We start from the raw sequence: 54,765 nt of genomic DNA on the forward strand, positions 1-54,765 counted from the left end.
CACCGCCATATTTAAAGAAGAGCTCGCATGTAAATGCGGGCTTTTTTTTCGCCCGAAACCCGTGGAGAGATGGGTGAGAACCCTCGACCCGAGGTTCGACAAATGCTTTAGCATTTGGACGTCAGGGGCGCTTGCGACCATGACGCCCGTAGGGCAAGCGCAGCGCAGTCAGCCCCTCTCTCACCGCCATATTTAAAGAAGAGCTCGCATGTAAATGCGGGCTTTTTTTTCGCCCGAAACCCGTGGAGAGATGGGTGAGAACCCTCGACCCGAGGTTCGACAAATGCTTTAGCATTTGGACGTCAGGGACGCTTGCGGCCATGACGCCCGTAGGGCAAGCGCAGCGCAGTCAGCCCCTCTCTCACCGCCATATTCCAGGAGAAAGTCTGAATTCGCGTTCAGACTTTTTTTTGCCTAAAATCCGGCATCGTTCATGCCTTGACCAAACGGTATAGAAACAGAAGATTAAACTTGACCGAATGCGGTCTACTCCCTATAGTAGCGCCCCGTTGCCCCATGATATTGGCAACAGATTCAAAACGGTGAGGTGTCCGAGTGGCTGAAGGAGCACGCCTGGAAAGTGTGTATACGGCAACGTATCGAGGGTTCGAACCCCTCTCTCACCGCCATCTTCTAAGAAGAGCCCGCATGAAAATGCGGGCTTTTTTTCGTCTGGATTTTGTGTTCTGCCTGTCGGATGACGCTGCGCTTATCCGGCCTACCCGGTTTCAGATGGTTTTGTAGGGGTGCACGATTTACCATAAAAAAGCCCGAACCTTAGTTCGGGCTTGTCAGTGCTGTTATACCTTACCTTTGCTAAACCGTTTTCGTATCACCACAAAGAACACCGGCACAAAGAAGATGGCGAGCAAGGTTGCCGAGAGCATTCCGCCCATTACCCCTGTGCCCACTGCATTCTGCGCCCCGCTGCCAGCACCGCTGCTTAATACCAGTGGCATCACCCCCAGAATAAATGCCAGTGATGTCATCAGGATAGGTCGCAGACGCATACGCACTGCCTCAAGCGTGGCCTCTATTATCTCTTTGCCTTCCTTTTCCATCAGGTCCTTAGCAAATTCGACGATTAGAATTGCATTCTTCGCCGACAGACCAATAGTGGTCAACAATCCGACCTGGAAATAAACGTCGTTATTCATTCCCCGCATTACCGCCGCCAGAAGTGCGCCAACCACGCCTAATGGCACAACCAGCATGACCGAGAATGGTATCGACCAGCTTTCATAGAGTGCAGCCAGACAAAGGAACACGACCACTAACGAGATGGCATAGAGTGCAGGAGCCTGGTTTCCAGAAAGCCTTTCCTGATATGACATTCCCGTCCAGTCATAGCCTATTCCAGCGGGTAATTTTGAAGCCAATTGCTCCATTAACACCATGGCCTCTCCGGTACTTTTTCCCGGTGCTGCCTCGCCCAATAGTTCCATCGATGGCAAACCGTTATATCGCTCCAGACGCGGCGAACCATACATCCAGTGCGATGACGAAAATGCCGAAAGTGGAGCCATTTGCCCAGAGCTACCACGGACATAGAGATTATTAATATCCTGCGGCAACATGCGGAAGCGGGCATCAGCTTGCACATAAACCTTCTTCACGCGGCCGTGATCGATAAAATCGTTCACGTAAGTACCACCCAGAGCACTGGCTATGGTTTGATTAATATCCGCAAGGCTAATGCCAAGGGCTTGCGCCTTTTCCTGGTCAATTTCCAGCTTGTACTGTGGGGTGTCTTCAAGCCCATTAGGGCGAACACGCGTCAATATCTCAGGATGTTTGGCGATCATCGCCAATAATTGATTACGGGACTGCGTTAATTGCTGATGGCCAAGGTTTGCCTGGTCAATCAGTTCAAAGTCAAAACCCGTCGCCGTACCTAATTCGATAATCGCCGGTAAGTTAAACGGGAACACCAGTCCATCATGAATCCGACCAAATGCTTTGGTCGCGCGTTCAACAATCGCACCGACCGCATTCTCTTTTCCAGACCGTTCCTCCCAGGGTTTCAGGCTAATAAAGGCAATCCCGGAGTTTTGCCCCTGCCCGCTGTAGCTAAAACCATTCACCGTAAACACGGATTCGACGTTGGCTTTTTCGGTATTCAGGTAGTAATCGGTGATTTGATCGAGCACTTTTTGTGTTCTTTCCTGCGTCGCACCAGCGGGCAGCTGCACCATCGTCATAAACACACCCTGATCTTCTTCGGGCAGGAATGCGGTAGGTAAACGCAGGAATAGCACCGCCATTCCTGCAACAATAATCACATACACCAGTAAATAACGCCCGGTGCTGCGTAAAATGTTACTGACACTATCTGTGTAGTGATGAGCACTTTGGTTGAATTTCTTGTTAAACCAGCCAAAGAAGCCCGTTTTTTCATGCGCCTGCGGGTCAACTGGTTTTAGCAAAGTCGCGCAGAGTGCTGGTGTCAGGATCAAAGCAACCAACACCGAAAGCGCCATTGCCGAAACGATAGTAATCGAGAACTGGCGATAAATTGCCCCGGTCGAGCCACCGAAAAAGGCCATCGGAATAAACACCGCCGACAGCACCATAGCGATACCGACTAACGCCCCCTGGATCTGGCTCATCGATTTCCTGGTGGCTTCTTTCGGTGAGAGATGCTCTTCGACCATCACGCGCTCAACGTTTTCCACCACCACGATCGCATCATCCACCAGCAGGCCTATCGCTAACACCATGCCAAACATCGTCAGGGTGTTTATCGAGTAGCCAAAGGCAGATAGGACGGCAAATGTCCCCAGTAATACGACCGGCACCGCGATAGTCGGAATCAGCGTGGCGCGCAGATTTTGCAAGAAGAGATACATTACCAGGAACACCAGGATGATCGCTTCGAACAGTGTTTTCACCACCTCGTGAATGGATATTTTCACAAACGGCGTGGTGTCATAGGGATAAACAACCGTCATCCCTTGGGGGAAGTAAGGTTGTAGTGAGGCCAGCTTTGACTTGATAGCGGCAGCGGTATCCAGGGCATTTGCACCCGTCGCAAGCTTAATTCCCAGGCCTGCCGCCGCCTGGCCATTAATTTTCGCAACCGTATTGTAGTTTTCACCACCCAGCTCAATGCGCGCCACGTCGCTTAAATGAACAACTGAACCATCCGGGTTCACTTTCATGGTTACTTTGCCGAACTCAACCGGATCACGTAAGCGTGTCTGCGCAATAATCGATGCGTTAAGCTGCTGATTTTTAACCGCAGGCGTGCCACCGAGTTGCCCGGCAGCCACCTGGTCATTCTGCAATTTGAGCTGATTGACTACATCGCCCGGATTAAGCTGGTATTTGTTCAGCGCATTCGCATTAAGCCAAATACGCATCGCGTACTGGGCGCCAAATAGCTGCACATCCCCCACCCCGTTGGTTCGGCTGATAGCATCTTTAATATTCGATGCCACATAGTCGGAAATATCATCCTGTGTCAGGCTTGGGTTATTAGAGATAAAACCCGCTACCAGCAAGAAACTGCTCGAGGATTTTTCGACACTAATCCCCTGCTGCTGCACTTCTTGTGGCAGTAATGGCATCGCCAGTTGCAGCTTGTTCTGCACCTGGACTTGCGCAATATCCGGGCTGGTGCCTGATTTGAAGGTCATGGTAATAGTCACGCCACCCGCAGAATCACTGGTGGAGGACATATACATCAGGTTATCGATACCGTTCATATTTTGTTCGATAACCTGCGTCACGGTATCCTGCACCGTCTGGGCATCAGCACCAGGATAGGTTGCCGTCACCGCAACAGCCGGTGGCGCAATCGTTGGATACTGCGCGACGGGAAGCTGTAAAATTGCCAAGCCACCAGCAATCATCAAAATGATCGCCAGCACCCAGGCAAAAATTGGTCGTTCGATAAAAAACTTAGCCATTGTGCAAACCTTAGCGTGTTGGCGCGACAGCGCTATCTGGCACTATCTGAACAGCAACCCCAGGACGCACGCGCTGAAGTCCGCTGACGATGATTTTATCGCCAGGCTTCACACCCTTGGTTACCAGCCATTTATCACCAATCGCCTGAGGGGCCACCACTTCGCGGACGACCGCTTTATTATTCTCGTCGACCACCATCACGGTGGCGTCACCACGCGGATTGCGCGTGACCCCCTGTTGCGGCACTAAAATCGCTTCGGGCTGAATGCCTTCATCGATTTTTGCCCGCACATACATACCTGGCAGTAATTGATGCTGCGGATTGGGGAATACGGCTCGCAAGGTAATGGAGCCAGTCGTTTGATCAACAGTGACATCGGAGAACTCCAGATCGCCATTTAGCGGATAAGGTTGACCATCCTCCATAAGCAATTGCACCGTAGTTTTACCGTTCGCTTTTTGCAAACTGCCCTTTTCCACAGCCTGTTTCAGTTGCATAAAGTCAGTGCTGGATTGCGTGACATCAACGTAGATTGGGTCAAGCTGCTGAACAGTAGCCAGCGACGAAGCCTGCCCGTTTGTCACTAATGCCCCTTCGGTGACATTCGATTTTCCAATACGCCCATCGATTGGCGAGGTGACTTTGGTATATGCGAGGTTAATACGCGCATTTTCCACTTCAGCCTGCGCAGCTTTCACTTCTGCATCAGCCTGTTGTGCGTTCGCGACGGCCTGATCGTATTCCTGCTTGCTGATGTAATTAGTACCGAGCAATGGCACATAACGTTTCACTGTTAAATGTGCAATGTTTGCAGCAGCTTTAGCCTTTGCGAGTGAGCCTTGTGCGCTATTCCAGGCGGCCTGATACGTGGCCGAGTCAATCTGATAGAGGGAATTTCCAGCAACGATATCGCTGCCTTCAACAAAGTTACGTTTCAGGATAATGCCACTCACCTGCGGGCGAACTTCCGCCACACGAAAGGCATCGGTACGCCCTGGAAGTTCAGTCGTCACAGCCAGTGGCGCCGCTTTAACGGTAAACACATTGACCTGCGGCGTGGGCATTGCTGCCTTCTCGTCGCCTTTATCATTACAACCCGTTAAGGCACCCGTCGCTAACAACAGCATGGATGACAGGATGATGAACTCGCCATATTTCTTCATTACGATTCCTTAAAGCATGACTCTTAAAGTAAAAACCGAACGCCGATGGGGAAATGAAACCCACCGGCAACGTATTCCTGTTATTTCGCCTTACCAAAGCGGCGGCTAATCACGACAAAAAATACCGGAACAAAAAAGACCGCCAGCAGCGTTGCGGAAACCATCCCACCCATAACGCCTGTACCGACGGCATTCTGCGCACCACTCCCCGCTCCGCGGCTAATCACCAGAGGCATAACACCGAGAATAAATGCCAACGAAGTCATGAGAATTGGGCGCAGGCGCATACGCACCGCGTCGAGCGTGGCTTCAATTAATCCTTTACCTTCTTTATCAATAAGATCTTTGGCGAACTCGACTATCAGAATGGCGTTTTTGGCCGACAGGCCAATGGTGGTCAACAACCCAACCTGGAAATAAACGTCGTTATTTAATCCACGCAGCGTGGCCGCAAGCAGTGCGCCGATGACGCCAAGTGGTACCACCAACATGACTGAGAACGGAATTGACCAACTTTCATAGAGTGCCGCCAGGCATAAGAAGACAACCAGCAACGAGATGGCGTACAGAGCCGGGGCCTGATTACCGGATAAACGTTCCTGGTAAGACATGCCGGTCCAGTCAAAACCAATACCCGCGGGTAATTTCTCGGCCAGACTTTCCATCAGCAACATAGCTTCACCGGTACTTTTACCCGGAGTCGCTTCACCAAGGATCTCCATAGAAGGCAGACCGTTGTAGCGTTCAAGTCGTGGTGAACCATAGATCCAGTGTGAACTGGCAAAAGCGGAAAACGGCACCATTTGCCCACTGCTCCCGCGCACATACCAGGTATTGATATCGCTCGGCAGCATACGGTTCGATGCCCGCCCCTGAAGGTAAACTTTTTTCACACGTCCGTGGTCGATGAAGTCATTGACGTAAGTGCTGCCCAACCCAGTGGCAATAGTCTGGTTAATATCGGAAATGCTAACGCCCAGCGACTGCGCCTTTTCCTGATCAACTACCAACTTAAATTGCGGTGTGTCTTCCAGCCCATTAGGGCGCACGCGCACCAGCAAATCCGGGCGTTTGGAAATCATGCCTAAAAGTTGGTTTCGCGCTTGCGTCAACGCCTTATGGCCCTGACTTGCCTGATCGATTAATTCAAAGTCAAAACCTGTGGCAGTGCCCAGCTCCGTAATTGCGGGCAGATTAAAAGCGAATACCATTCCCTCGTGAATTCGGCTAAAAGCGCGGGTTGCGCGACCCACGATAGCGGTCACTTCATTCTCTTTGCCAGGGCGTTTACTCCAGTCTTTCAAACGCACAAAAGCCAGGCCGTTGTTCTGGCCTTTGCCGCTAAAACTAAAGCCATTAACGGTGAAGACTGAATCAACATTGGCGGATTCATGAGTCAGGTAGTAATCGGTTATCTGATCCATGATTTTCTCAGTTCTGGCCTGCGTCGCTCCTGCGGGCAAAGTCACCATAGTGAGGAAAACGCCCTGGTCTTCTTCGGGCAAAAATGAGGTAGGTAAATGAAGGAAGAGTGCTGCCATGCCCGCAACAATCAAGACATAAACCACCATATAGCGCCCGGTAGAACGTAAAATCAGCCTTATGCTACTGGTGTAATGGTGGGTACTTTGCTCAAAACGAGCATTAAACCAGCCAAATAGGCCACGGGTTTTACCATGGCTACCTTTGACGACCGGTTTGAGCAAAGTGGCACAAAGCGCAGGGGTGAGGATCAACGCAACCAACACCGACAGTGCCATTGCCGAAACAATTGTTATCGAGAACTGGCGATAAATAACCCCGGTTGAACCACCGAAAAACGCCATCGGAATAAACACCGCCGAGAGCACCATCGCGATCCCTATCAGCGCCCCTTGTATCTGCGACATTGATTTTTGGGTTGCTTCTTTAGGGGACAGTCCCTCTTCAGCCATCACGCGTTCAACGTTTTCCACCACCACAATGGCATCGTCCACCAGCAAGCCTATCGCCAGCACCATGCCAAACATCGTTAATGTATTAATGGAGTAACCGAACGCAGCGAGCACAGCAAAAGTGCCGAGCAACACAACCGGCACGGCAATGGTAGGAATCAGCGTTGCGCGGAAGTTCTGTAAAAATAGGTACATCACCAGGAAGACCAGAATGATGGCTTCAACCAGGGTTTTAAATACTTCGCGAATGGAGATTTTGATAAATGGCGTGGTGTCGTAGGTGTACACCACTTTCAAGGAGTGCGGGAAAAAGGGTTGCAGGCGGGCCATTTGTGTCTGGACGGCTTTGGCGGTATCCAGCGCGTTAGCACCCGTCGCCAATTTTATCCCAATACCCGCAGCCGGTTTTCCGTTGTAGCGGGCGATAACGTTATAATTTTCACCACCCAGTTCAATGCGGGCGACATCGTGTAATTGAACTTTGGAACCGTCTGCCTTCACCTTGAGCAAAAGGTGCCCGAACTGTTCGGGGTCGCGCAAACGAGTCTGCGCAATAATAGAAGCATTCAACCGCTGGCCCGGAATGGCTGGAGTGCCACCCAGTTGCCCCGCGGCTACCTGCGCATTCTGGGTTTTTATCTGGTTAATCACATCAAGAGTGGTGAGTTGGTATCTATTTAGCTCGTTAGGATCAAGCCAGATACGCATTGCATATTGCGCCCCGAAAAGTTGCACATCTCCCACCCCCGCCGTACGGCTAATCGGGTCTTTAATATTCGAGGAAATATAGTCAGCGATGTCGTCCTGACTCATGCTGCCATCTTCCGAGATAAAACCGGCAACCATCAGGAAACTGCTGGAGGACTTCTTCACACTGATTCCTTGCTGCTGCACTTCTTGCGGCAACAAAGGCATGGCGAGCTGAAGTTTATTCTGCACCTGAACCTGCGCGATATCTGGATCGGTGCCTGACTTGAAGGTAAGCGTCACAGTCACACTACCTGAGGCATCGCTGGTAGAAGACATGTACATCAGGTTATCCAGACCATTCATGTTCTGCTCGATAACCTGGGTCACGGTATCCTGAACAGTACTGGCGTCTGCTCCTGGGTAGGTTGCGTTAATGGCAACCGCAGGTGGAGCGATAGTCGGGTACTGCGCCACTGGCAAATTAATGATCGACAGGACACCCGCCAGCATCAAAATGATCGCCAGCACCCAGGCAAATATGGGGCGCTCGATAAAAAACTTCGCCATGTGAAAAGTTCTCTGTTTAAAGTCTAATTTTGTAATGGATATAGAGGGAATTAGCTTAACAGAGGCTTTATCGATTAATGATTCATGCTTGTATGTATAATCTTCTATATCGCTACTGGACATCGAAAAATTTAAAGCACACAATAATCCCTCATTTAATTAAAGAACCGTTTTTAAATAAAACCCAAAAGAAAAATAATATTTAAACCTGTTAATTCTTGTAACTAATATCCACAAAGAGTTAATTAACCATGGCCAGAAAAACTAAAGCTGAGGCATTAAAAACGCGTCAGCACCTGATCGATGTCGCAATCACACTTTTTGCTAAAAATGGCGTATCTACTACCACACTTGCTGACATTGCCGATGCAGCGGGCATGACTCGTGGTGCGATTTACTGGCATTTCGATAGTAAGGTCTCGTTATTTAATGAAATCTGGAACACTCAACCTTATATCGGTGAAGAGATAAGAAAGAAACTTAAAGCGAAATATCACGATAACGATTTAATACTGCTTCGTGAAATGATTATTGAGGCCTTAAGATTCATTGCTACCGATCGTTGCCAGCACGAATTACTACAAATTCTTTATCATACGTGTGAATTTACTGGGGAAATGTATTCGGAGAGGGAAATAAGAGAGCGTTTTTGGTTTAACCGGGAAAGAATGAGGAAGATATTACGCAATTGTATTTCGAAAGGTCAAATTCCTGTTAATACTAATATCGATCTCACCATAACGCTTATTCATGGCTATCTGAGCGGGATCATCAAAAACTGGCTAATGCAGCCGGAGAATCTTAATCTTTATGAGCAAGCACCTGATGTGGTCGACAGCCTTTTCATCATGCTGACAAAATCAGTGTGACAAAAAGGGCAATGGTTTGAACCATTGCCCCTGGAGACTACAAATCTTTAAACGAACCCAACCGATAGCCACGTTCCGCAATCGCATATTTTAACGACGCAGAAGTCAGTACATCCAGTTCAGCAAGACGTGGATAGCAATACTTGCTGTTAAGAATGGTGTTATCAATAAAGGAAGGGTGAGTCATTATTTCTAACGATTGCTCACCACGCGCCATGGAACGGTCAAGTGTATCGAGGAATAACGTTTCCGATATCGCCTCACCATAAAAACCACTGTCAAAACCTTGCGCCGTTTTTACGCCCTGGCACTCAAGCCCGCCAGGTATGGCAGCATCGTAATCAAAACGGATTGCCACGCCCTGCTCTTTCGCAAAGGCTTCGACGATCGGATAGATCTGCGGGATCATATGCACATGGTGATGGCTGTCGAGATGCGTAGGTTTGCGGCCAAATAATTCGACGAATCTCGCGAACTGGCACGCCAACTCTTGCTCGATTTCGGCAAGTGGCAGAGTGTCATCTTCCGCTCGCTGCCAAATCCATTTACCCAACTCGCCCTTTTCATCAACCAGGCCTGGCATTGCAGATAATGGTCGACCCAGCGTCAGTACAAAATGCATCCCAATAGCCAGACCTGGATGTTTTGCACTGAGTGCAACAGCATGTTCAATACCTGCGGCGTTAACCATCGCGGTGGTAGACGTCACTACACCGTTGGTGAATGCGTCGATAATTCCGTAATTTTGCGCCTTACACAGCCCAAAATCGTCCGCGTTAACAATTAATAACTTATCCATTGTCGCCTCGGTAAGCTGCCTTCCCTTTGCAGGGAAGGCCTCCAGTTATTTAAGTGCAGCGATTGCTTTTGCAAAGTTTGGCAGATTAGCTTCGTGAGCTAACAGCATATCGCGGGCAATTTTCTCGGCATCTTTATCAGAATGAATCAGCGGGCTTAGATTCAACGCCAGCAGAACATCATTAAAGTTTCCGCTAAGCGCCGCTTCACTGGCCGCCACTTCGAACCCTTTGATGGTGTAAATCAGGCCCAGCACTTTTTCATCAAAATGAGTGATGCGCGAGCTTGGGGTGGCGCCATCACGGCCGATGGTACAGGTCATTTCAACCGCCCAGTCAGCAGGAATATTATCAACATGCCCATGGTGTGGCACGTTAACGTAATGCTCGCTTTGCTTGTCGTTATAGATATCGCTGATAACTTCACAAGCCGCATCAGAATAGTAAGCCCCGCCACGCAGTTCCAACTCTTTTGGCTTCACATTCAAAGCGGGGTCTTTGTAGAGTTCGAACAGTTGCTTCTCAACTTTCTGCACAACGGTTGCGCGCGCGCCGCCTTTGTAGAACTCGCCCATTTCGATAGCCAGCATCTCTTTTTGCTTGAAGTAGTAGAGCAAATAAGAGCACGGCAGCAGGCGCAGAGAACGAATCAGACCTTCACTGAATGGCAGATCAAAGATGTTTTTCACCGAACCTGCAGTCAGCGTACCGGACGCCACGCCATCAAGCAGTTCGTCAAAGCGAGAAGTGCCGTTAACGATGACATCTTTGATGAATACCATGTGGTTCAGGCCGAACAAATCGATATTCAACTCATCTGTTGGTGCGAGTTTCAATACATCCTTAATGAACATTTTCATGCCCACTGGAATGTTGCAAACACCGATGAATTTTTTGAAGTCAGTGTGGCGATATACCGCTTCGGTTACCATGCCGGCCGGGTTAGTGAAGTTGATAACCCATGCGTCTGGGCAGATCTCTTTCACATCATTAATGATGTCGAAAATCACCGGAATAGTACGCAGGCCTTTAAACAAACCACCCGCACCGTTAGTTTCCTGGCCCAAATAGCCATAGCTTAGTGGGATACGCTCATCAAGTTCACGGGCTTTAAGTTGCCCAACACGCAATTGCGTAGTAACAAAATCGGCATCAACCAAGGCTTCGCGGCGATCGAGGGTTTTATACAGTGCAATTGGCACTGCCGCGCGTTCAATCATACGCAAGCAGAGGTCGAAGATAATATCTTGTTTCTCTTTACCCGCCTCAACATCAACCAGCCATAATTCAGTAATCGGCAATTCTTCGTAACGTTTAATAAAACCTTCGAGTAATTCAGGGGTATAGCTGCTACCACCACCGATTGTGACGACTTTCAATTTTTTACTCATGAGGACTCCGCTAGAACTTTCGCTCGATATAAGTGAGATCTATAGATGTATTATTGAAGGTTATATCCAGTAATTAATTTTACTGGAGCCAAAGACCAACCATCATTAATACATTTACAAGTTATTTAATGCTATATAACTGCTTCCGATAATGCTGCGGGGTAAAAGAAGTTAACTTCTTAAAGTTTTTAATAAACATACTGGCGCTGCTGTAACCGGACTCGAAAGCAATATCGGTAACAGAATAGTTCGTGATCTCCAGTTGTTTCTTGGCAAAATTAATTCTTATCTCATTGATAATTTGCATCGGTGTTTTGCCATAGTGACGCTGCGTTGCACGGGTTAAATACTCCTGTGACTTACCCGACAGCTCCACCATATTCACTAATGCTTTATCACCAAACATCGACTTGCCATGCATCAGCTCGACGGTGTTTTTTAGCCAGCCGGGAATATCACCACCTGACTCAGATTCTTTATGGTGACGCAGACGGTTCACAATATAAAACGTCACCATTTCAAGAAACTCACTAAACTCTCCCTGACGGAAGTTTAATGAAGCAGTCACAGATTCAATATAAGTCAAAAATTCATTCTTAATTTGATAAACCTGTGACGCAATAAAATACGCTGGGAATAACGGTAAATAATGCTGTTCAAAAAAGGCCTTACTAATACCAACATTCAAAATTCGGGTCGCACCAAAATCATAAAAACTTTGATGATAAGAACCGAGTGGAATGAAAACAAAACTCCCTCTTTCCAGCAGCACACGTTTACCGTTGATTTCCTGGTAATAACGTCCCGTCAATACCACCGTGAATTCGTAATAATCATGCTGGTGCAGCCCGGAGACACTTTCGACTTTGTTGTGGATGAACATGTGGAAATGTTGACCATCAAAAAGCTGGCTCTCGCGTGCCGTATTGATTTCCATACTGATTACCGGTGGCTGCATAGGGACTCCAACTTATTTTATTTTTTCGTGAAGCTCAATAAGTTCTGTAACCAGCTCACGCGCCAGCATAGAAGTCATCAGATGATCCTGTGCATGAACCAGCACCAGGCTAACTTTAGTTTTGCCTTCGCCCTGGTCACCTTCAATCAGTTTGGTCTGTACCAGGTGCGCCTGGTTCAGCGCTTCACGAGACTGCGCCATCAACTCCCATGCCTTTTCAAAATCACCGGTTTTAGCGATTTTGAGTGCGCCGTAAGCCAGGCTGCGGGCTTGTCCAGAGTTGATGATTAAACCCATTACCACTTCTTCAAGGTCGTTAGTATCTACTTCGTTTTCTACTGCATTTTCTAAATCAAACATCTCAATCTCCCGGTATATTTAAAGTGGTTGGGGACAGGGGGCCATCCCCAACCAAAACTACTACCCTTCATACTTCAAGCCGCATGTGCGTTGGCTTCCTGCAACTCTAATTATTGTGGGTATAGAACTTAAGATTAGAATTTCAGTGCGTTAGCAATATCTTCTTCGCTTTCTTCTTCTTCGATTACAGCCTGCGCTTTGTTAGACAGGATAACGAATGGCATGTAGACACATGTCGCGACACCCAAGTTAAACAGTGCGACTAACAGTGCTGCGATACTACCGTTACTGTTGAAGAAGGCGCCCAGGCCTGTAGGCATCGTCCACGGTGCCAGGTTGGTAACCGGTGGAATAATTCCCAGAGAGTAAGCCGCAAGTGTGATAGCTGCCAGAATCGGCTGTACCAGTACAAACGGGATAAACATAACTGGGTTCATGATGATTGGCAGACCGAACAGGATAGGTTCGTTAATCTGGAAGATGCCTGACGGCAGTGCCAGTTTCGCAACCTGACGGTGGTCGGCGCGACGTGAAACCATGAAGATTGCGATAATTAAGCCCAGTGTCGCCCCAGAACCACCCAACAGGATGTAGGAGTCGAGCATTGGTTTCGCCCAGAAGTGGAACTGTTTACCCGCGTCAAGTGCCGCTTGTACAGAGCCGTACTGGTTGTAGATTGCGATGTTTTCCAGCGCCCATGGAGTCATGATGCCGTTGTCCAGCGCAGTCAGCGCCAGTGAACCATGCACACCGAAGAACCACAGCAGGGAGTTGAAGATAACGTACGCCCAGCCCACTACCGCACCCATCGACGCTAGCGGCGTAGAGATAGAGTCCATAATGATCTGGTGGAAGTTGCTACCGTGATTTGCCAGCAGCCAGGAAATAATCCCGAAAATAGACAGGATAATAAAGCCTGGAATTAATGCAGAGAAAGAACGTGATACCGATGTCGGCACACTATCTGGCAAAGTAATTACCCAGTTTCGGCGGATAACGAAAGTAAATAGCTCCGCGACAACCAGACCAATAACAATACCGGAAATAATATTCTGACCACCCAACCAGTTAGCGCCAACAGCATAAGCTTCGCCTACGCTATATGGAGTAACAGTCATAAATGCCGCAACGGATAATAAACCGGCTGCAAGAGGGTCAACTTTACGTTCCTCAGCTAGCGCCATACCAATGAAAAAAGGAGCCATTAGCGACATAATACCTAACGTACCGTTATATACGTTGCCGCCAATGGCTTTTAACCCATTAAGGGTTTCAATGGTTGAGGGGTCTAAACGAATACCTAAAGAATAAAAAAATGAACCAGCGCCAAAACTCAGAAATACGTTATTGATTAATACAAACATGGCCCCGGCAAGGGTCAATGGCATTAATTTGATGAAACCATTTTTAATTGCGTTGACGTGCGGTTGCTTCCCAATTTTCACTGCGAAAGGAAGCAATATCTTTTCAAGTGAATCAATGACTTTACTCATTTGGAATTTCCTTTATTGCCGCAAGAGTCTTGCGGCCAGGTTGTGTAAGGTCGTTCTTTGACGGAAAAATAAAACAAAATATAAAATTAATTACTTGCTGCCTTCTTGATAGATGCGACTGCTGCTTTCAGCACGCCTAACCCATCAATTTTGCCGTACATTGCTGAATCAATAACTTCTACCGGTTTACCTGGTAATACTTTCTGAATTTCTGGCAGCATATAAGCGATCTGTGGTCCAAGTAATACCAGATCCGCATCCTTGCCTTTTTCAGCAGCCAGAGTTTCAGGCCAGGCTTCGATAATTACAGGCACTTCATACTTCTCTGCCTGCGCCTTCATTTTTGATACCAGCAATGAGGTGGACATCCCGGCAGAACAAAATAGGTAGATACGTCTTTTGGTCATAATAAATTCCTCACGTTGCAATAGCCTGCATGTCTGAAATCAGCACAACCCACGCCTGCAAAAGGGACTGATTGGAAAGTTCTGATTGTTTCTTGTTGAGAGAAGTATACGGCAACACGTCGGCGGGGAATAATATTATGGAGCCCAAAATTGTCTCTCCTTGACCATCCGTTTTGATACCCTTCACATTTTGGGTAAATAATTCGCGCAAAGAAAAAAGCCCAAACAGAGTTTGGGCTTTACAATTCTTTCACACCAGAAATCAGTCGTAGGCATTCAATGCGCGCTGGCAAAGGGCCGAGCGCACACAATCTTGTTTGCCAAAGCGAACCACACCTACCATTTCATCTTCTTCAAAACGTTCCAGAGCATCACTCAGGCCGGACTTAACACCCCGTGGCAAATCGCATTGTGTGATATCGCCATTGACGATGACCGTCACGTTTTCCCCAAGGCGCGTTAAGAACATTTTCATTTGCGCTGCGGTGACATTCTGCGCCTCATCAAGAATAACCACCGCATTTTCGAAGGTACGTCCGCGCATATAGGCGAACGGCGCAATCTCTACTTTGCCAATTTCGGGACGCAGACAGTACTGCATAAAAGACGACCCTAAACGTCGCACCAGGATGTCATACACCGGGCGGAAATAAGGAGCGAATTTTTCCGAAATATCCCCAGGTAAGAAGCCGAGATCTTCGTCAGCTTGCAGGACCGGGCGGGTGACAATTATCCTGTCGACATCCTTATGTATCAGGGCCTCAGCGGCTTTCGCCGCACTGATATACGTTTTGCCGCACCCGGCTTCACCGGTGGCGAATATCAGCTGCTTTTTCTCGATGGCGTTAAGATAGTGCTCCTGAGCCTCATTTCGCGCCGCTATCGGGGAGTTATCACGGCAATCTCTTGCCATACCGATAGATTCAACGCCGCTCATCTGCACAAGCGTTGTGACCGATTCCTCTTCGCGTTGTTTGTGGCTACGCGAATCCCGTCTCAGCACACGTTTTGCTTCACGACGAGCTTTGATCACTGCTTTCTGTCTTCCCATGGATGGCACCTTACAGTTGGTTTCATTTCCCGCGCCACAACACAGTGCGCGATTATGTTCACTAACGGATGAGGTTTGGCTTCCTTTTAAGCCATGAACTGCCGGTTGAGAGGATGCACCAGTTAGACGAATTACGCCGCTTAGCGCATCGTTAATACATTGAGTTGTAAAAGGATCAGGTTTTTTAGCGGTGAAGATAGCGAAGCCGGAGGAGACACCTCCGCGCTGGGTAGTGCGGGTAAGAAGTTTGCTCAATCGTCCAGTACAGGACCCTACCATTCGCGATCTCCATTGTGATTAAGATTCACAGCCGGGAACTACCGCTCGTGCTTTAATTACATCAAAAATTATCTAAATTGCAACTTTTATTTTACTTTAAATCAACATTCGCGTTTCGTCATTCGCTTATCAAATTTATGACATAAAAATATTACACTTTTATATCAATGGTGTAGACATATAGAAATTGAATGAATACCTGGCAGGCAAATTGTTAGCAAAGGAAAAATTAGCAGGAGAAGAGAAAGTTAAGCATCCCCTTCTTATATAGAAGAAGGGGATGCTTAGGATTAAGTGATTTCGAGATTACAGAATCATGCTTCCAGAAGCCCTTGCCCTAAATAGTGCTGCTTATCCACAACACCCGGCAATACAAAGAAGTACCCACCGCCAATCGGCTTCACATACTCCTCCAGCGCTTCGCCGTTAAGACGTTGCTGCACAGCCAAAAAGCCCTTCTCAAGGTCATGCTGGAAGCAGACAAATAACAATCCCATATCCAGTTGCCCGGACTTTGATACACCCAATGAATAGCTGTAACCACGGCGCATCATCAGGTTGGACTGCGTCTCTTTAGTGCGTGGGTTCGCCAGACGAATATGAGCATCCAGCGCAATCACATTACCGTCAGGGTCTGCTGCATAGTCCGGCTCGTCGTGCTCATTCTTCATGCCAAGCGGCGCACCACTATGTTTGTCGCGGCCAAAAATAGTCTGCTGCTCTTTTAGCGGCGTTCGGTCCCAGGACTCAACATGGAACTGAATAATACGCACGGCCTTGTAGCTGCCGCCTACCGCCCATGCTGGCTCTTGCTGATCTGCCGTCACCCACACCACATCATTCATCAGCGGTTTGTCTTCGCTGTTAGGGTTCGCCGTACCGTCTTTGAATCCTAACAAATTGATAGGTGTCTCTTTGCCACGCGAACGCGCTGCGTGGTTGGAGATAAACCCTTCGCGCTTCCAACGCACGCTTAGCAGATCCGGCGTGTGTTTGATGATATCTCGCAAGGCATGGATAACCGTATCCGCTGTATTCGCGCAAATCTGGATCAGCAAATCACCATGACACAAGCTGGCATCCAACGAGTCATTAGCGAAGCGTTGCATCTTTTGCAGCTTTTTCGGCATCTGCCCTTTCAGCCCAAAGCGCTCATCAAACAACGATGCTCCCGCAGAGAGCGTAAAAGTCAAGTTATCCGGGTAAATCTGCGCACCAAGAATCCCTGAGTCCATCGGTGGCATCCGTGGATTAGGGGTATCCGGCGCAGGCCCACCCGTGGTGAGGAAATCGAAACGCGCAGACAGCAACTTGAATAAACGCTCAAGGTCAGCTTTATCACTGGCCAACACATCAAAGGCAACCAACATCATTGCCGCTTGCTGTGGCGTCAGTACACCAGCCTGATGCTCACCGTAAAACGGTTGTTTTTCCATGCGCGCATCTGGGGGTAATGTGCCAGGAGAAGTCTCTTGTTTCGCCGCTTGTGCCATGGGGCATCCGCCCGCAACGGCAAGAGCGCCACCGAGCGCGCCCAAACCTTTCAGTAAGCGGCGGCGAGCCGGAATATGCCCGCCGTTTTTATTTTTATCTTCCATAAAAACTAGTCCAGACCCAATACGCCACGCAGTTGTGACAAATCTTCTGCCAGCGCCGTTACCGGCCCTTTCAGCGCATTGCGGTCTGCATCGGTCAGTTTGTCATAAGTCTCGAAGCCGTCTTTAGTACGGTATTTAGCAAGAATGGTGTCCACTTTCTTGAAGTTGGCATCCACTTTTGCCAGCAATGGTGCGTTGTCTTTAGTCAGCAACGGGCGCAGCAAGTTAACAATTTTCTGTGCACCATCAACGTTTGCCTGGAAGTCCCACAGGTCAGTGTGGCTGTAGCGATCTTCTTCACCACTGATTTTGCTAGCCGCCACTTCTTCAATCAGGCCCGCAGCACCGCCGACAACTTTGCTTGGTGGGAATGCCAGTTCAGAAATACGTGTTTGCAGATCCAGCACGTCGCTGTTGAGCTGATCGGCATATTTTTCCATGCCTTTAGTGGAGTTATCACCAAACAGCGCTTTTTCCAGACGGTGGAAACCAGTGAATTTTGGATCATTGGCTTTCTGCTCGTAATCATCTTCGCGGGCATCAATGCTGCCGTCGAGATCCGAGAACAATTCAGCAATAGGTTCGATGCGCTCATAATGCTGGCGAGTTGGCGCATACAGAGATTTGGCTTTTTCGATATCGCCGGCTTTCACAGCGTCAGTAAAGGCTTTTGTGCCTTTAACCAATTCTGCAACTTCGGCAGTCACATAAGCTTTGTATTCAGTGATTGGCCCGGCCAATGCCATCAGGTCGTTTTTCGGTGCAGCCTGATCGCCCGCCGCTTTAACGACAAGCTTGCCCTTAGGGTTGCTTAGCAGGCCACAGGTCATGTCGTACTCGCCCGCTTGCAGGTTAGCCGTCATTTTCTGAGAGAAACCAGGTGCGATGTTCTCACGCTCTTCAACTACCATCACCCCTTTCAGGATTTCCCACTCCAGTGCTTTCTGGCTGTTGTTTTGAATGATGAACTGGGTTTTACCGGCGTTAACAGTAATGTTCATCGGTTCGCACTGTTTATCAGTCACAGTAACTTTTACCTGAGGAACATCAGCGGCCTGTGCGGCAAATGCAGAAGATGCCAGCGCGAAAAGCGCGGCGTGCAAGGCTTTACGACGAAAGTGTGTAGTCATGGCCAATCCCTATCAAAATTAGTATGTTGTAACTAACGAATGTTATTTGTTGCCTGAACGCTCAAGCGAGGCGGCATAAAGAACAGCACCAGCACGGGGATCAGGTAGATAAAGTACATCGCCACTTCGCTGACGCTCGGCGCTTCCTGGTAACCGAAAATACCTTCGAGCAGCGTACCGGTCAGAGAATGAGTGGTAAGAACATTACTGAGGTCAAAAGCGATATCCTGGAAGTGATTCCAAAGTCCCGCTTCGTGGAAAGCACGTACTGCACCTGCTGCAAGCCCTGCGGCCACCAGCAGAATAAACAGGCTGGTCCATTTGAAGAACACGGCCAAGTTCAGACGAATACCGCCCCAGTAAAGTAAGAAACCAAGCACAATCGCAGTGCCCAGGCCAAGCATCGCACCGAGTGGTGGCATGATGCCCACGTCCTGCTGGAATGCTGCCAACAGAAAGAATACTGACTCCAGTCCTTCACGGGCGACAGCGAAGAACACCATTAAAATTAGCGCCCAACCGTGGTTGCCTTTGCTGTGCAGCGCTTCGTCCACTTTCTGCTCGAGTTGCCCTTTCACATTGCGCGACACTTTGCGCATCCAGAACACCATCCACGTCAGGATGAAGACCGCGATGACTGCCACGATGCCTTCAAATAACTCCTGCTCTTTTTGCGGGAATTCACCGGTGGTTTCGTTGATAAAGATACCCAGCGCCAGGCACAATGCAGCTGCCGCCACAACGCCAATCCACATGACGCCAATCCATTGGCCACGTTGAGTACGCTTCAGATAACTGGCAATCAGGCTAACAATCAGCGCGGCTTCCAGGCCTTCGCGTAACATAATGAGAAACGGGACAAACATTACTGACACCCCAACTGTGAACTCAGGTCAAATGGCGTAAAGAAAAGTAAACCATAACGATTGTGATTATCATTACCGAAAAAATAAACACAAGCAGAGAATTTGTATATTTTTGTACAGCTGTAAAAAAGGCCGCGATAAGCGGCCTTCAAAGGGTGTTATGAATTACTCAGGTTGTAATTTGCTCGGCGGTGCGGAGTGATAAATTTCGTCCGCTTGTTCGAAGCGTTTTTGCATGGTCGCACTTGGCGCTTTGCCAAGCAGGCTGACTGCAACAATACCGATGCTGCCGAAGATGAAACCAGGGATGATTTCATACAGGCCCAACCAACCGAACTGCTTCCAGACGATAACAGTCAGCGCACCGATGATCATCCCTGCCAGCGCGCCATTACGCGTCATGCGTGACCACATTACCGAGAACAGCACAACCGGGCCAAACGCGGCACCGAAGCCTGCCCATGCGTAGCTGACCAGGCCAAGTACACGGTTTTCAGGGTTAGCCGCCAGCGCGATGGCGATAAGTGCCACCAGCAACACCATAAAGCGCCCTACCCACACCAGCTCTTTTTGCCCGGCGTCCTGGCGGAAGAAGGCTTTATATAAGTCTTCAGTGATCGCACTGGAACAAACCAGCAACTGGCAGCTCAGAGTGGACATCACCGCCGCCAGAATGGCCGACAGCAAGATACCCGCAATCCATGGGTTAAACAGAAGCTGCGCCAGTTCAATGAACACACGCTCGCTATTCTGATTGACCGCACCCGCAAGCGCCGGGTTGTTGTTGAAATACGCGATACCAAAGAAGCCAACAGCACACGCACCCGCCAGGCACAGAATCATCCACGTCATACTAATGCGACGTGCTTTAACAATGGTGTGATGCGAATCTGCCGCCATGAAGCGCGCAAGAATATGCGGCTGGCCGAAGTAACCCAGGCCCCAGCCCATTAGCGAAATAATCGCCACGAAGTTCAGGCCTTTCAGCATGTCGACGTTTTCGATACTTTTTTGCTTGATAACCGCCATCGAATCGTCAAATCCGCCAACCGCAATCACCACCATTACCGGTGTCAGGATCAAAGCAAAGATCATCAAACTCGCCTGTACGGTATCCGTCCAGCTTACTGCCAGGAACCCACCGACAAAGGTATAAATGATGGTTGCCGCAGCCCCCGCCCAAAGTGCGGTTTCGTAGCTCATGCCGAAGGTGCTTTCGAACAGACGCGCACCGGCCACGATGCCAGATGCGCAATAGATGGTGAAGAACAGCAGAATCACTAACGCGGAGATAATACGCAGCACACGGCTTTTATCTTCAAAACGCCCGGTGAAATAATCTGGCAGCGTCAGCGCATTGTTGTTCACCTCAGTGTGAACTCGCAGGCGTCCGGCGACCAGTTTCCAGTTGATATATGCGCCCACCGTCAAGCCGATGGCAATCCAGCTTTCCGAAATACCGGAAAGGAAGATGGCACCCGGTAGGCCCATCAGCAGCCAGCCGCTCATGTCGGATGCGCCCGCTGATAATGCAGTAACCACACTACCCAGGCTGCGACCGCCCAGAATGTAGTCATCAAAGTTTTTCGTTGAACGCCAGGCGATAAACCCTATCAATATCATGCCGAAGATATAGATAAAGAAGGTCACCAGCATTGGTGTACTCATGTTCATGCAAGTTCTCCACATTATTTCCCCCGTCATCCTTCAAGCCGCAGATGCGTTGGCTGCATCCGCGCGCTCCAGTCACATAGTTAACTATGCTCCTGGAGACTTACGGCCTGGCCGCCTTCCTGCAACTTGAATTATTTAGGGGGGTTAGTATTTTTTATTCACAAGCGTTTTAACACACTATTCACAATAAATTCACCGTACAAAAATTAGCTTTTCTCACCAGGTTGCACTCGCTCACGCTTTTCACGGTTGCACCCTTAGAAAATGTTAACTCTGTCAGTTAATTCACCCTGTCTGCGAATAATTAGCCCACTTGTTTTCTAATTCCAGATTTAACAATTCAATCTATTTCCCAGCTTGCTATCTGGCTCACATTTAACAAGGTTGCACAAAGTTGCAACATGATAGATATTGCCCGATAACTTTTATCAACCCTTCAATATTTACCCGAGTAATAACGGGTATGGGAGTTACTGGCATGGCCACCACCATGGGCGTAAAACTGGACGACGCGACCCGCGAGCGCATTAAAGACGCCGCTTCACGTATTGACCGCACACCACACTGGCTAATCAAACAGGCGATTTTTAATTATCTCGAACGCCTGGAAAATAACGACGAATTGCCAGAACTTCCGGCCATGCTGGCAGGTGCCGCGAATGAAAGCGAAGAATCTGCCCCGCATATTGAAGAAACACATCAGCCATTCCTTGATTTTGCAGAACAAATTCTTCCTCAGTCCGTTACTCGCGCAGCTATTACCGCAGCCTGGCGCCGACCGGAAACCGATGCGGTGCCGATGATTCTGGAACAGGCACGTTTGCCAGTGAATATTGCAGAAAAAACTCACAAACTGGCGTACCAACTCGCTGAAAAGCTTCGTAATCAGAAGAGCGCATCAGGCCGGGCGGGCATGGTACAAGGTTTGCTGCAAGAATTCTCACTTTCCTCACAAGAAGGTGTGGCGTTGATGTGTCTGGCTGAAGCGTTATTGCGCATCCCGGACAAAGCCACGCGCGATGCGTTAATCCGCGACAAAATCAGCAACGGCAACTGGCACTCGCATATTGGCCGTAGCCCATCACTGTTTGTGAACGCTGCCACCTGGGGTCTGCTGTTTACCGGCAAACTGGTGTCCACGCACAACGAGGCTAGTCTGTCGACATCCCTGAACCGCATCATCGGGAAAAGCGGTGAGCCGTTAATCCGCAAAGGTGTAGATATGGCGATGCGCCTGATGGGCGAGCAGTTTGTGACCGGCGAAACCATTTCAGAAGCATTAGCTAACGCCCGCAAACTCGAAGAGAAAGGTTTCCGCTACTCCTACGATATGTTGGGTGAAGCAGCACTGACCGAAGCCGATGCACAGGCTTACATGGTTTCTTATCAGCAAGCGATTCACGCGATTGGGAAGGCCTCTAATGGGCGTGGCATTTACGAAGGCCCTGGCATTTCCATCAAGCTTTCCGCACTGCACCCGCGCTATAGCCGCGCGCAGTACGATCGCGTAATGGAAGAGTTGTACCCGCGTTTGAAATTCCTGACGTTGCTGGCCCGCCAGTATGATGTCGGCATTAACATTGACGCCGAAGAGGCCGATCGCCTGGAGATCTCACTCGATCTGCTGGAAAAACTCTGCTTCGAACCTGAACTGGCAGGCTGGAACGGTATTGGTTTCGTGATTCAGGCGTACCAAAAACGCTGCCCGTTTGTGATTGATTACCTGGTGGATCTCGCCACCCGCAGCCGTCGCCGCCTGATGATTCGTCTGGTGAAAGGCGCGTACTGGGACAGCGAAATCAAACGCGCCCAAATGGATGGACTGGAAGGCTACCCGGTTTATACCCGCAAGGTTTACACCGACATCTCTTATCTGGCCTGCGCGAAAAAACTGTTGGCAGTACCAAACCTGATTTACCCACAGTTTGCGACACACAACGCCCATACGCTGGCAGCAATCTACAATCTTGCCGGGCAGAACTACTATCCTGGCCAGTATGAGTTCCAGTGCCTGCACGGCATGGGTGAACCACTTTACGATCAAGTGGTGGGCAAAATTGCCGACGGTAAACTGAATCGACCTTGCCGTATTTATGCACCTGTTGGCACCCACGAAACGCTACTGGCGTACCTGGTGCGTCGTCTGTTAGAAAATGGCGCGAACACCTCGTTTGTTAACCGTATTGCCGACAACACCTTGCCGCTAGATGAGCTGGTTGCCGACCCGGTTACCGCCATTGAAGCTATCGCGGTTAAAGAAGGCCAACTCGGTCTGCCACATCCAAAAATCGCTGTACCGAAAGAGCTTTACGGCGCGAACCGCACCAACTCCAGCGGCCTGGATCTGGCGAACGAACATCGCCTCGCCTCCCTCTCCTCTGCCCTACTTAACAGTGCGGCGCAAAAATGGCAGGCGCTGCCGATTCTGGAGAATGCCGTCGCACCAGGCGATATGGTGACAGTGAAAAACCCAGCGGAACCGACAGATGTCGTTGGTTATACGCGTGAAGCCACGTACGAAGAGGTTTCACAAGCACTCGTGAGTGCCGTGAATAATGCACCAATCTGGTTCGCCACCCCGCCACAAGAACGCGCCGCGATTCTTGAGCGAGCGGCCGTGATGATGGAAGGCCAGATGCAAAAGCTGATTGGCGTTCTGGTGCGTGAAGCAGGTAAAACCTTTAGCAACGCCATTGCCGAAGTGCGTGAAGCCGTGGATTTCCTGCACTACTACGCAGGCCAGGTACGCGATGATTTCGATAACGAAACCCACCGCCCGCTCGGCCCAGTCGTTTGCATCAGCCCGTGGAACTTCCCTCTGGCTATCTTTACCGGGCAAATTGCTGCAGCCCTCGCAGCCGGTAACAGTGTGCTGGCAAAACCGGCTGAGCAAACCCCGCTGATTGCCGCCCTCGGTATCAATATTCTGCTGGAAGCCGGTGTGCCTGCGGGCGTGCTGCAACTTCTGCCAGGCCGTGGTGAAACAGTGGGCGCACAGTTAACAGGCGATGCCCGTGTGCGTGGCGTGATGTTTACTGGTTCCACCGAAGTGGCTACTTTGCTGCAACGCAATATCGCCGACCGTCTTGATCCACAAGGTCGCCCGACGCCGCTGATTGCAGAAACCGGTGGTCTGAACGCAATGATCGTCGATTCTTCAGCGCTTACCGAACAAGTGGTGGTTGATGTGCTGGCCTCGGCCTTTGATAGCGCAGGCCAGCGTTGTTCCGCACTGCGCGTGTTGTGTATCCAGGAAGATGTCGCCGAGCATACGCTGCAAATGCTGCGCGGTGCGATGGCGGAATGCCGCATGGGCAACCCAGGCCGCTTAACCACGGACATCGGCCCGGTTATCGACGCCGAAGCGAAAGAGAATATCGAGAAGCATATTCAAACGCTGCGCAGCAAAGGCCGCAAAGTATTCCAGGCGGCTCGTGAAAACAGCGTGGATGCCAAAGAGTGGCAGAGCGGTACTTTCGTCGCACCTACATTGATTGAGCTGGAAAGCTTCGATGAGATGCAAAAAGAGGTGTTTGGCCCTGTGTTGCATGTGGTGCGTTATAACCGCAACAACCTGGAAACGCTGATTAACCAAATCAATGCGGCGGGATACGGTCTGACGCTTGGCGTACATACGCGTATTGACGAAACCATTGCCCAAGTTACAGGTTCCGCACACGTCGGTAATATGTACGTCAACCGCAATATGGTTGGCGCGGTCGTCGGTGTGCAGCCATTTGGTGGCGAAGGTTTATCGGGCACCGGCCCGAAGGCCGGAGGCCCACTGTATCTGTATCGCCTGCTGGCAAACCGCCCGGACAACGCGCTGCAAACTACCTTTAACCGCCAGGATGCTGAGCTACCGGTAGATTCCACGCTTAAAGCCAGCCTTCAGGAAGCTCATCAGGCGTTAGCGCAATGGGCAGTAAAAAAAGGCGAATTGCCTGCTATCTGCGCACGCTTCGCGCAACTGGCACAAAGCGGCACGTTACGCCAGTTACCGGGGCCAACGGGTGAACGTAACACCTACGCCCTTATGCCGCGCGAGCGAGTGTTGTGTATCGCAGATAATGAGCAAGACGTACTAGTGCAACTAGCAGCAGTGACGAGCGTGGGCAGCCGTGCGCTATGGGCTGATGACAAACTTCATCGCGAACTGGCGAAAGCACTACCGGATCTGGTACAGAAGCATATCGATTTCGCGAAAGAAGATGCGTTGCTGAGCCAGCCGTTTGATGCGGTGATTTACCACGGTGATTCCGACCAGTTACGCGCATTGTGTGAAAAGGTAGCTGCGCGGGATGGGGCCATTGTTTCGGTACAAGGCTTCGCACGCGGTGAAACTAACCTGTTGCTGGAGCGTTTATACGTTGAACGCTCACTTAGCGTGAATACTGCGGCAGCAGGTGGTAACGCCAGTTTGATGACAATCGGCTAAGTTTTCACTACGCTAAAAAGGCTCCTTTTTGGGAGCCTTTTCTTCGAGGAATACTGATGAAACGCGTTTGTTTACTAATAACGGGATTGTTGTTGAGCGCCAATGCGCTGGCCGATAGTTGCGACTCGGCAACTTCACAAGCTGGGCTTAACGAGTGCGCCAGTAACGAATATAAAAAGCAGGATGATTCACTTAATCAGACTTACAAAGAGGCGATGAAACTCGCCACGGACACCCAGAAAACCCAGCTCAAAGCGGCGCAAAATGCGTGGATTGCATTTCGCGACGCCGACTGTGCATTCTTAACGTCTGGTGCTGACGGCGCATCCGTCGCACCGATGGTGCATGCACAATGCATGACGGATAAAACCCGCGAACGCACTGAACTGCTAAAAAGCACGCTGCAATGCGAAGAAGGGGATGTCAGTTGTGTCTTCCATCCACAACAAAATTAACGCACTCGAATTCCTTCAATAATCATTCGCTGCACGTTTTCCACCGTGCGGCGGAAAAACGCCTCGTCCTGTAGATTGCTACCCGCTACTGCTTCAACCTGGCTTGCGAAATCAGCGTAATGCTGAGTGGTTGCCCATAGCATAAAGATCAAATGATGCGGATCGACCGCCGCCAGTTTTCCGCTTTCAACCCAACCGGCAATGATTGCGGATTTATCATCGACCAGCGTTTTCAAATCCCCGCTCAACTCTGCTTTCAGCAGCGGAGCGCCTTGTAGCATTTCAAGGCAGAACAGCCGCGAGGCCTGCGGGTAATCGCGGGAAACTTCCAGTTTCAGCCGGATGTATTCGCCTATCGCTACCAGCGGCTGTAAATCCTCACGAAACGCACGTAAAGGGGCAAGCCAGATATCAAGGATCTGCTTAAGCACGGCAATATAGAGCGCTTCTTTAGAAGGGTAATAATAGAGAAGGTTTGTTTTTGACACTTCCGCACGCTCAGCTACCTGTTCGATGCTGGTGCCGTGAATGCCGTATTGGGAGAAGAACTCCAGTCCTGCCGCCAGAATAGCCTGCTTTTTCGCCGCTACCGCTTTGGAACGCCGTCCGGTTTCTTTCGTTGCTGCCGCACCTTGTGCCATGCGCCCTCTCATCGTTCTGTTTTGCCCGACAGCATAGCAAAGACCACGTCAGAAGTGCGCGTTGTATGCACCCTGAACGCGCACGAACGCCTGTTTTTTGTGCACCAGTTTTGACCAAGCAGTCTGGTTTCAATCACCTAAAAACAGCAACCAATAAACAACATGCTGATAACAAGTGACTTTCTTAACCTGGCATCAGGTTTGCAAAGACTGAAATGACAAATCAATACCCATTAGCATTCGAGTTGCAGCAAGGCGGCAAGGACGATTGTCCCCAGGAGCTTACTTGAGTAAGTGACTGGGGCGAGCGTTTGCAGCCAACGCCGCTGCGGCTTGAAGGATGATGGGTATACCACCTGTGATGAGAGGCTTGCGATGAAAATTGGCGTATTCATTCCTATCGGTAACAACGGCTGGTTAATCTCCACGACTGCGCCGCAATACATGCCCACTTTTGAGCTCAATAAAGCGATTGTGCAAAAAGCGGAATACTACGATTTCGACTTTGCCCTCTCGATGATCAAGCTGCGTGGCTTTGGCGGAAAAACAGAATTCTGGGATCACAACCTGGAGTCTTTCAGCCTGATGGCGGGCCTTGCGGCGGTGACCACCAAAATTCAGATCTACGCCACTGCCGCCACGCTGACTTTACCGCCCGCCATTGTGGCGCGTATGGCATCAACCATTGACTCCATCGCGCCGGGGCGTTTTGGCGTCAATCTGGTGACCGGTTGGCAAAAACCAGAATACGAGCAAATGGGGATCTGGCCAGGGGACGAATATTTCGCTCGCCGCTATGACTACCTGTCTGAATACGCCACCGTGCTGCGCGATTTATGGGGAACCGGGCAAAGTGATTTAAAAGGCGAGTTCTTCACCATGAACGACTGCCGCTTAAGCCCGCGCCCTGCCCAACCAGTGAAAATGATCTGTGCCGGGCAAAGCGACGCGGGCATGGCGTTCTCCGCAGAATACGCCGACTACAACTTCTGCTTTGGCAAAGGTGTTAACACGCCAACCGCGTTTGCCCCCACTGCCGCACGCATGATGGAAGCGGCGGAGAAAACCGGGCGCGATGTCGGCTCTTACGTTCTATTTATGATTATAGCCGATGAAAGCGACGAAGCCGCTCGCGCGAAATGGGAGCACTACAAAGCCGGGGCCGACGAAGAAGCCCTGGCATGGCTCACCGAGCAAAGCCAGAAAGACACCCGTTCGGGCACTAATACCAACGTGCGGCAAATGGCTGACCCCACTTCAGCGGTGAATATCAACATGGGCACCCTGGTTGGCTCTTATGCCACCGTCGCCCGTCTGCTGGATGAAGTGGCTACCGTGCCGGGCGCTGAAGGTGTACTGCTTACCTTTGATGATTTCCTGAGTGGCATTGAAGCCTTTGGCGAAAAAATCCAGCCGCTGATGCAATCGCGCGCGCACCTATCCCCATCAACCCGCGAGGTGGCGTAATGAAAAACATCACCCTGGATGCTCGCCCGGAAGCCATTACTTTCGCACCTGAACAAACGGCACTGATTGTCGTGGATATGCAAAACGCTTATGCAAGCAAAGGTGGCTATCTCGATCTTGCCGGGTTCGATGTTTCGGCAACTAAGCCGGTTATCGAAAACATTAAAACTGCCGTTGCCGCTGCGCGTGAAGCGGGGATATTGATCGTCTGGTTCCAGAACGGTTGGGATAGCGATTACGTCGAAGCAGGCGGTCCAGGCTCGCCAAACTTCCATAAGTCCAATGCATTGAAAACCATGCGCAAGCAGCCGGAATTACAGGGCACGCTATTGGCAAAAGGCGGCTGGGATTACCAACTGGTGGACGAACTGGTGCCACAGGCAGGGGACATCGTTTTACCCAAGCCTCGTTACAGCGGTTTCTTTAACACGCAGCTCGACAGCATCTTGCGTTCGCGCAGTATTCGCCACCTGGTGTTTACCGGCATTGCGACTAACGTCTGCGTGGAGTCGACGCTGCGCGACGGGTTTTTCCTTGAGTATTTCGGCGTGGTGCTTGCCGATGCCACCCACCAGGCCGGGCCTGCTTTTGTGCAGCAAGCTGCCTTATTCAATATCGAAACCTTCTTTGGTTGGGTAAGCGACGTCGGCACATTTTGCCAGGCGTTGCAGCCACAATCTTTCGCCCGCATTGCCTGATAAGGAATAACCCATGCCGAAATCCGTAATCATTCCGCCTGGAACCGCAACGCCTATCGCTCCGTTTGTGCCAGGCACCCTCGCCGATGGCGTGGTGTATGTCTCCGGTACGCTGCCGTTCGATAAACAAAACAATGTGGTGTATGTCGGCGACGCTAAAGCCCAGACGCGCCATGTGCTGGAAACCATTAAGTCGGTGATTGAAACCGCAGGTGGCACCATGGATGACGTGACCTTTAATCAGATTTTTATTACCGACTGGACAAACTACGCCGCCATCAACGAAGTGTATGCCGAGTTTTTCCCAGGTGATAAGCCTGCACGGTTCTGCATTCAGTGTGGTCTGGTGAAACCGGATGCGTTGGTCGAAATCGCAAGCATCGCGCACATCGGGAAATAGCTTATGCAGATTGAGCTGACTCAAGCGCCCTTCCCCAACGCCCCGGTCTTGCTGCTAATAGCCGGGCTCGGTGGCTTGGGCAGCTACTGGCTACCACAACGTGCGGCACTGGCTGAACATTACCAACTGGTGGTTTATGACCAGCGCGGCACGGGTGTGAATAAAGAGCCGCTGCCCAATGATTATTGCCTCGCGGATATGGCACATGAAATCCACACCGCCATGCTGCAACAGGGCATCACGCATTACAGCGTGCTAGGACATGCACTGGGTAGCCTGGTCGCAATGCAGCTGGCGCTGGATTACCCCGCAGCCATCGACAAGCTGGCAATAATCAACGGCTGGTTGCAGCTCAACGCCCATACCCGGCGCTGCTTTGCGGTACGTGAAACGCTGTTGCAAGCTAGCGGCCCCGCCGCTTATTTGCAGGCGCAGCCGCTGTTTCTCTACCCGGCAGACTGGATGGCGGCCAACCAGCCGCGCCTTGAAGCCGAAGAAGCGATGCATAACGCGCACTTTCAAGGGCAGGAGAATCTCACTCGCCGCCTGAATGCGTTAAAGGCCGCTGACTTTCACGCTACTGCCGCCCGCATCCACCAACCGGTGCTGGTGATTTGTTCCCGTGACGATCTGCTGGTGCCGTGGAGTTGCTCTGAAGAACTGCATGATGCACTACCTGACAGCCAGCTTGAAATCATGCCGTGGGGCGGGCACGCCTGCAACGTCACCGCGGCCAGTGATTTTAACCAGCGACTACTGACTTTGCTGGAAACCGAACCTGCTTATCACAAGGAAATTGTATGAGTCATGCTATTACTTCCGAAGCGCTGGAAACCTTATTTACTGGCGCGCATACCCATAGCGTCTGGCTGGATAAACCAGTGAGTGATGAACAAATTGCTGAGATTTATAACCTGCTACGCCTTGGCCCTACATCAGCCAACTGTTCGCCTGCCCGCTTTTTGTTTGTGCGCAGTACTGAAGCGAAAGCGCGCCTGAAACCCACTCTTTCTGCGGGCAATGTCGAGAAAACCATGACCGCCCCGGTTACCGCGATTGTGGCCTGGGACCCGGTATTCTTTGAGCAACTACCCAAATTGTTCCCTTACGCCGATGCCCGCGCCTGGTTTACCTCAAGCCCGGAACTGGCGCAGGAGACCGCCTTTCGCAACAGCTCGATGCAAGCGGCGTATCTGATTTCTACCTGCCGGGCACTCGGTTTAGATACCGGACCAATGTCCGGCTTTGACCGTGAAAAAGTGGATGCCGAGTTCTTTGGCACAAGCGGCTGGAAAAGTAATTTGCTGGTTAATATTGGCTACGGTGATCCGGCGAAAACCCATTCACGCTTGCCACGTTTAGCGTTTGAAGAAGCATGTATTCTCGCCTGAGGAGTTAAAGATGATCGAAAAACAAGCCTTTCGCGATGCGATGTCATGTCTTGGCGCTGCGGTGAATATTGTCACCACCGACGGTCCAGCCGGACGTGCTGGGTTTACCGCCTCGGCGGTATGTAGCGTAACGGATGAGCCACCAACATTGCTGGTTTGCCTGAATCGTAGCGCTTCCGTGTGGCCGATTTTTAGCCGCAATCAGGCGCTGTGTGTCAACACGCTGGCGGCCGGGCATGAAGATCTTTCGAATTTATTTGGTGGGAAGACGGCGATGAGCGAACGCTTTTCAGCTGCCCGCTGGCGGCACGGTGTAACCGGCTGCCCGCAACTGGAAGGCGCACTCGTATCGTTCGACTGCCGCATTAGCCAGGTCGTCGGTGTAGGTACGCATGACATCTTATTTTGTGAATTAGTCGCCCTTGAACGTAACGACGATACCCATGGCCTGGTGTGGTTTGACCGTGGCTACCATCAACTGATGCGGCCTGCCTGTTAGCCGACACGATATCTGCTGGAGATGAATATGGCGAATACCTGGTTTCCACAATGGCGTAAAAAAACTGCGGTAGAAGGTGGTGTGGTGGCTCCGGACGAAACGCTGCCGCTGGGCCAGACGCTGGTGATGGGCGTGCAACATGCGGTAGCGATGTTTGGCGCCACGGTGCTGATGCCGCTACTGATGGGGCTTGACCCGAATCTGTCGATATTGATGTCGGGTATTGGGACATTGCTGTTCTTTATCGTGACTGGCGGACGGGTGCCGAGTTATTTAGGCTCAAGTGCTGCGTTTGTTGGTGTGGTGATAGCCGTTACTGGTTTTAACGGGCAAGGGCTGAATCCACATTTGAGCGTAGCGCTCGGCGGAATTATCGCCTGCGGTTTGGTATATACGCTGATTGGTTTTGTGGTGATGAAAGCCGGAACAGCCTGGATTGAACGTTTAATGCCACCGGTCGTGACCGGTGCGGTGGTGATGGCGATCGGCCTTAACCTCGCACCAATCGCGGTGCGCGGCGTTTCAGCCAGCAGTTTTGATAGCTGGATGGCAGTCATGACGGTGTTGTGTATCGGGCTGGTCGCGGTGTTTACCCGCGGCATGATTCAACGCTTGCTGATTCTTATTGGCCTGATACTCGCCTGCGCCATTTATGCGGTTCTGGCGAATGGGTTTGGCTTTGGCAAACCGGTCGATTTCGCCCTGCTAAGTTCAGCCGCCTGGTTTGGCATTCCGCAAATCACCTCCCCGACATTTAACGCACAGGCAATGATGTTGATTGCCCCCGTTGCGGTGATTCTGGTGGCCGAAAACCTTGGGCACCTGAAAGCCGTCGCCGGGATGACGGGCAAAAATATGGACCCGTACATCGGCAAAGCCTTTGTTGGCGATGGCCTTGCAACGATGCTTTCGGGTTCCGTTGGCGGCAGCGGTGTCACGACCTATGCCGAGAATATCGGCGTGATGGCAGTAACCAAAGTCTATTCAACGTTGGTATTTGTGGCGGCATCCGGGATCGCCATGCTATTGGGGTTTTCACCTAAATTTGGTGCCTTAATTCATACCATTCCTGCCCCGGTTATCGGCGGGGCCTCTATTGTGGTGTTTGGTTTGATTGCCGTGGCAGGCGCACGCATTTGGGTGCAACACAATGTTGATTTAAGCCAGAACGGCAACCTGATTATGGTGGCGGTAACCCTGGTTTTAGGCGCGGGTGATTTCGCCTTAACACTGGGCGGCTTCACGCTTGGCGGCATTGGCACGGCAACGTTCGGCGCGATTATATTGAACGCTATTCTGAGCCGACGCCAAGTGGTTATAGGCCAAAGTACAGTCATTCCGTAGGCCGGATAAGCGAAGCGTCATCCGACACAACGGCTGGAGTGGGTGGATGGCGCTACCCTACAAAGCTGATAATGATGTTTCTTTCTTCTTACGTTTAAGCTTCAACTCACTTACCAGAACGCCCAACACAATTAACGCGCCGCCAAGCAGAGCTAACACAGGTAAGCGTTCCCCGGCTATACGCCCGAAAATCCCTGCCCACACCGGCTCGCCAGTGTAAATTACCGTAGCACGGGTTGGTGAAACGCTGCGTTGCGCCCAGTTCATCGTCACCTGAATAATGGCGCTGAAAATGCCTAGCCCTAATGCAATCACCAGCAAACCGGGGGTAAACGATGGCACGCTTTCCCCGGCAGGTATCATGGTGGCAAAAGCCACAATCGAGGCGGTAGCGAGCTGGACAATGGTGACACGCTTAATATCCACTTTGCCCGCCCAGGCGCTGATGAGGATAATTTCTGCGGCAATCGCCAGAGCGCTTATCAGCGTGATAATTTCGCCCGCGCCGAGTGTGAGTGAGGTATTTTCCGGCCCGGCAAGGAAGACCAAGCCAATAAATGCCAGCACCACACCCACCCAGGACATCACCCCCGGCATTTTACCAAGGCATATCCATTGCAGCACAGGCACCAGCGGGACATACATCGCCGTGATAAACGCTGATTTACTGCTGGGAATAGTCTGCAAACCCCAGGTTTGCATGCTGTAACCAATGGCAATTGAAACGCCGATAAACACGCCAGCCTTCACTTCAAGCCAGGTCAGGCCACGCAGCGATTTTATTGACAGCAACCCAACGGCTAACGCGGCCGTCGCGAAACGTAAACCAACAAAAAAGAATGGCCCGCTCATGGTCATCGCATATTGCACAGCAAGGAAAGTCCCACCCCAGAACATGGTGACAAGGATCAGAATCGCTTCTTGAGGTTTGACGGATAGTTGATAGCGACGAAGTAAGGCAGACATGACATGACCTGGACGAGATAAGCAAGCCGGATAGTGTGCGATGAGGTGCAGAGCCATGCAATGGGAGAGTCAAAATAAAACCGCCGGTAAAAACCGGCGGTTGGGGTTAGTCTGGCGAGTGACTACTTACTACTACCTTTGCCGTGACTATTTTTGCCCCCTTTTTGGCCTGCTTCTGAGGCGCGCTGCGGGTCATTCTTGAAATTCCCGCCACTATGCTGGCCACCTTTACGACCTGCTTCTGATGCTCTTTCACGGTCTTCAGCGAAATTACCTGAACCACCACGATGGTTTGCCATTTCTAACCTCCGGATTGGTGAAATAGTTAAGTCATCATATTGCATTCAGTCAAAGAAGATTCTTTCACCGCGCAGCTTAAGTACCGCTACGTGGAACTAAGCTTAGTGCAGTCAGGGCAATTGACCAGTTAACCGTAATATCTTGCAACATGTAATCGCCAAAATGGGTGATTTTTTTGCCGCTTAATCCATAAGACTTTCTTATTTTTAATGAAATAATCACCTAATGAAAATGTGACGTAATTTTACGGAAATAGGCCCCCTCTTGTGCTGAATCAAGGAAACAGCTCTCCAGGTTGCACTCTGGGCCACAGCACATATCTTTAGAGGAGTGCAGCAAGTCGCTGCGTCACAGGTAGGAGTGAAGCGAAATGGCTAAAGTTCTGGTGCTATATTACTCAATGTACGGACACATCGAAACCATGGCACGCGCTGTGGCAGAGGGTGCACAGAAAGTAGATGGCGTGGAAGTGACGGTGAAGCGAGTCCCGGAAACCATGTCAGGTGAAGCTTTCTTAAAAGCCGGGGGGAAGACGCAAAATACCCCGCAAGCCACACCGCAAGAGCTTGCCGATTATGACGCTATTATTTTTGGCACTCCCACTCGCTTTGGCAACATGGCCGGCCAGATGCGCACATTCCTCGACCAAACTGGCGGCTTATGGGCATCGGGCGCTTTGCACGGCAAACTTGCCAGCGTATTTAGTTCGACAGGCACCGGCGGTGGCCAGGAACACACAATCTCCTCAACCTGGACAACTCTTGCTCACCACGGGATGGTCATTGTCCCCATAGGCTATGCTGCGCAAGAGTTGTTTGATGTCTCTCAGGTTCGCGGCGGGACGCCGTACGGTGCAACAACAATTGCTGGAGCTGATGGTTCGCGTCAGCCAAGCCAGGAAGAGCTTTCCATTGCTCGCTATCAAGGTGAACACGTAGCGGGCCTTGCCGTTAAACTAAATGGTTAAATAATTCTGGAGGAGTACATGCAGAATCAACAATCAAAAGTTCATCACGTAGGTGAATGGGCGAGTTTACGTAACACCTCTCCTGAAATCGCTGAGGCTATTTTTGAAGTGGCTAAATACGACGAAAAAATGGCGGAGAAAATTTGGGAAGATGGCAACGATGAGGTACTGGCGTTGGCATTTGAAAAAACAGATAAAGATTCGCTATTTTGGGGCGAACAGACGATAGAACGCAGAAACGTTTAGTCTGCACCGACCTCCCCCGCATCACGCGGGGGAGACAGTCACTTCCTCACTTCACGCTCTGCGCCAATACTTGCGTAAATTTATCCCACGGACAAAAACCATTTGCATCAGTTGGACAACCATTAAGCTGGAGCGTAACCCGCTGCGGTGGCTGTTGTAGACTTAGCACATCAGCTTTACGCAGTTGTTCCGCGCTTTGATAAACGTATTCCACCTTCATCAATTCACGATTGTTATTCGCATCATGCCAGCGCTGGAACATAATTTTCCCGCCAATTGGCGTGCGTTCATACTGTTCAGGCAACTGATAAGGTTTAAAATCCAATGCCGTCAAAAGCGATGCAATATTGGAGTCATGCCCCACCAGCAAAGTGATTTTTGGCCCTTTATTATTACTGCCCGCCAGCGCTTTCTGAATATATTTAATCAGCGGTGCCGCCACATTCTGAGCAACCTGTGGTGAGGTGAATAATGTATCCTGATAGCCATTTTTCAGCTGCGATAACACTTTCCACTGCTGATCCGTTTTGATTTGCCCCCAGGCAACTTGATCCAGTGGGAACCCTTCGTAATATTGCAATGTGAACGCATCGACCAGTGAGTTCCCCACTTTTAGTGGGCCGCTCACTCCCGGCTCCTCTGTGGCATTAGCAGTGAATTTATCTTTTTTTGCCGTGAGATCGCACTGCTGCTTTTCTTTACAGCTCGGTGAGTCTTTAAAAGCAACTATCTGCTCAAGCAACTGATAGCTGTCGCTCAGTTTGTACTGCTCGCGCTGGGTTTCCATCGCCTTCACAGCTGCTTGTTGAAACTCAGGTGAACCATTGGTGATCACCGGATTAAACGTTGGGTCCATCGTACCCATTTTCTCCTGGTGATGGACAGGCACATCACAACCAGGGAACGCACCAGTGATAAAGAACTGTGCTGTGGCAACGGTGCGTTGCAAACTGTTCGCGTAGGCATAAATGCTTTGTGGCGTTGGGCATTCACCGCTTGTCACCAACCCCTGCTCCGCAAACCATTCACGCAAATAATGGCCCATATACACTTCCAACACGCCACCTTTGGTGGTGAGTTGGCCGCCTGGCACATCCCACTCCGGCCATGATTGCGCCGTCGACTGTTCCAGTACGCTGCCATTATTGGCAAGAGGCGCACGCAGATTATGACGACTCATTAGTAAAACCTGTTGAAGCTGGTAACCCTGTGGTGCTGTTTCGGCTTGAGCCAACGCAGGAGCGAAGTAAGCCATTGCCAGTAATGCCGCGATCGTTTTTTTATTCATCTCTTCATCCTCAAGATGTTATTGCACAAAAGTGCCGCATTCAGTTTGGCAGAAAAAACTGACACCGCCTTCCGGGCCGCTCGCAAAACGGTGCAATGAATGAAAACTACTCAATCCCGGCGGGAGGTTTTATAATAAAACTAATAAAGGCCCTAAGCCTGTGGAGGATTAATGAAACGCAAAAGTATGGAGGGTAACGTCTGCCCGGTTGCCCGTTCACTGGATATCATTGGTGACTGGTGGTCATTGCTTATCGTGCGCGATGCTTTAAACGGCCTGACACGTTTTGGTGAGTTCCAGAAAAATCTCGGCATCGCCAAAAACATGCTTACTCAGCGACTCAAGCAACTGGTGGAACAAGGTATTTTGACCGTGCGTCCTGCCACTGACGGCAGCGCCTGGAATGAGTATGTGTTGACCGAAAAAGGCCGCGCTCTGCAAACGGTGCTGGTTGCGCTGGCACAATGGGGTGGTGATTACTTGTTTGATAGCCATGAAAAATGCAGCGTACTTGTTGATGGCGAGCATCATCAGCCGCTGCGTAAACTCCAGCTACAAGCGCAGGATGGCCGCACGCTTGCGCCTGATGAGGTGGTGGCACAGCGCCCTGAGTTAGTTTAAGAACGAGATATCCGGGGCGACTAGTGCAACGACATCCACTATTCGCCGATTCCCTTTTATTATTAATCTCTTAATCCACCAGCAAGCGTTCGTCTCAATGCAGAAATAAAAAAATTCACGCAATGTGGTTGCATTATAGAACCAATAAGCCTAATTTTAATTTAGTTTCATTATGAAACCACAAATCAACTTTCACGACGAGGCTTTACCATGACCACTTCCCCTTCTGTTGCAGTCATCACGGGCGCATCTTCAGGTATTGGCGCGATATATGCAGAGCGCTTTGCCGCTCGCGGTTTCGACCTGTTATTAGTCGCACGCCGTGAAGAGCGTTTGCGTGAACTGGCGAGTAAGCTTGAAGCCCTGCATGGCATCTCCGTTCAGATACTACCGGCCGATCTGGCGGCAGAAAGCGGTATTCAGGTGGTAGAAGAGGCGCTGCGCAGTAATGAACGAATCAGTGTGCTGGTCAATAATGCCGGAACCGCGCACCTTGCTCCTTTCACCGCAGGCAGCGCTGAGTTACACCAGACGGACATAATGCTGAATATCACCGCGCTGACCCGTCTAAGCCTCGCCGTCCTCGGCCGTTTCCAGGCACAAAATAGTGGCACCATTATCAACATCGCCTCGGTCGTCTCACTCCACGCCATCGCGGGTAGCGCCGTGTATAGCGGTACCAAAGGCTATGTGCTGAATTTCACGCGTGGTTTGCAGCAAGAGATTGCGGGCAGCAATGTGCGCATTCAGGCGGTATTACCTGCGGTCACCGCAACGGAAATCTGGGAGGTATCAGGTGTATCAATGGATCATTTAGCCCCGGATTCCATTATGACCGCTGAAAATATGGTTGATGCCGCACTGGCGGGATTGGATCAAGGCGAGGAAGTGACGGTGCCACCCCTGCACGATCTGGTATTGTGGGAAGCCTACGAATCTGCACGACTGGCGATTTTCGATGCTTCCCGAACAGGGATTCCTGCTCCGCGATATCAGAAGCAATAAGCGTAAAGCGCGGGATTCGTCCCGCTTTTCTGCATGATTTTGTAAAAGATGACTTGTTTAATTGAGGTTGTAGTCAGATTGCTATAATTAGTATCAGTAATCACTTCTTACCAATAATGTAATGAAAATGTTCAATTATTCTGCGATGGGCGCACTCGCCCTGGTTATCCTGGTTTGGCTTGCCATACTTTTTGATACTGCCAATATTCTCCATCACATTTCTGAAAGCCTGCATCTTATTGAAAATATGGTAAAAAACGACATTAATTAGGCTTTAGCATCTAAAGGCGAATGTTTTTTGCTCATATTCCCCCCTGCATTCTAAATAACTCAAACATTACCAGGGGACAGACCTCTGTACTCCCTCCAGATATTGGCGAGATCACAATCCACCTGCTACAAATTGTAGTGTCCAAATAGAATTTGCTATAACAAATATTGTTCATAATACATACGCTTCGGCTATGGCGTGGCGTTTGTGTGGTTACAATAAAATACATCATCTATGAAGTTAGTTGATTAATGTTGTTTATCAATCCGCAGGCCCGAAGTACAGGTGCTAATACATTTTCAGATGGCGGATAAACATTAATAGATGATAATAATGAAGCAAAAGTAAGGCTGCAGGCACATGAAAAAAATCGCCGTAATATTCTCTGGGTTGTTCTTTTCAACATTTTCACACGCAAGTGCACTCTATTTTTATGAAATTGGTACGGAAGATACGGCTCTGGCTGGCGCTGGTCAGGCCGCTCGTGCGCAGGATGCGTCAACGATTGTGACCAACCCGGCGGGGATGACTCGCCTGCCGGATCATATGTTCACCGGTGGCCTGCAAGCATTAGGTGGCGACATAGACTACCAGTTAGATAATTCAGCACAGCGCAGCCCTGGCAACGTGATGAATGTGATGCCAAATGCCAGTAGTTTCTACAACCAAAAAATTAATGACGACCTCTACGCGGGCATCGGGCTCTATGGTAACTACGGGCTGGGTATCGATTTTGGCAATTGGGCAGGCGAGCGCCTGATCAAGAAAAGCACATTGATGGCGATGACTCTTAGCCCTTCTTTAGCGTATAAGCTCAGCGATCGGGTATCTGTCGGGGCTTCTGCCAATATTAACTACGGTTTCCTATCACTGACCCGTGATGTCGATGGCGTTGATGACAAACAAAAAGACCATGACTGGGCGATGAGTTACCGTCTTGGCCTATTGATGCAGTTGACCGACCAGACTCGGGCTGGTGTCACCTGGAACAGTAAAACCGAATACGATTTTAATATTGACGGCAAGGCTCGCTTACCAAACCTGCCAAACGTGCAATATGACCTGCCGATTACCGCCCAGGTTAATGCTCCACAGCAGATAATGTTGAGCCTGGTGCATGACATTGATAAACAGTGGTCAGTGATGGGTGACCTGGGTTGGCAGGACTGGAGTGAGTTTGGTGCACCGCAAATTACCGTGGTCGGCCAGCAGGTGGATAAAAATAGCCGAATGAAAGATACCTGGCATACCGCACTTGGGGTGCAGTATCGCCCGACGGAACAATGGCGTCTGAATGCTGGCGTCGCGTTTGATAGCACGCCGTACAAAGATCAAAGCGATGTAGCCATGACCATACCAACCGGGGATGAATGGCGCTTTGGTACCGGTGCGCAATACCAGATTACTTCAGCCAGTAATATTGGTGTAGCCGTCGAATACCTGCATATGCAGTCTTCAAAAGTACAGTCACCCGGGATATTCCAGGGCAGTTATGACCACCCTTATCTCTGGTTTACCAGTGTCAATTACAGCTATCAGTTCTAAACTTTAAAGCTGGGCCAGTTAGCCGGACTTTTATGTTTGCTTATTTTCGCCTGTCACGTCGTCAAGACCATCGGAGGCTACTAGTCACATATGACTGTCCCGTTACCTGGCGCTCACATTTTGCTGGCAGCACTGCTATTCAGCCCGATCTGTTTTGCAGTAGACGGCGGTCGTCTTAAGCAACGCGCAGATGCGGTTCTCACGCTGATGAGCTACACCGTCGTGCCAGACGTCACCGCCAGCGATCTTAATATTGGCAATGGTAATAACGAGAGCCATGAACTTACCATTACCCAATTTGGCGGCGGAGCAACACTCAGTGAATCCTTTCCCCTTTATCTTGAAGGGACGATGAGTTACAGCCGTTATGACCCGCAATTTGTGCTGACCAACGGTGAAGAGAGCCGCAAGATCCCAACAAAATGGAACAGCGTGACCGCGACCGGTGGCGTTGGCTGGGATTTTCATCTGTATACCGATAAACGAGGGGGAAATCTGGTGCTACGCCCGATTGCCAATTTCATGCTGGGCACCATGGTGAGTGATTTGCGCGTTGGCACTTACGTGCTTAAGCAGCGTAGAGATAGTGATTTTGATTTTCTTGATGGTGGACGGCTCAACGCTTATGGCCTGGGAGGCTCGTTAATGCTCGACTACGAGCTATTTTCCAGGCAACAGGACATCGATATTGAGCTGCGTTATTCCGGAATGAGCCTGCAAACCTTCGCTAATACCTCACGTGCCGTCAAAGGGCACGCCAGCACGGAGAACCTCGGGCTTTATCTGCGTCGTCGGGCACCGTTATTTGACTGGAAGTTGCTTAAAAGCCCGGTTCGCTATGTGCTCGAAGGTGCACATACTGAATATCTTGGCGATCAACGCGGCCAACTTGGCTTTAATAGTCTCTCATCTGTGGGACTGGGCTTTGAGCTTGATAGCAGTAAGTATGATGTTTTTATTACCCGAACTCGTTTGGTGGCTCGTTACATGTTCGGTAATAACACCACGGGTTATGGTATCGGCCTGGCTATGAGTTTCTGACCACCAGCAATTGTAAAACTCCCCGAATAGCCTCTCGCAATTAAAATCGCAAACTAAGGTTTTTATAAGGTTGATCCTGTCTGATTAATGAAAATTAAAAGACGGGAGGTCACATGGCTATTAACCCTTATTTCTATGTGAGAATAAATAATTATTTCTCTGGCGAGTTCACAACTCACCTCTTGCCAGAGTACAACCGTGATTTTCGCATGATACGCTTGCCTGGTCTGTTTTCGTTATTTTCCCTACGGCAGGTTATATGAAGCGTAGATTACCTTTTCAGGTAAAACTCTTTTTATCTCTGGTGCTCTTTTCCTGCCTGCTATTGGCTTTGCTGGGTGTGATGTTGTTCCACTTTATGGACCGGCAAATACAACACGACCTGGGTCAACGTGCACGTGTTCAGGCCAGTGAAATTGCTCTAATTCCGGGGCTTGCGGAAATGGTAGCAAACCGGGACATGGCGGGAATTGCCCGTTTAATCCAGCCCTTACGTAAACAAAGTGACGCCAGTTACATTGTAATTGGCGACGTCCGCGAACAGCATCTTTACCACTCTGAATCCCCGGAACGCATTAACCTGCCAATGATTGGTGGCGATAACGCCGAAGTTTTGCAGGGCAAAACGATTATTTCTACGCGTAAAGGTGGTATCGGTGTTTCATTACGTAGCAAAGCGCCAATTTTTAACGCTAAAAACCAAGTGATTGGGATTGTCTCTGTTGGTTATCTCACTTCATATATCGCCAATATTAATGCCAACCGGCTCTGGCAAGCGGGTTTATATGGCCTGCTGCTATTAATTCTGCTGTTTATTTTTTCATGGGTATTCACCCGCAATGTCAAAAAACAAATGTTCTGGCTGGAGCCAAAGGATATTGCTCTGCTTGTTCTCCAACAAAAGGCGTTGCTCGAAGCGATGTATGAAGGTGTATTTGCCGTTAACGCGCAGAAGCAGCTGATATTAATTAACCGTGCCGCGCGCGAGTTGCTGGATATTCGCCAGCCTGAAAATGAACTACTCGGCAAACCACTGGATGAGATATTACAAACGCCACCCACATTTTTTAATCAACATGGCGTGACAGAAAATAACAGCCATCACGATCAAATAACCGTGCTTAATCAACGGCAGGTGATTGTTAACCGTGTACCGATTGAACTCGAACCAGGGGCTGAAAGCGGCTGGGTTTTTAGTTTCCGCGACAAAAATGACATGAACACTCTGAGCAGCCAATTAAGCCAGGTGAAGCGCTACGCAGACAACCTGCGCATCATGCGCCACGAACAGTTGAACTGGACTGCAACACTCGCCGGTTTGTTGCAGATGCAGCGCTATGACGATGCGATGCGCTATATCCAGGCGCAATCCGAGGGGGCACAGAATGTGCTGGATTTTGTCTCAGCGCATTTCACCTCCCCTGCCCTTTGTGGCCTGTTATTGGGGAAATACGTCAGCGCACGCGAAAAAGGTATTGAGCTTACATTTGACCCGGCCTGCCAGTTAACCCGAATTCCCGCGACAATTGGTGAAACCGAACTTATGTCTGTGATCGGCAATTTACTCGATAACGCTGTGGACGCCACGTTGAAAGCCCCCATACATTCGGTACCTGTGGAGCTCTATATTTCAGACAGAAATCAGGAACTGGTGATTGAAGTAGCCGACCAGGGCTGCGGTGTGGATGACACGCTAAAACCCCATCTTTTTGAGCAAGGCGTCACCACTAAACCATCAAGCATTCATGAGATGGCAGGCTCAGAACATGGCATCGGTTTATATCTGGTTGCCAGCTACGTCCATCAGGCACACGGCAGTATCGAAATCACAGACAATACGCCGCAAGGTACAATATTTTCTGTTTTTATCCCCTTTCCGGTAAGTGTTTGAGCAGGGTAATACCATGAATAACAGCAACTCATTTGATGTCGTCATCGTGGAAGATGAACCCCACCTTGCCGGTTTGCATCGCGACTTTATCGAGCAAAATTTTCACCTGCGCGTCGTGGGAATTGCCGCAACACTTGAGCACGCTCGCTCCCTGCTGGAACTACATCAGCCACGACTGATATTGCTCGACAACTTTTTGCCGGATGGCCAGGGGGTGGATTTAATCGACAGCCCGCTTCTTAAGAGCTTCGACTGTTCGGTGATTTTCATTACTGCTGCCAGCGATATGCAAACTTGCAGCCAGGCGATGCGCAGCGGCGCGTTTGACTACATCATCAAGCCCGTCTCATTTCACCGCCTGCGCAGTTCGCTGGAGCGCTTTATGCAACTGGTCAAAACGTTGCGTCATGTGAAGACAGTTGATCAGAATGCGCTGGACCGATTGTATAACCTACCCGCCATCAATGCGGCCTCAGCCCCATCCACGAAAGGAATTGAGCCAAACACGCTGGAGAAAGTTCAGCGCATTTTTACGAGCAGACCTGATATCAGTTGGTCGGTAGAACAGGTGGTAGAAGAAGTCGGAATAAGCAAAACCACAGGGCGCCGTTATCTCGAGTATTGCGTGGAAATGGGTATTATCGGCGTCGAGATGCAATACGGAAATATCGGCCATCCGCGACGTCTGTACCGCAAAATTGGGGGATAACACCTGCGGTTTCTCCCACCTTCAACGGTGGGTAAATGCATATTTTTGTAGCGCGAATCAGCGTAGCGTCATCCGATATAGCCGCACGCTTTCGCGGTTTTAATGGTGTTAATTGCCGAAATAAAGCCCCGAATCACAATTCGGAAAGTTAAAAAACTCCCCCCATTGCCTGTCAAACCCCATGCGCTATGTTGACCATTAGTTACCCAAATGCAGCTAAAGGTTAATAATAATGTTAAATAAAATACATCTCTCTGTAATCACTACCGCTGTACTGATGTCTTGCTCCGCAATGTCTGCACTTCCTCAAGGCTACCCGGCTGACTACCAAAAAGTCGTCGATGCTGCGACTAAAGAAGGCAAAGTGGTCATCTATTCAACCACCGATACCAAAGCCGCTGGCCCGCTAATTCAGGGGTTTGAGACTGCATACCCAGGTATTAAAGTTGAATATAACGATATGAACAGTACCGAACTGTATAACCGTTATATCAGCGAACAAGCGGCGGGTGGCACCAGCGGCGATGTGGTCTGGAGCTCCTCAATGGACACCGCGCTGAAACTGGCTGTCGACTATGCCCAGGAATATAAATCCCCTGAGCAGGGTCAGTTGCCAAAATGGGCTGTGTGGAAAGACAAAGCCTACGGCACAACTTATGAGCCGGTAGTGTTTATCTATAACAAACGTTTGATTCCGGCGAATGAAGTGCCAGATTCCCATACCGCGCTGGCAAAACTTATCGCCAGCCAGCCTGATAAATTCAGCAAAAAAGTCACCACTTACGACATTGAGAAATCCGGCCTGGGCTTCATGCTGTCTGTACAGGATTTCAGAGCTGACCCGAATTACTTCAAAACTCTGGCTGATATCGCTAAAGGCGGCCTGTCTGTGCAGTCGTCCACCGGCACCATGATGGAGAGGGTCTCATCAGGTGAAAACCTGATCGGCTTTAACATTCTGGGTTCTTACGCTGAAGCTCGCGCCAAAACCGATCCGTCTCTGGGGATTTCCTATCCGAAGGATTACACCCTGGTGCTGTCGCGCGTGTCGTTTATCAGTCAGCAAGCGCAAAACAGCAATGCCGCGAAACTGTGGTTGGACTACGTGCTGTCTGAAAAAGGGCAAAGCATCCTGGCCAATCAGGCCGACATCCCATCCATCCGCAACGATATCGAAGGCAAAAATGATATCGACGGCATGACGAAAATGTTAGGCAATGCACTCAAGCCAATCCCTGTGGATGAAACACTGCTGGAATATCTGCAACAGAAAAAACGTCTGGATTACATCAAACAGTGGCGTGCTGCCGCGGCTAAATAAATTTCCCCTACGTCATTCACGCTACAGGTGCGTTGGCTGCACTCGCTCACCCGAAATACTTACTCGAGTAAGCTCATCGGGATTTGCTTGATTGCCGCATGCCTGTAGCGCGAATGACTTGGGTAAATCAGTCGTTGAAAAAGGAAGTCGTATGAGTGCATTGCTAAGAAAGTGGCAGAGCCTGCCACGCGGCATTGTGGTGTTAATAACAGCGCTGGTTATCTACATACCGCTGTCGTTCATCGTGATACAAAGTTTCCTCTCTGCACCGTTCTTTTCGCCCTCAAAAGAGTGGAGCCTTGAATCTTTTGGCTTCATCTTTACCGATCCTGATTTCTACAGGGCATTGAAAAGCGGATTTATTCTGGCTATCGGCCTTGTGGTTATTGCCATCCCGTTGGGTGGAATTCTGGCATTCCTGATGGTGCGCACCGATTTGCCAGGCAGACGTTTGATTGAACCGCTGATCCTGGTGCCAATTTTTGTTTCGCCGATGGTTCTGGGGTTTGGCTATGTGGTCGCCGCCGGGCCGGTAGGTTTCTTCTCGCTGTGGGCCCAATCCATTCTTGGTTTCGTGCCGTGGAATATCTACGACATGTCGAGCATTGTGATAATCGCCGGTCTAACGCATGTTCCGCATGCATATCTCTATATTTCTTCAGCGCTGCGCAGCGTGGGGTCTGATGTCGAAGAAGCTGCACGTATAGCCGGTGCTTCGCCGTTACAGGTAATGACCGCCGTCAGCCTGCCGATGGTGCGCCCTTCTATTCTGTACGCCACCGTCTTGCTGTTCTTCCTTGGGCTGGAAGTGTTCGGCCTGATGCTGGTGCTGGGCGATCCGGAAGGCAACATGGTGTTGGCCACTTATCTGTATCAGTTGACCAATAAACTCGGCACACCTTCCTATCATCTGATGGCCGCGGTTGCCGTGGTGCTGATTTGTATCACCATTCCGCTGGTGATGTTGCAACGTCGCCTGATGCGTACCGCCAACCGCTTTGTAACGGTGAAAGGCAAAGCATCACAGGCACGCGCATTACCGCTGGGTAAATGGCGCTGGGTAGCCGGTGCGGTAGTGGCATTCTGGCTAACAGTGACTATCGGCGTTCCGCTAATTGGCGTGATGTTGCGCGCGTTTATTTCTAACTGGGGCGTAGGCGTATCCATCTGGGATGAACTGTCGCTTCAAACTTTCCGCACTATCTGGGAGCAGCCGAACCTGCTGCGCGCCATTGTTAACTCGATGGCGATTGGTGTTATTGGTGGCGCACTGGCTGTTGCCTGTTATCTGTTTATCGGTATCGCTATGCACCGCAAACCAGACAACATCACGCGTTTCCTCGACTACAGCGTGCTGGTGCCACGCGCGGTTCCAGGGCTACTGGCGGGTCTGGCATTCCTGTGGGTATTCCTGTTCCTGCCGATGTGGCTCGACAATGCACTCAAATCCGGCTGGCTTTCCGGAATGCCGTGGTCGCAGTGGTTGCGCGATAACCTGGTGGTATGGCTGCGTTCGTTGCGCAGTACCATTTTCAGCGTCTGGCTGGCTTATACCGTCGTATGGATGGCGTACGGTCTGCGGCTGATTTCCTCAACGTTGCTGCAAGTCGGGCCAGAACTGGAAGAAGCTGCGCGCAGCACCGGTGCGACTCGCGGGCAAATCACTCGCCACGTCACTATTCCGTTATCGCGCTACGGCCTGATTGGATCATGGTTGCTGATGTTCCTGATTTTTGAGCGCGAATATTCAACCGGCGTGTACCTACTTGCACCAGGTACAGAAACCATCGGCTCAATGCTGGTTTCCCTGTGGGCCGCCGGAGCCATAGATATTGTTGCCGCTCTCTCGTTTATTAATATCCTGCTGGTGGTGGTAGGTCTGGGGATTGCCCTTCGTTTTGGAGTCAAACTGCATGATTGAATTAACGGTCGAGAACCTGCACTTAACCTACGGTGACAACCCGGTATTAAAGGGTGTTTCCATGAATCTGAAACGTGGCGAAGTCGTCTCTTTGCTCGGGCCATCAGGCAGCGGCAAAACCACATTATTACGCGCCGTCGCTGGGCTGGAAAAGCCCACCCAGGGCACGATTACCATCGGGAAAAACAAAGTTTACGACGGCACACCGCGTAGCGAGATCCCTGCCGAAGAGCGCAACCTTGGGCTGGTATTCCAGTCTTACGCACTGTGGCCGCACAAAACCGTATTCGAAAACGTGGCCTACCCGCTGAAGCTGCGCAAAGTCGCTGCTGCTGAAATCACTCAACGCGTACAAGACGTGCTGAACCAACTTGGCCTTGGGCATCTGGGTAAACGCCATCCACATCAACTCTCTGGTGGCCAGCAACAGCGCGTAGCGATTGGCCGAGCGCTGGTTTACAACCCGCCGGTGATTCTGCTTGATGAGCCACTATCAAACCTTGATGCCAAGTTGCGTGAAGAAGCCCGTGTATTCCTGCGCGAGTTGATTATCAAATTGGGCTTGTCAGCCCTCATGGTCACGCACGATCAGAATGAGGCGATGGCGATATCTGACCGAATTTTGTTGCTCAATAACGGCAAAATCGAACAGCAAGGCACTCCACAGGAAATGTACGGCTCACCAAAGACCCTCTTTACCGCAGAATTTATGGGTAGTAACAACCGTCTGCACGGCAAAGTCACCGAGGTGCGTGACGGAAAAGCGCGTATCGAAGGCAAAGGCTGGACGTTGTGGGGACAAGCTGGGGAAGGTGTGCAAAGTGGTCAGGAAGCGACGGCTGTTATCCGCGTGGAACGCGTAATGCTGGTTGACGGCCCTGGCGAAAACCAACTTGAACTCCCGTTGCTTACCAGCATGTATCTTGGCGATCGCTGGGAATATTTGTTCCGTACCTCGGGCGATGATTTTGTCATTCGCGCATATGGCACCAGCCTTCGCGATCCCCAGCATTGCCATCTGGCATTACCTGAGGAACATGTCTGGATTTTCCCTAAATCCTGATGCTTGCAGGGAGCAGTGATTCGTTGCTCCCTGCACTAATTAGTTCTATATGAATAAATTCTGCAAATCACTAACGTATCAAAATTATCCCTCACGCTTATATATCATCAGCAACTTACGCATTGCTTTTCATTTCGTTATTGGTTTAAATCACCACGCAACAATCTAAAGCCGCGACTAATTTATATTTTTCATGACGAATAACAAATATTTTGTCAAAAAAATGTGAAGACAATTAACAATAAAATGCTTTAGGTAAACACATCATTACTTAATGAAACTTGTCTATATAAAATAAAACATCGTTAATGGCAGGGATGTTTATTATATATATCGATAAGTATTTCTTTTTGTGTGCGACAGGAATAAATGTGGAAATAAATCTCTTTCAGGTTTTATCAACTATTGCATTAGCGATCGAAACCAGTGCGCCTGAATTGAATGGTCATCATAAACGGACGGCGTTCATCGCGAATGAGCTGGCTGCTGAACTCAAGCTAGTGCCTAAATACCGCGAAGATGTTTTTATTTCTGCATTGCTGCATGATATTGGTGGTCTGGTAAAAAAAGATTATTTAATCGCCATCGACGATCAAGAACCTTATAGTCACGCACATGCAACCTATGGTGCTTCCATTTTTAAGATGGTGCCTTTATTGGCGGATAAAGCATCAATCATCCTCCATCACCATAGGAAATGGGGTTATGGGCAGGGTGAATACCAGGATGATGAGCGTATTCCGTTCGCCAGCCATATCATCTACCTGGCTGACCGCATCGATATTCAATATCTTAAATTAAGAAATAGTGGGCATGAGTCGCCAGCTGAACGCTGCGTTGAATTGATAAAAGATGAAGTAGAAACACGTTTTCATCCACTCGTGTTAGAAGCGTTTCTTCGCCTGGCAAATAAAACTTATTTTTGGCTGGGATTAACCAGACCATTGCCATTACATCTCTTGAGAATGTATTCACCTATAGCTGATAAAACAATCAGCCTCGATGAGCTAATGGATTTTGGGCTATTACTTAATACCATTATTGATATGCACTGTAACTTCACTTGCCGCCACTCATTACATGTTGGAATTGTTGCCAGATTTCTTGCTGAGAAATGCCACTATTCTGAAGTTGAGTGTAAGAAAATTGAATTGGCAGGCTATCTGCATGATATCGGGAAGCTGGCCATACCGATGAGTTTATTGCACAAAGAAGGCAAACTTGATGATGCAGATATCGCGATATTAAAAAGCCACAGTTATCATACCTTTGAGTTGCTTTCATCCATCGACGCTATCACTGATATCGCGCGCTGGGCAGCACTTCATCATGAGAAACCGAATGGTTATGGTTATCCATTTAGTCTGGCTGGTGATGAGATTGGGCAAGAGTGTCGGATAATTTCGGTTGCCGATGTGTTTGTGGCACTGACTGAAAACCGCCCTTATCGCACTGCAATGCCTGCGAATAGAGTGAGCGAAATCCTTCATCAGGAATCCGAAAATAACTCGCTTGATAGCGAACTGGTTAATATTTTGCTGGAACACCGACAAGAGGTGATGACTCTTACTGATAATATGGATTTGGCACAATTGTATTGATAGAGTATATAGCGCCCATACTGTTAACTGCCAGATATATCCAGCCAGCTTAAATATGGGCGCAAGTAACATTACTTCTGCAATTACTGTTTATCTCTGGATCGTATCTATTTCTTAGCGATTCAATATTTCCTGCGGGATTGGTTCACCGTGATACTTTTCGTATATAGCATTTAACTTTCCATTTTTAATATTGGTTTCAATCCACTCATTAAGTTTTTCTTTTAACTCAGGCTGGTTTTTTTGCAGCCCAATCGCCAAATCAAAAACGGTCAGCGTCATCTTTGGTTCAAAATTCAGTTTTGGATTCTGTTTTTTTATCTGATTAACGAGTGTCGCTGAAGTTGCAACGGCGTAAGCCTGCCCGCTGACGGCTGCGGTAACTAACGTTGCATCGTCATCGTAGCGCTGAACGGTATAACCATTCTTCATTGCATCTTTGCTTAACATTGAGTCCTGCGTCGTGCCGCGTGTAACCGTGATGGCGCGTCCTTTAAGATCGCTCCAGTCACTTATTTTAGTGGCGGCTGGAGCCGCGATGACTGAACGTAATCCTGCATATGCTCTGGTGAAATCTATGACTTCTGCTCGCTGAGGTGTGACTGACAGCGTCGATATAACAATATCTGCTTTACCCGTTTGTAAGTTTGGAATGCGGGTTGGGCCCGTGGTCTCGATAAATTTGAGTTTTAAACCCCAATCTTTGGCCAACAGCTCCGCAGTCTCAACATCAGAACCGACTGGCTTCATTGAGGCATCCAGCATTCCCGATGGAGGAATGGCCATATCCGTTGCGACTCGTAGCTCTCCGCGTTGCTGAATATCCGCGAGCATGTTTGCCTGGGCCGGTAATGACAAAGCGGCAGAGAGTAATGTGGCGAGCAATGCGATGTTTTTTGTAGAGGTCATTATTATTCTCCTGATTGCGTATAGGGCTAAAACAGTTTTTTTCTGTCAAAGGTCGTTTGAAACAAACTCCTGCAGCGCCTCAGTCGACGGCGTTTTCAAAATGGCTACCGTGCCGCTTTCATGTACGGTTCCCTGATGCATAAAAATCACTTTATCGGCTACCCGGCGTGCAAAATTCATCTCATGGGTCACCATGATCATGGTCATGCCACTACCGGCCAGACGTTCAATAACCCGCAACACTTCTCCGGTAAGTTTGGGGTCTAACGCGGATGTCACTTCATCGAACAGCATGACTTTCGGTTTCATCGCCAACGAACGGGCAATGGCAGCACGTTGTTGCTGCCCACCCGAAAGCTGTTCAGGATAACTATCAGCTTTGTCAGCCAGCCCGACCTGCTCAAGTACCGACAGAGCTAACCTTCTGGCTTCTGCTTTCGGCATTTTCTTCACCGACACCGGGCCGAGTGTAATGTTTTGCTCAATCGTCAAATGGGGGAACAGGTTGTAGCTCTGAAACACGATCCCCACATCCTGGCGCAGCTTACGTAAATCAAGGCGAGGATCTTCGACTTTGTGCCCACAGACCTCGATGCTGCCGCCATCGATAGTTTCCAGGCGGTCGATGCAGCGCAGCGCGGTGCTTTTTCCTGAACCACTAGCACCAATCAGTGCGATGACCTGGCCTTGATTAACAGAAAAAGAGACGTCCTTAAGCACCGGGTTAGGGCCGAAGCTCTTTTGCACATTGCTCAATGTAATAATGGACATATTGATTACCTTCAGCGCTTAAGTGATTCGTGGGGTAGCAGGTTGCAATAGTTTGGCTTTTTTCTCAGGTGCGCCCCGCTCCAGCCTTCGGCTTAATACAGAGACCGGGAAGCAAAGACAGAAATAAACTGCCGCAACAATGAGATAAATAATGAAAGGCTCAAAAATAGAGTTGTTAATTAACTGACCCGCTCGTGCTAATTCGACAAACCCCACAACGGAGGCCAGCGAAGTGTTTTTGATAATTTGAACAGAAAACCCCACCGTTGGTGGCGTCGCCAGTTTGATCGCCTGTGGCAAAATAACTTTAAACATGCGCTGCGTGCGTGACAGCGCCAGACATTCAGCGGCCTCCCACTGCGCGCGAGGAACAGACTGAATGCATCCGCGCCAAATTTCACCAAGATAAGCGCTGGCATAAATAGTGAGGGAAACGCCTGCAGCCAGTAGTGGTGAGATTGAAAAACCGAGCTGCGGCAAACCGAAATAGATCATAAACATGATGATCAGTAACGGTGTTCCCTGAATCAGCTGAACCCACAAGCTGACCAGTAAACGCAGCGGCCTGACGGGGGCAATACGTCCAAGTGCAATAAGAAAGCCCATTAAACCACCACCGATAAAAGCCATCAGCGATAAATTAATCGTCCATAACGTGCCTTCGAGCAAAAATTGAATATGGGCAAAGTTGAGGGGAATATTCATCGTCAGTCCTCCCTAAATCGTGGTGCCAAGTCGGCGGCGGCGAGGAAAAATTGCCAGCCCAAACAACCAAAAGACCAGACGCATCAGCATAGAAAGTGCAATATAGATGCCTGCCACAATGAAGAAGGTTTCAAAGGGGCGGTAGGTCTCTGATTGTATGAAGTTAGCGGTTGCCGTCAGTTCTTCAGCAGAGATTTGCGATGTGACTGAAGAGGCCAGCATTAAAAGAATGAACTGGCTGGTCAGCGATGGATATACACGCTCAATCGCCGGACGCAGTGCCACATGCCAATATTGCTGCCATTTAGTTAACCCAAGTGTCTCAGCCGCTTCCCACTGCCCTTTATGGATGGACTCAAAACCTGCACGCATGATTTCAGCTGTATAAGCGCCAACGTTTATCGTTAAAGCAATAACGGAGACGGTGAACGCCGTAAATGAAAACCCCAAGCTAGACAGGCCAAAGTAAACCAGGAATATCTGCACCAGAAACGGCGTATTGCGGATCGACTCGACGTAGATGGCCGCGACTCTTGCACAAAATACAGATTGAGAACGCCGTGCAATGGCACAGAGTGTACCGATAAGAAAACCGGTCACCGTGGTAACCATGGCAAGTTTCGCGGTTAACAGAGCACCGTCAATCAACAACTGCCATTGGGAAAAAATTGCAGTGAAATCAAGGATCATGATTTTTCACCCATGTAATTTGGTCATATAGTCTGCTGACCGGTTAGACGGTCATAAACCTTGAATAGCGCCTGATTACCATTTGACCCTTCGCCGTATGCCTGCGCGTTTTGATACTGAGTGGCAACCAGAGCCGTGGCGGGAAGTGGCACCGGATGTTTTTGCGCGGCTTCCAGTACCAGACGAAGATCTTTCATCATCAGGTCAATACGAAAACCAGCTGAAACATCCCCTTCGATCATCGCCGGCCCCAGCTTATCGAGCATCCATGAGGCAGCTGACCCGCCCAGTAACACTTCGCGCATCTGTGGCAAATCGATATTCCAGGCTCGCGCAAGTGCCAGCGCTTCGCAAATAGCCTGAATATTGATGCCGCAGATAAGCTGATTACAGAGTTTGACGGTCTGCCCGGCACCAGATGCCCCAACATGGTTCAATGTGGTGCCCATGGCTTTGAGATAAGGGGTGGCTTGTTCAAATCCACCAGCATCACCGCCAACCATGATGCTCAACGTGCCCCTTTTAGCACCAATCGGGCCTCCAGAAACGGGGGCGTCAAGCATAGTGACTCCGACTGCTAATAATTCCTGACTTAACTTTCGGGTAGCTTCTGGGGCGATGGTACTCATATCGACAAACAGCTTTCCGGGAGGAGGATTGGACAACAACCCTCCGGGCCCACGGACAATATCTTCAACCTGCGGTGTATCTGGCAGCATGGAAATGACAATATCGGCGTCGCTGGTTACTGCGCTAATCTCGGACACAATTTCCACGCCAAACGGGCGCAATGAATCACCAGCTCCTGAGATAATGTCAAAAGCGCGTACGGTAAAGCCTGCTTGAGCAAGGTTACGGGCCATTTCTCGCCCCATTACACCTAAACCAAGAAAACCAACGATGCCGAAAGTGTTGTTATTCATCATTATTCTCCTTGTTGCTAACTAGTTGGATTGCTCAAGCTGGGATAACTTCTCTACGCGACGAATGAAGTCAGCATCCTGGACAAACTCAGCTTCTAAAAAGGCAGCAATGAGATCGCGTGCCAGCCACGGGCCGACAATTTGCGCGCCAATGCACATCACGTTGACGTCATCATGCTCGACGGACTGATGTGCAGAATGCACGTCATGACAGACAGCAGCGCGAATGCCTTTCACCTTATTTGACGCAATCACCGCGCCAACACCGGTACCACAGACCAGGATTCCGCGTTTACTGTGACCCTCGCGAACTTTGCTACATAAGGCGTAAGCAATATCAGGAAAATCCACGGGTTGTGGGTCATGACTGCCAATATCTTCAATTTCATACCCGCACTGGCGAAGCCACCGTGAGAGTTCTTGTTTGAGATGAAAGCCTGCGTGATCGCTACCAATGACTATCTGCATCTGTCTTTCCTTCTGAGTGGGTTTTAGTTTGCAAATGGGGTTCCGCCAACCATGCGAATGGTGGCGCGACGGCGAAAATCGGCCCCAATCTCAAAATGGCGGCCCAGTAATTCATCGGCTTTTTCTTCATTGCGATCGACGATGGCGGCAAAAATGGCGCGATGATGATCGATAAGAAACTCTTCTATGCCTTCGAGTTGAATAATCTGTTCGCGTCTGTCGAGGTGGGATCGGTGCATTAACACACTGATCGATTGATACATGTTGATAAGTGTTGGGGAGCCTGAAGCATTAACGATGGCTTCATGGAAACGAAAATCGGCAAGACCACCTGATTCTGGAATATGGATGGTATCGACGATATCGCTAAGACATGCGGCCAGACGATCGTAATCACTCTGAACAGCCCTGCGGCAGGCAAGACGTGTTGCCTGACGCTCAATCGCAATACGTGCCTGCATCACGTCGTCAACCACGTTTGGCTGGTGCGCCAGAACAAAGGTGAAAAACTCGCCCAGGATTGAGACATCAGGTTTAGTTACAACCGTACCCACTCCATGCCGGATTTCTACAGCACCGATCATGGCTAAGGCTCTTAGCGCCTCACGTAATACTGGCCGGCTAACCCCTAATCTGGCAGAGAGGTCGCGTTCAGGCAGCAAACTGTCTCCAGCTTTGAGCTCTCCGGAAAGTAATTGCTCGCGCAAAAATTTAACAACCCGGTCGTAGCCGCTGATGTGTTCCGTCTTTTCACGACTGATTTGCATACAATATTACCAGTGGTCTGTAGTGGTAATACCAATGGTAGATATGTTAATGAAATATTAATGTGATGTTGATCGTTTTTTAAACTGATTATTATGTGATCAACTTTGCAGATGATTTAAAAAGCGCTGGAGGGTGGCGCGTTGATGATGAAGGGGTAAGCCTGGAGTGATAAACGACAGAAACGAAAAAGCCCCAGCTTATTTCTAAGCTGGGGCTAAAATGTTGGTGGAAGCGTAGAGATTCGAACTCTAGAACCCTTTCGGATCGCCGGTTTTCAAGACCGGTGCCTTCAACCACTCGGC

48 protein-coding genes and 1 tRNA gene are annotated in these 54,765 nt (G+C 49.8%); 23 read left to right on the forward strand and 26 right to left on the reverse strand.

Annotated features, from left to right (window positions below):
• Positions 1 to 541 precede the first annotated feature (541 nt).
• Positions 542 to 629 (forward strand) — tRNA-Ser (locus LVQ79_RS20770).
• Positions 630 to 800: 171 nt separating this feature from the next.
• On the opposite strand, the gene LVQ79_RS20775 is transcribed toward LVQ79_RS20770, so the two are convergent.
• From LVQ79_RS20775 to LVQ79_RS20785, 3 genes are all read right to left on the reverse strand, one after another.
• Positions 801 to 3,911 (reverse strand): efflux RND transporter permease subunit, encoded by a 3,111-nt coding sequence (locus LVQ79_RS20775; protein ID WP_232866504.1) that lies wholly within the window; start codon positions 3,909 to 3,911, stop codon positions 801 to 803.
• A 10-nt stretch (positions 3,912 to 3,921) separates the two neighbouring features.
• Entirely contained in the window at positions 3,922 to 5,076 is a 1,155-nt protein-coding gene (locus LVQ79_RS20780; RefSeq protein WP_232866506.1) for an efflux RND transporter periplasmic adaptor subunit, read from the reverse strand.
• Positions 5,077 to 5,156: 80 nt separating this feature from the next.
• Complete coding sequence (locus LVQ79_RS20785) at positions 5,157 to 8,267, reverse strand: efflux RND transporter permease subunit (protein ID WP_232866508.1); 3,111 nt, start codon at positions 8,265 to 8,267, stop codon at positions 5,157 to 5,159.
• Positions 8,268 to 8,518: 251 nt separating this feature from the next.
• Between LVQ79_RS20785 and LVQ79_RS20790 the strand changes: the two genes are divergently transcribed.
• Positions 8,519 to 9,136: a TetR family transcriptional regulator gene (locus LVQ79_RS20790; RefSeq protein WP_232866511.1), complete on the forward strand. Its 618-nt coding sequence runs from the start codon at positions 8,519 to 8,521 to the stop codon at positions 9,134 to 9,136.
• A 37-nt stretch (positions 9,137 to 9,173) separates the two neighbouring features.
• Here the strand turns inward: LVQ79_RS20790 and chbG are convergent, their stop codons facing one another.
• The 11 genes from chbG to putP all read right to left on the reverse strand — a co-directional run bounded on the left by chbG (position 9,174) and on the right by putP (position 21,140).
• On the reverse strand, positions 9,174 to 9,935 hold the full coding sequence (chbG, locus tag LVQ79_RS20795) for a chitin disaccharide deacetylase (protein ID WP_232866514.1): 762 nt from the start codon (positions 9,933 to 9,935) through the stop codon (positions 9,174 to 9,176).
• Between the two features lie 45 nt (positions 9,936 to 9,980).
• Positions 9,981 to 11,324 carry a 6-phospho-beta-glucosidase gene (locus LVQ79_RS20800; RefSeq protein WP_154149441.1) on the reverse strand — a complete coding sequence of 448 codons (1,344 nt, stop codon included), beginning with the start codon at positions 11,322 to 11,324 and terminating at the stop codon, positions 9,981 to 9,983.
• 121 nt (positions 11,325 to 11,445) lie between these two features.
• Complete coding sequence (chbR, locus tag LVQ79_RS20805) at positions 11,446 to 12,282, reverse strand: transcriptional regulator ChbR (protein WP_051880561.1); 837 nt, start codon at positions 12,280 to 12,282, stop codon at positions 11,446 to 11,448.
• A gap of 12 nt (positions 12,283 to 12,294) precedes the next feature.
• A complete protein-coding gene (chbA, locus tag LVQ79_RS20810) occupies positions 12,295 to 12,642 on the reverse strand; it encodes a PTS N,N'-diacetylchitobiose transporter subunit IIA (protein WP_232866517.1) in 348 nt (115 codons plus the stop codon).
• A gap of 134 nt (positions 12,643 to 12,776) precedes the next feature.
• The gene (gene chbC, locus LVQ79_RS20815) at positions 12,777 to 14,135 is read right to left on the reverse strand and encodes a PTS N,N'-diacetylchitobiose transporter subunit IIC (protein WP_232866520.1); all 1,359 of its coding nucleotides are present in this window, start codon (positions 14,133 to 14,135) and stop codon (positions 12,777 to 12,779) included.
• 86 nt (positions 14,136 to 14,221) lie between these two features.
• On the reverse strand, positions 14,222 to 14,542 hold the full coding sequence (locus tag LVQ79_RS20820) for a PTS sugar transporter subunit IIB (RefSeq protein ID WP_064517748.1): 321 nt from the start codon (positions 14,540 to 14,542) through the stop codon (positions 14,222 to 14,224).
• A gap of 262 nt (positions 14,543 to 14,804) precedes the next feature.
• On the reverse strand, positions 14,805 to 15,593 hold the full coding sequence (gene phoH / locus LVQ79_RS20825; protein ID WP_208326128.1) for a phosphate starvation-inducible protein PhoH: 789 nt from the start codon (positions 15,591 to 15,593) through the stop codon (positions 14,805 to 14,807).
• A gap of 593 nt (positions 15,594 to 16,186) precedes the next feature.
• Positions 16,187 to 17,470 (reverse strand): iron uptake transporter deferrochelatase/peroxidase subunit, encoded by a 1,284-nt coding sequence (gene efeB / locus LVQ79_RS20830; protein WP_232866523.1) that lies wholly within the window; start codon positions 17,468 to 17,470, stop codon positions 16,187 to 16,189.
• A gap of 5 nt (positions 17,471 to 17,475) precedes the next feature.
• Positions 17,476 to 18,600, reverse strand: a complete 1,125-nt coding sequence (efeO, locus tag LVQ79_RS20835; RefSeq protein WP_232866525.1) for an iron uptake system protein EfeO — start codon at positions 18,598 to 18,600, stop codon at positions 17,476 to 17,478.
• Positions 18,601 to 18,632: 32 nt separating this feature from the next.
• Positions 18,633 to 19,466 carry an iron uptake transporter permease EfeU gene (gene efeU, locus LVQ79_RS20840; RefSeq protein ID WP_232866528.1) on the reverse strand — a complete coding sequence of 278 codons (834 nt, stop codon included), beginning with the start codon at positions 19,464 to 19,466 and terminating at the stop codon, positions 18,633 to 18,635.
• A 165-nt stretch (positions 19,467 to 19,631) separates the two neighbouring features.
• On the reverse strand, positions 19,632 to 21,140 hold the full coding sequence (gene putP, locus LVQ79_RS20845; protein WP_232866530.1) for a sodium/proline symporter PutP: 1,509 nt from the start codon (positions 21,138 to 21,140) through the stop codon (positions 19,632 to 19,634).
• Positions 21,141 to 21,618: 478 nt separating this feature from the next.
• On the opposite strand from putP, the gene putA reads away from it, so the two are divergent.
• Entirely contained in the window at positions 21,619 to 25,578 is a 3,960-nt protein-coding gene (gene putA / locus LVQ79_RS20850) for a trifunctional transcriptional regulator/proline dehydrogenase/L-glutamate gamma-semialdehyde dehydrogenase (protein WP_232866533.1), read from the forward strand.
• Between the two features lie 56 nt (positions 25,579 to 25,634).
• Complete coding sequence (locus LVQ79_RS20855; RefSeq protein ID WP_232866536.1) at positions 25,635 to 26,033, forward strand: lysozyme inhibitor LprI family protein; 399 nt, start codon at positions 25,635 to 25,637, stop codon at positions 26,031 to 26,033.
• On the opposite strand, the gene rutR is transcribed toward LVQ79_RS20855, so the two are convergent.
• On the reverse strand, positions 26,030 to 26,674 hold the full coding sequence (gene rutR, locus LVQ79_RS20860) for an HTH-type transcriptional regulator RutR (RefSeq protein ID WP_232866539.1): 645 nt from the start codon (positions 26,672 to 26,674) through the stop codon (positions 26,030 to 26,032). The two genes, LVQ79_RS20855 and rutR, sit on opposite strands and share 4 nt — an antisense overlap.
• Before the next feature lie 375 nt (positions 26,675 to 27,049).
• Between rutR and rutA the strand changes: the two genes are divergently transcribed.
• From rutA to rutG, 7 genes are read left to right on the forward strand one after another with little or no spacing between them, the layout of a single operon-like run.
• Positions 27,050 to 28,141, forward strand: a complete 1,092-nt coding sequence (gene rutA / locus LVQ79_RS20865) for a pyrimidine utilization protein A (RefSeq protein WP_232866541.1) — start codon at positions 27,050 to 27,052, stop codon at positions 28,139 to 28,141.
• Positions 28,141 to 28,839, forward strand: coding sequence for a pyrimidine utilization protein B (rutB, locus tag LVQ79_RS20870; protein ID WP_232866544.1), 699 nt, complete (start codon positions 28,141 to 28,143; stop codon positions 28,837 to 28,839). Before rutA ends, rutB begins: the two co-directional genes overlap by 1 nt.
• Positions 28,840 to 28,852: 13 nt before the next feature.
• Complete coding sequence (rutC, locus tag LVQ79_RS20875; protein WP_232866547.1) at positions 28,853 to 29,239, forward strand: pyrimidine utilization protein C; 387 nt, start codon at positions 28,853 to 28,855, stop codon at positions 29,237 to 29,239.
• Positions 29,240 to 29,242: 3 nt separating this feature from the next.
• Positions 29,243 to 30,043, forward strand: a complete 801-nt coding sequence (rutD, locus tag LVQ79_RS20880) for a pyrimidine utilization protein D (protein WP_255669183.1) — start codon at positions 29,243 to 29,245, stop codon at positions 30,041 to 30,043.
• Entirely contained in the window at positions 30,040 to 30,630 is a 591-nt protein-coding gene (locus LVQ79_RS20885) for a malonic semialdehyde reductase (protein ID WP_232866550.1), read from the forward strand. The genes rutD and LVQ79_RS20885 overlap by 4 nt, the downstream gene beginning before the upstream one ends.
• 10 nt (positions 30,631 to 30,640) lie before the next feature.
• Positions 30,641 to 31,129, forward strand: a complete 489-nt coding sequence (rutF, locus tag LVQ79_RS20890) for an NADH-dependent FMN reductase RutF (RefSeq protein WP_232866552.1) — start codon at positions 30,641 to 30,643, stop codon at positions 31,127 to 31,129.
• A gap of 27 nt (positions 31,130 to 31,156) precedes the next feature.
• Positions 31,157 to 32,473 carry a pyrimidine utilization transport protein G gene (gene rutG, locus LVQ79_RS20895; RefSeq protein ID WP_232866554.1) on the forward strand — a complete coding sequence of 439 codons (1,317 nt, stop codon included), beginning with the start codon at positions 31,157 to 31,159 and terminating at the stop codon, positions 32,471 to 32,473.
• A 57-nt stretch (positions 32,474 to 32,530) separates the two neighbouring features.
• On the opposite strand, the gene LVQ79_RS20900 is transcribed toward rutG, so the two are convergent.
• Both LVQ79_RS20900 and LVQ79_RS20905 read right to left on the reverse strand, forming a co-directional pair.
• Positions 32,531 to 33,439, reverse strand: a complete 909-nt coding sequence (locus LVQ79_RS20900; RefSeq protein ID WP_232866557.1) for a DMT family transporter — start codon at positions 33,437 to 33,439, stop codon at positions 32,531 to 32,533.
• Between the two features lie 122 nt (positions 33,440 to 33,561).
• Positions 33,562 to 33,738 carry a con-10 family general stress protein gene (locus tag LVQ79_RS20905; RefSeq protein ID WP_034456279.1) on the reverse strand — a complete coding sequence of 59 codons (177 nt, stop codon included), beginning with the start codon at positions 33,736 to 33,738 and terminating at the stop codon, positions 33,562 to 33,564.
• Positions 33,739 to 34,109: 371 nt separating this feature from the next.
• Here LVQ79_RS20905 and wrbA point away from each other — a divergent pair, with 371 nt between their 5' ends.
• Together wrbA and LVQ79_RS20915 are read left to right on the forward strand one after the other, a co-directional pair.
• Positions 34,110 to 34,706 (forward strand): NAD(P)H:quinone oxidoreductase, encoded by a 597-nt coding sequence (gene wrbA / locus LVQ79_RS20910; RefSeq protein WP_064517716.1) that lies wholly within the window; start codon positions 34,110 to 34,112, stop codon positions 34,704 to 34,706.
• 18 nt (positions 34,707 to 34,724) lie between these two features.
• A complete protein-coding gene (locus tag LVQ79_RS20915; RefSeq protein ID WP_064517714.1) occupies positions 34,725 to 34,952 on the forward strand; it encodes a YccJ family protein in 228 nt (75 codons plus the stop codon).
• Positions 34,953 to 34,998: 46 nt separating this feature from the next.
• Here LVQ79_RS20915 and agp read toward each other — a convergent pair whose 3' ends face one another.
• Positions 34,999 to 36,240 carry a bifunctional glucose-1-phosphatase/inositol phosphatase gene (gene agp / locus LVQ79_RS20920; protein ID WP_232866560.1) on the reverse strand — a complete coding sequence of 414 codons (1,242 nt, stop codon included), beginning with the start codon at positions 36,238 to 36,240 and terminating at the stop codon, positions 34,999 to 35,001.
• A gap of 171 nt (positions 36,241 to 36,411) precedes the next feature.
• Between agp and LVQ79_RS20925 the strand changes: the two genes are divergently transcribed.
• From LVQ79_RS20925 to LVQ79_RS20970, 10 genes are all read left to right on the forward strand, one after another.
• Complete coding sequence (locus tag LVQ79_RS20925; protein ID WP_232866563.1) at positions 36,412 to 36,861, forward strand: winged helix-turn-helix transcriptional regulator; 450 nt, start codon at positions 36,412 to 36,414, stop codon at positions 36,859 to 36,861.
• Between the two features lie 210 nt (positions 36,862 to 37,071).
• Complete coding sequence (locus tag LVQ79_RS20930) at positions 37,072 to 37,866, forward strand: SDR family NAD(P)-dependent oxidoreductase (RefSeq protein WP_232866566.1); 795 nt, start codon at positions 37,072 to 37,074, stop codon at positions 37,864 to 37,866.
• Between the two features lie 631 nt (positions 37,867 to 38,497).
• Complete coding sequence (locus LVQ79_RS20935; RefSeq protein ID WP_232866569.1) at positions 38,498 to 39,682, forward strand: OmpP1/FadL family transporter; 1,185 nt, start codon at positions 38,498 to 38,500, stop codon at positions 39,680 to 39,682.
• Positions 39,683 to 39,772: 90 nt separating this feature from the next.
• Positions 39,773 to 40,723, forward strand: coding sequence for a hypothetical protein (locus LVQ79_RS20940; protein ID WP_232866572.1), 951 nt, complete (start codon positions 39,773 to 39,775; stop codon positions 40,721 to 40,723).
• Positions 40,724 to 40,982: 259 nt separating this feature from the next.
• The gene (locus tag LVQ79_RS20945; protein ID WP_232866574.1) at positions 40,983 to 42,614 is read left to right on the forward strand and encodes an ATP-binding protein; all 1,632 of its coding nucleotides are present in this window, start codon (positions 40,983 to 40,985) and stop codon (positions 42,612 to 42,614) included.
• Between the two features lie 13 nt (positions 42,615 to 42,627).
• Positions 42,628 to 43,323 carry a response regulator gene (locus LVQ79_RS20950; RefSeq protein WP_232866577.1) on the forward strand — a complete coding sequence of 232 codons (696 nt, stop codon included), beginning with the start codon at positions 42,628 to 42,630 and terminating at the stop codon, positions 43,321 to 43,323.
• A 232-nt stretch (positions 43,324 to 43,555) separates the two neighbouring features.
• Positions 43,556 to 44,644: an ABC transporter substrate-binding protein gene (locus tag LVQ79_RS20955; RefSeq protein ID WP_232866580.1), complete on the forward strand. Its 1,089-nt coding sequence runs from the start codon at positions 43,556 to 43,558 to the stop codon at positions 44,642 to 44,644.
• A 151-nt stretch (positions 44,645 to 44,795) separates the two neighbouring features.
• Entirely contained in the window at positions 44,796 to 46,565 is a 1,770-nt protein-coding gene (locus LVQ79_RS20960) for an ABC transporter permease (protein WP_232866583.1), read from the forward strand.
• Positions 46,558 to 47,628: an ABC transporter ATP-binding protein gene (locus LVQ79_RS20965; protein WP_232866586.1), complete on the forward strand. Its 1,071-nt coding sequence runs from the start codon at positions 46,558 to 46,560 to the stop codon at positions 47,626 to 47,628. The genes LVQ79_RS20960 and LVQ79_RS20965 overlap by 8 nt, the downstream gene beginning before the upstream one ends.
• Before the next feature lie 371 nt (positions 47,629 to 47,999).
• Positions 48,000 to 49,229, forward strand: a complete 1,230-nt coding sequence (locus LVQ79_RS20970; protein ID WP_232866588.1) for an HD-GYP domain-containing protein — start codon at positions 48,000 to 48,002, stop codon at positions 49,227 to 49,229.
• 114 nt (positions 49,230 to 49,343) lie between these two features.
• Here LVQ79_RS20970 and LVQ79_RS20975 read toward each other — a convergent pair whose 3' ends face one another.
• The 8 genes from LVQ79_RS20975 to LVQ79_RS21010 all read right to left on the reverse strand — a co-directional run.
• Positions 49,344 to 50,063, reverse strand: coding sequence for a transporter substrate-binding domain-containing protein (locus LVQ79_RS20975; RefSeq protein ID WP_232866591.1), 720 nt, complete (start codon positions 50,061 to 50,063; stop codon positions 49,344 to 49,346).
• Between the two features lie 120 nt (positions 50,064 to 50,183).
• Positions 50,184 to 50,909, reverse strand: a complete 726-nt coding sequence (locus LVQ79_RS20980) for an amino acid ABC transporter ATP-binding protein (RefSeq protein ID WP_051880565.1) — start codon at positions 50,907 to 50,909, stop codon at positions 50,184 to 50,186.
• An 18-nt stretch (positions 50,910 to 50,927) separates the two neighbouring features.
• On the reverse strand, positions 50,928 to 51,614 hold the full coding sequence (locus LVQ79_RS20985; protein ID WP_034456295.1) for an amino acid ABC transporter permease: 687 nt from the start codon (positions 51,612 to 51,614) through the stop codon (positions 50,928 to 50,930).
• 12 nt (positions 51,615 to 51,626) lie between these two features.
• Entirely contained in the window at positions 51,627 to 52,304 is a 678-nt protein-coding gene (locus tag LVQ79_RS20990) for an amino acid ABC transporter permease (RefSeq protein ID WP_232866594.1), read from the reverse strand.
• A gap of 23 nt (positions 52,305 to 52,327) precedes the next feature.
• Positions 52,328 to 53,230, reverse strand: coding sequence for an NAD(P)-dependent oxidoreductase (locus LVQ79_RS20995; RefSeq protein WP_232866597.1), 903 nt, complete (start codon positions 53,228 to 53,230; stop codon positions 52,328 to 52,330).
• Positions 53,231 to 53,248: 18 nt separating this feature from the next.
• The gene (gene rpiB, locus LVQ79_RS21000) at positions 53,249 to 53,695 is read right to left on the reverse strand and encodes a ribose 5-phosphate isomerase B (protein ID WP_232866600.1); all 447 of its coding nucleotides are present in this window, start codon (positions 53,693 to 53,695) and stop codon (positions 53,249 to 53,251) included.
• A gap of 23 nt (positions 53,696 to 53,718) precedes the next feature.
• Positions 53,719 to 54,462 carry a FadR/GntR family transcriptional regulator gene (locus LVQ79_RS21005; RefSeq protein WP_232866603.1) on the reverse strand — a complete coding sequence of 248 codons (744 nt, stop codon included), beginning with the start codon at positions 54,460 to 54,462 and terminating at the stop codon, positions 53,719 to 53,721.
• 91 nt (positions 54,463 to 54,553) lie between these two features.
• A partial coding sequence (locus tag LVQ79_RS21010; RefSeq protein WP_232866607.1) for a hypothetical protein occupies positions 54,554 to 54,765 on the reverse strand: 212 nt, incomplete at its 5' end.

Origin of the sequence: Buttiauxella cochleicola, from assembly GCF_021282405.1 — a bacterium.
Taxonomy (GTDB): Bacteria; Pseudomonadota; Gammaproteobacteria; order Enterobacterales; family Enterobacteriaceae; genus Buttiauxella; species Buttiauxella massiliensis.

What these genes read in the sequence shown, in the direction of transcription:
- LVQ79_RS20775 (WP_232866504.1), bottom strand. Translation starts at nt 3,911, where the DNA reads ATGGCTAAGTTTTTTATCGAACGACCAATTTTTGCCTGGGTGCTGGCG.
- LVQ79_RS20780 (WP_232866506.1), bottom strand. Translation starts at nt 5,076, where the DNA reads ATGAAGAAATATGGCGAGTTCATCATCCTGTCATCCATGCTGTTGTTA.
- LVQ79_RS20785 (WP_232866508.1), bottom strand. Translation starts at nt 8,267, where the DNA reads ATGGCGAAGTTTTTTATCGAGCGCCCCATATTTGCCTGGGTGCTGGCG.
- LVQ79_RS20790 (WP_232866511.1), top strand. Translation starts at nt 8,519, where the DNA reads ATGGCCAGAAAAACTAAAGCTGAGGCATTAAAAACGCGTCAGCACCTG.
- chbG (WP_232866514.1), bottom strand. Translation starts at nt 9,935, where the DNA reads ATGGATAAGTTATTAATTGTTAACGCGGACGATTTTGGGCTGTGTAAG.
- LVQ79_RS20800 (WP_154149441.1), bottom strand. Translation starts at nt 11,324, where the DNA reads ATGAGTAAAAAATTGAAAGTCGTCACAATCGGTGGTGGTAGCAGCTAT.
- chbR (WP_051880561.1), bottom strand. Translation starts at nt 12,282, where the DNA reads ATGCAGCCACCGGTAATCAGTATGGAAATCAATACGGCACGCGAGAGC.
- chbA (WP_232866517.1), bottom strand. Translation starts at nt 12,642, where the DNA reads ATGTTTGATTTAGAAAATGCAGTAGAAAACGAAGTAGATACTAACGAC.
- chbC (WP_232866520.1), bottom strand. Translation starts at nt 14,135, where the DNA reads ATGAGTAAAGTCATTGATTCACTTGAAAAGATATTGCTTCCTTTCGCA.
- LVQ79_RS20820 (WP_064517748.1), bottom strand. Translation starts at nt 14,542, where the DNA reads ATGACCAAAAGACGTATCTACCTATTTTGTTCTGCCGGGATGTCCACC.
- phoH (WP_208326128.1), bottom strand. Translation starts at nt 15,593, where the DNA reads ATGGGAAGACAGAAAGCAGTGATCAAAGCTCGTCGTGAAGCAAAACGT.
- efeB (WP_232866523.1), bottom strand. Translation starts at nt 17,470, where the DNA reads ATGGAAGATAAAAATAAAAACGGCGGGCATATTCCGGCTCGCCGCCGC.
- efeO (WP_232866525.1), bottom strand. Translation starts at nt 18,600, where the DNA reads ATGACTACACACTTTCGTCGTAAAGCCTTGCACGCCGCGCTTTTCGCG.
- efeU (WP_232866528.1), bottom strand. Translation starts at nt 19,466, where the DNA reads ATGTTTGTCCCGTTTCTCATTATGTTACGCGAAGGCCTGGAAGCCGCG.
- putP (WP_232866530.1), bottom strand. Translation starts at nt 21,140, where the DNA reads ATGAACATGAGTACACCAATGCTGGTGACCTTCTTTATCTATATCTTC.
- putA (WP_232866533.1), top strand. Translation starts at nt 21,619, where the DNA reads ATGGCCACCACCATGGGCGTAAAACTGGACGACGCGACCCGCGAGCGC.
- LVQ79_RS20855 (WP_232866536.1), top strand. Translation starts at nt 25,635, where the DNA reads ATGAAACGCGTTTGTTTACTAATAACGGGATTGTTGTTGAGCGCCAAT.
- rutR (WP_232866539.1), bottom strand. Translation starts at nt 26,674, where the DNA reads ATGGCACAAGGTGCGGCAGCAACGAAAGAAACCGGACGGCGTTCCAAA.
- rutA (WP_232866541.1), top strand. Translation starts at nt 27,050, where the DNA reads ATGAAAATTGGCGTATTCATTCCTATCGGTAACAACGGCTGGTTAATC.
- rutB (WP_232866544.1), top strand. Translation starts at nt 28,141, where the DNA reads ATGAAAAACATCACCCTGGATGCTCGCCCGGAAGCCATTACTTTCGCA.
- rutC (WP_232866547.1), top strand. Translation starts at nt 28,853, where the DNA reads ATGCCGAAATCCGTAATCATTCCGCCTGGAACCGCAACGCCTATCGCT.
- rutD (WP_255669183.1), top strand. Translation starts at nt 29,243, where the DNA reads ATGCAGATTGAGCTGACTCAAGCGCCCTTCCCCAACGCCCCGGTCTTG.
- LVQ79_RS20885 (WP_232866550.1), top strand. Translation starts at nt 30,040, where the DNA reads ATGAGTCATGCTATTACTTCCGAAGCGCTGGAAACCTTATTTACTGGC.
- rutF (WP_232866552.1), top strand. Translation starts at nt 30,641, where the DNA reads ATGATCGAAAAACAAGCCTTTCGCGATGCGATGTCATGTCTTGGCGCT.
- rutG (WP_232866554.1), top strand. Translation starts at nt 31,157, where the DNA reads ATGGCGAATACCTGGTTTCCACAATGGCGTAAAAAAACTGCGGTAGAA.
- LVQ79_RS20900 (WP_232866557.1), bottom strand. Translation starts at nt 33,439, where the DNA reads ATGTCTGCCTTACTTCGTCGCTATCAACTATCCGTCAAACCTCAAGAA.
- LVQ79_RS20905 (WP_034456279.1), bottom strand. Translation starts at nt 33,738, where the DNA reads ATGGCAAACCATCGTGGTGGTTCAGGTAATTTCGCTGAAGACCGTGAA.
- wrbA (WP_064517716.1), top strand. Translation starts at nt 34,110, where the DNA reads ATGGCTAAAGTTCTGGTGCTATATTACTCAATGTACGGACACATCGAA.
- LVQ79_RS20915 (WP_064517714.1), top strand. Translation starts at nt 34,725, where the DNA reads ATGCAGAATCAACAATCAAAAGTTCATCACGTAGGTGAATGGGCGAGT.
- agp (WP_232866560.1), bottom strand. Translation starts at nt 36,240, where the DNA reads ATGAATAAAAAAACGATCGCGGCATTACTGGCAATGGCTTACTTCGCT.
- LVQ79_RS20925 (WP_232866563.1), top strand. Translation starts at nt 36,412, where the DNA reads ATGAAACGCAAAAGTATGGAGGGTAACGTCTGCCCGGTTGCCCGTTCA.
- LVQ79_RS20930 (WP_232866566.1), top strand. Translation starts at nt 37,072, where the DNA reads ATGACCACTTCCCCTTCTGTTGCAGTCATCACGGGCGCATCTTCAGGT.
- LVQ79_RS20935 (WP_232866569.1), top strand. Translation starts at nt 38,498, where the DNA reads ATGAAAAAAATCGCCGTAATATTCTCTGGGTTGTTCTTTTCAACATTT.
- LVQ79_RS20940 (WP_232866572.1), top strand. Translation starts at nt 39,773, where the DNA reads ATGACTGTCCCGTTACCTGGCGCTCACATTTTGCTGGCAGCACTGCTA.
- LVQ79_RS20945 (WP_232866574.1), top strand. Translation starts at nt 40,983, where the DNA reads ATGAAGCGTAGATTACCTTTTCAGGTAAAACTCTTTTTATCTCTGGTG.
- LVQ79_RS20950 (WP_232866577.1), top strand. Translation starts at nt 42,628, where the DNA reads ATGAATAACAGCAACTCATTTGATGTCGTCATCGTGGAAGATGAACCC.
- LVQ79_RS20955 (WP_232866580.1), top strand. Translation starts at nt 43,556, where the DNA reads ATGTTAAATAAAATACATCTCTCTGTAATCACTACCGCTGTACTGATG.
- LVQ79_RS20960 (WP_232866583.1), top strand. Translation starts at nt 44,796, where the DNA reads ATGAGTGCATTGCTAAGAAAGTGGCAGAGCCTGCCACGCGGCATTGTG.
- LVQ79_RS20965 (WP_232866586.1), top strand. Translation starts at nt 46,558, where the DNA reads ATGATTGAATTAACGGTCGAGAACCTGCACTTAACCTACGGTGACAAC.
- LVQ79_RS20975 (WP_232866591.1), bottom strand. Translation starts at nt 50,063, where the DNA reads ATGCTCGCGGATATTCAGCAACGCGGAGAGCTACGAGTCGCAACGGAT.
- LVQ79_RS20980 (WP_051880565.1), bottom strand. Translation starts at nt 50,909, where the DNA reads ATGTCCATTATTACATTGAGCAATGTGCAAAAGAGCTTCGGCCCTAAC.
- LVQ79_RS20985 (WP_034456295.1), bottom strand. Translation starts at nt 51,614, where the DNA reads ATGAATATTCCCCTCAACTTTGCCCATATTCAATTTTTGCTCGAAGGC.
- LVQ79_RS20990 (WP_232866594.1), bottom strand. Translation starts at nt 52,304, where the DNA reads ATGATCCTTGATTTCACTGCAATTTTTTCCCAATGGCAGTTGTTGATT.
- LVQ79_RS20995 (WP_232866597.1), bottom strand. Translation starts at nt 53,230, where the DNA reads ATGATGAATAACAACACTTTCGGCATCGTTGGTTTTCTTGGTTTAGGT.
- rpiB (WP_232866600.1), bottom strand. Translation starts at nt 53,695, where the DNA reads ATGCAGATAGTCATTGGTAGCGATCACGCAGGCTTTCATCTCAAACAA.
- LVQ79_RS21005 (WP_232866603.1), bottom strand. Translation starts at nt 54,462, where the DNA reads ATGCAAATCAGTCGTGAAAAGACGGAACACATCAGCGGCTACGACCGG.